Origin of the sequence: Streptomyces sp. S.PB5, from assembly GCF_030403745.1 — a bacterium.
In the GTDB taxonomy this organism is placed as follows: Bacteria; Actinomycetota; Actinomycetes; order Streptomycetales; family Streptomycetaceae; genus Streptomyces.
Window position 1 is genome coordinate 173,015 of the sequence record NZ_JAQMWP010000002.1, and the last position, 57,671, is coordinate 230,685.

Below are 57,671 nucleotides of genomic sequence, written 5' to 3' on the forward strand. Positions count from 1 at the left end.
TTGCGCTCTCCCGTAATACGGCCCTTGGGCGGGCGGAAGTGCCAAGGGCGGTGCCGCCCTGACGAAGGCGGCACGCGGCCTCCCTCGCCGATGCCACCGGGGACGTTCAACCGCCCGGTGCCTGCGGCGAGATGCAAAAGAGAGGAACCCCAGCCGGTGCACGGCTGGGGTTCCTCTCGGTGGTGAGGGAGGGTCGATCAGGCGGTTCAGCGCTTCAGGGTGAGGACGCCGGGACGGTACGGCAGGTTGTCGTACGAGGTGCCGGGCGGAGTGTCGGGGGACTTGCCCTGGTAGAGGAACTGCAGGTTGCAGGGGTCGATGGTCATGGTCTGGTCGGGGTTGTTGCGGACCAGGTCGCCGTGACTGATGTCGTTGGTCCAGGTGGCGCCGCTGTTGGCCTTGCCGGCGAAGGGGTTGGACTCGGTGGCGGCCTGCGGGGTCCACGGGCCGTTCAGGCTGGTGGCGGTGAAGGAGCGGAAGAAGCGCTGCTCGCTCGCCCCGCGGGCCTCGACGATCATGAGGTACTGGTTCTGGCCCTGGACCTTGTAGACCTGCGGTGCCTCGAACAGGTTCTTGACCGTGTCGCTCATGACGGTCGTGTACGAGGAGCCGAAGCTGCCGGGGAAGTTCCCGATCGGCATGCTCGACTTGTAGATCTTGCCGTTGTCACCGGCGAAGAACATGTGCATGTTCTTGTCGTCGGCGATCAGGGTCTGGTCGATCGGGCCGGTGGGGGAGTCGGAGCCGGGGATGCTGCCGGTGAACAGCGCCTGCGGCGCGGACCAGCCGTTGGGGTCGGTGGGGTCGCTGGAGGTGCGGTAGCTGAAGGGCGACGCACCCCACTGGTACGCCAGCACCCAGATCTTCTTGGGCGCGAAGTAGAACAGCGTGGGCGCCACCGTCTTCTGGCTCATACCGGTCTGGCGGGCCGAGGCCATGTCCGACCAGTTGGTGAAGGGGCTGAACGCCATCGAGCCGTAGGACGATCCCGAGTAGTTCGACCCGTAGACCAGGTGCTTGCCGTTGTAGGTCACGGTGGTGAAGTCCTTCAGCGAGGCCCACCCGTTCGCCGGCTGCGCCAGCGCGCCCGTCGAGGTCCACCGGTACGTCGACGGAAGAGCACACGTGTTGCTCGTCGGCGCCGCGGTCAGCTGGAAGTTCCAGCGCTGGTTGGCGCCGCCGCCGTTGGAGTCCCAGATCTGGACGGGAGTGCCGTTGGCGGTCTTGCCGCCGGGGATCTCCAGCGCCCGGCCGCTGGCGACGTTGGTCAGCGTGTAGGAGCCGTCGCTGTTCCGGCCGGCCTTCCAGCGCTGGTGGGCGCCGCCGTTGGCGTCCCAGACCAGCATTCTCGTGCCGTTGGCCGTCTGGCCTGCCGGCTCGTCCAGTACCCGGCCGCTGGCGACGTTGGTCAGCGTGTAGGAGCCGTCGCTGTTCTTGCCGGCCCGCCACTGCTGGTTGGAGGCGCCGCTGGCGTCCCACACCTGGAGCGGGGTGCCGTTGCCGTTCTGTCCCGCGGGCTGGTCGAGAACGCGTCCGGCGGCAGCGTTGGAGAGCGTGTAGACGGCTCCGGAAGTGATCTCCCCGGCCTGCGTGCCGCCGCTGCCGGTGCTACCGCCGCTTCCGGTGCCGCCCAGGGCGGTGAGCACCGCGCTGTAGGCGGGCTTCTTGTTGCCGGCCGCGTCGAACAGCAGAGCGTTCTCGCCGGTGCGCCAGGAGTCGCTGTCGCGGATGCCCCACACCGTGATGCCCGTGCAGCGAGCGACGTTCATGCACGCCTTGACGGCGTTGGTGTACGCGGTGGCAGACGCCTGGGCGATGTCGAGCTCGGTGATCTGGACGTCCACGCCGAGCGCGGCGAAGTTGGCCAGGGTGGTCTGGAAGCTGGCCGGCGGGCCGCTGCTCGCGAAGTGGCTCTGGAGGCCGACGCAGTCGATGGGCACACCGCGGGACTTGAAGTCCTTGACCATCTTGTAGACGCCCTGGGTCTTGGCGTCGGACCAGTTCTCGATGTTGTAGTCGTTGTAGCAGAGCTTGGCGGAGGGGTCGACGTTCCGGGCGGTGCGGAAGGCCTCCTCGATGAAGCCGTCGCCCAGCACGTCCTGGAACACGGAGCTGCGGTGCTGGCCGCTGCCGCCGTCGGCGAAGGCCTCGTTGACCACGTCCCAGGCGTAGATCTTGCCCTTGTAGTGGGTCATCGTCTGGGTGATGTGGTTCTTCATCACCGTGCGCAGGGTGCCTGCGTCGGTGATGGACTTGACCCAGGCGGGCAGCTGGGAGTGCCAGACCAGGGTGTGGCCGCGCAGGCGCTGGCCGTGCGCGGCGGCGTGACTGACGATCGAGTCGGCGGCGGCGAAGGTGAACGACCCGCGGGAGGGTTCGATGGCGTCCCACTTCATCTCGTTCTCCGGGGTGATCATCTTGAATTCCCGGTCGAGAATGGCGGAGTACGTGGAGTCGCCGAGCCTGCCCGCGGCGACTGCCGTGCCGAAGTAGCGGCCGCTACCGGCCGCCGCGTCGGCGGCCGTGGTCGGTGCGGCGGCGTCCGGCGTGAGTGCGGCCAAGGCGACCAGTGGTACGGCGGCACCCGCGGCGGCGAGAACCACGGAGACGGCGATCACACGGCGGGTCGCCGGACGGCGGCGATGAGAGCGGTTCTGATCTGACAACGCATGTCCTTCTGGCACAGCGGGCCCTGATCCGGCCCCGGATACCTGTCGGTTGCCGCCACGCACACAAAGGTTGCCGCGATCGAGGGAAGATTTTTCACCGCCGTCGCCAGGAGGCGGACTTCCGCCAGGCCGCTGTCCGTCCGCACGCCGAGCAGGCCACCGGCACCAGCCCGGACGTACGCCGCCTTCACCGGGTCGGGACGAACCCTCCCCGGACCGACGCGGAGCCGCCCGAAGCCTGCGCATCGACGCGGTAGCCGTCGCCCGCGGCACTGCGGGCGTCGGTGCCGTTGTTGAACTGCGCGGCGAACTCATGGCTCCCGGCCGGCACGGTCAGGCCCGGCTTGAGGACCCAGCGGTAGACCAGCGCGCCGCCGGCCTCCTGGACGGTGACGGTGAAGTCACCGCTCGGGAGGGTCTGCCAGGTACCGGTGTTCTTCGCCCTGCCGGTCTGCACGATCCGGATCTCGACCGTGAGCGAGGTGAGGGGCTGGGTCGTCTTGAGGGCGAGGTTGCTCTGCGTCCAGTAGACGGTGCTCTGCGGGTCCAGCGAGCCGGCTGACCACAGGGGCCCGTTCTGGCTCTCGCCGGCGGCCGACTGCGATGGACTGCTGGCCGACGGAGTGGGGCGCACGCTGCCAGGGGTGGTGGCCGGGGGCGGCGCGACAGGGGTGGGGCGGGCCGATGTCGGGTGCGGGGAGCTGACGGTCGGGGACGGGGTGGCAGGCGTGGTCACGGTGGGCGACGGCGACGAGTTGGCGACGATGGCCGCGACGGCGAGGCCGCCGGTCGCCAGGATGCCGGTGGCGGCGAGCCCGGCGAGGGCGACCCTGGTCCCGGACCTCGCGAACGGTCGCGCGCGGTGACGGACGGCGGGGCCGGCCATGCCGCGTTCCACCCGGGCCAGCATCCGCGCGCGGTCGGGCTGGTGGGCCTCGGCGGCCTCGCGCAGCCGACGGTCGATCTCCTCGTTCACCGGTTCCTCCTTCCTGGCACCAGGTCCCCGGCCGCTCGTGCGCCCAGTATCCTTTCCAGCTCGGCCATTCCCTTCGAGGTCTGGCTCTTCACCGTCCCGACCGATATGCCCAGCGCCGCCGCCGTGTCCTTCTCCGACAGGTCGAAGGCGTGTCGCAGCACCACGCAGGCGCGCTTGCGGAACGGCAGCCGGGCGAGCGCCGCGCGGACGTCCAGCACGGCCGCCACGTCCGGCCCCTCCACCTTCTCCGGACTGCGGGACCAGAACTGCATGATCCGGCGTCGCTCCCGCACCGCGCTGCGGATCCGTCCCCGCGCCAGGTTGGCCACCACACCGCGGGCGTAGGCGAGCGGGTGGTCGGCCTGCCGCAACCGGTCCCAGCGCTGCCACAGGGCGACCAGGGCATCCGCCGCGAGGTCGTCCGCCGCGTCGGTCTCACCGGTCAGGAGGTGTGCCAGACGGGCGAGCTCGGCATAGTGGCGTTCGAAGAATTCGTGGAACTCCGCGGACGCGTCATCGAGGACCATCCCTCGGTCGCCCTCTCCCAGCCATGATGTGCGCGTTGGTTGCGCCTTTAACAACAACGGGGGCGCAGCATAACAGCGGCCGGCCCGGGCCGGCCGACCGGGCAACGGCGGCTGTCCTGGGTGGAGAACGGCGGCGAGTTGGCCTCGCCTGGTGATGCCGAGGCGGGGGTAGACGCGGTACAGGTGCGACCCGACAGTGCGGTGGGAGAGGAACAGCCGTTCGGCGATCCGGCGGTTGGTCAGCCCTGGGGACCTGGACTCGGGCGGTGAACTCGGGCGGTCCCGCAATGAGAGTCCGAGCCTCGTCGGCTTGGTCCGCCACGGCCCATCCCTGTCCCGGCTGCCCACCGGAACCGCCACGGACATCAGCACCTGAGCTTCAGCGCGCCCCACGACGACGACCCGGGAAGCAGGCTGGTCAGAGGTCCTGCCTCAATCACGCCGAGGTATGAGTGTCCAGGCCGTCATGAGGGCCGATGCGGGAGAGCTCGGCACCGTCGGGTCCCAGGACCACGACTCACTTCCCGCCCGAGGCGCACTTTGACGCAACCGATCCACGGGGCGGAGGCGAGGGAACGTGGAGGGGCGACCCTGCGAGTAAGGCTGAGGACACCCCCGCCGCTGCGCACATCGAGTACATCGACGGTGACCGGACCGTCTCCTGGGCCGCTGCTGCCCCCCACGTACCGCCACCGCTCGCCGAACCACTCCACGAGCGCAATGTGCTCGCGCCTCCGCAGTGCCCCCGGACGCCACACGATCCAGATCGCCCCTACACCGGCAGCGGCGTCCACATCGGCCGACACCACATTCAGCACGCGCCGCGGGATCCACCACGGCTGCGGCGCATCCCCCGCCAGCCCTCGCCGCGCCACGCCCCGCAGAAATGTCTCCCACCGGGGTCCCGTCCGTACGGCCTCTCCCCATGCCCGCATGCGCCTGCGATACCCGGCGTGCGAGAGCATCAAGCCCGAAGGAAGCCCGAGGGACCTACGGCTGCACCTGGCCTGGCCCACCCGCCTCTGCCGCCCGCAGCCGCTGGGCCGCCGTGTCGCCGCGTCGGGCGACCGGGACGACGCCCGTTGCGGCGGCAAGGCCGTATGCGGGCATGTCGTCGTACACCGATTCGTAGGAGCCTGCCGGGACGATGAACGTCTCGTGCCAGATGCCCACGTGTCCCTTCCCGGCGCGTGCTCGTCGGTTGAAGTCGGTCCATGCGGGGCGGTGCTCCTTGTCCTGTTGGTGGGCGTAGGCGAGGAGCCGTTCCTTGTCGGTCCAGTACTGGACGACGTAGAACTCCCGGAGGCCGCCGTAGAGCACCTTGTAGCCGAGCAGCCCGCTGCCCTTTTCCCGTGACAGCTCGCGCAGCATTCGTGGCATCGACCTGAAGGCCGGAAACCAACTGGAGAATGCCAGGAATCGATTGATGCGCAGCCCGATGTGGAAGACGACGACATCGCCTTCGGAGGCGGAGGTCTGACGGCCCGGAACTACTTTCTCGGACATGGATCTCCTCTTTTTCAGGGTCGGACGAACGAGCGGGATGTCGTGCGAATCACCCAGAAGTGGATCACCAGTCCGATGCCCCAGCCCAGAATCGACCACAAGGGCCAGAAGAAGACGTCGGGTGTGAGGATTCCCCACAGGATCACTTGGGCCACATTGGCGATCACGTACCAGAGGAGGTGGATCCGCAGGCCCCATTTCATGGCCTTTTCGCTTTTGTGCATCACGCCTCCTGGGTGTCCTGCGCGGCTGTTTCGATGAGGGCCACCGTCGCGCCCGGACGGGAGACGAAGACCATGTGCGAGGCATCCTCGACCACCTGGGTCCGCGCGCCGGAGCGCTGGGCCATGAACTCCTGTGTCGCCGGCGGGATGATCCTGTCGGCGCCGCTGATCAGGTTGTAGGCCGGGATCGTGTGCCAGGCCTGCGGGCCGGCGGCGGGCTCGCCCAGGGCGGCGCCGGTGGCCGGGCGTTGGGTGATCGAGTAGAGGGCGGCTTCCGTTGCCGACACGTCGGCCGCGAAGTGGGAGTGGAAGACCCTGGGGTCGATGTAGAGATCGACCTGTCCGTCGGGCAGCGGCACGGGTTTGAGGGATTCACCCACCGTGCTGCCCGGGAACTTCTCGACCAGTGCCTGCGCGCTCTCGCCCGTCTCCGGCACGAACGCCGCCAGGTAGACCAGTGCCTTCACGTTCGCGTTTCCCGCGGCGGCAGCGGAGATGACCGCACCGCCGTAGGAGTGCCCGACCAGAACGACCGGTCCCTCGATGCTGTCCAGCAGTGCCCTGACATTGGCCGCGTCAAAGGCGAGGCCCCGCAGCGGATTCGGCGCGGCGACCACCGAATAGCCGTCGGCGACAAGCCGCTTGGTGACGTCGTTGAATCCGCTGCTGTCGGCAAAGGCTCCGTGCACGAGCACGATCGTCGGTTTCCCGCTCACCATGGACCAACCTCTCCTCGGATGACGGCCGTTTCTTCTCCGGACCCGCACGCTCGCCGCAAAGCTATGGCGGTGCACTGGACGGAGATTGAATGAGAGCGGGGCGTGGTGTCGGATGGCCTTCACTGTTCATTCAGTGGGTGTCAAGCCGGCGCGGCCAGTCTGAACGCCCCGGAGGACAGCGCCGGAGGACAACGAGGGATGCCCGGCGGTTGACTCGGTTCATGGACCCGGGCCGCGGGCCGACCGTAAAGTGGCTGTGCCGCAGCCGATCGTGGTCGGGCCGTGAGCAGGGGTAGGGGTGGGCATGGCTTCCTCCGGCGGACAACTGCGTCTGCAGATCCTGGGTCCATTGCGGATCTGGCGGGACGGCGTCGAACTGGACCCCGGGCCCCGGCAGCAGTCGTATCTGCTCGCGGTGCTGCTCGCCCGCGCCGGCGAGCCGATCAGTACGAGCGAGCTGGTCGATCTGATCTGGGCCGAGGACGTACCGGCGTCGGCCGTGAACATTCTCCAGAAGTACGTCGGAGCCCTGCGGCGGCTGCTCGAACCCCTGCTGCCCGCCCGCGAAGCCGGCTCGTTCCTCCACCGGCGCGGCAATTCCTACCTCTTCGCCGTCGGTTCCGCGACCCTGGACCTCGTCGTCTTCCGGGAACTCGTCGATGCCGCCAGGGCCGCGCCGGCTCGGCACGATCATGTGGCGGCCCTCGACCACTACGTCGAAGCCCTCGGGCTCTGGCACGGCCCGGCGGGCGACGGCATCCCCGACGGGACGACCGCCACGACGGTCTTCGCCGCACTCGACAACGAGTTCTACGACGCATGCACGGCGGCGGCCGAGCTCGCCGTGTCGACGGGGCAACCGGAGCGGGTGCTCGCGGCTCTGCAACTGGCCGCATCGATGGCACCGTTCAACGAACCCGTGCTGGCCGGTCTGATCGGCGTTCTCGGCGCCGCCGGCCGCCAGGCGGAGGCGCTCACGCTGTTCCGTCAGGTCCGCGACCGGCTCGCCGACGAGCTGGGCATCGACCCGGGCCCGGCGCTGGAGGACGCACAGCGGCGGATCCTCACCCAGCCCCCGGCGCCGCCGCTCGTGCGGAAGACGGACGAGGAGGCCGGGCCGACCGCGGTGACCGCCCTGATCGGCCGGACCGACGAACTCGCCACGCTGCGGCGCCTCGTGGAGCGCGCACTCGCCGGCGACGCCGCGATCGGCCTCGTCGAAGGCGAGCCGGGCGCGGGCAAGACCCGGCTGCTGGAAGAGGCCGCCGCGGTGGCGGGCCGGCTGGGCGCACTCACCGTCTGGGGCTCCTGTCTGGAGGGCGACGGGACACCGGCGATGTGGCCGTGGGAGCAGGCGCTGGGCCAGGTCGTCCGCAGCCTGCCCGCTCCCGCGAGCGAGCAGTGGCTCACCGGCGGGCTGGGAAACCTCCTCGCGGCACCGGACGACGCGCCCCGGGAACTTCCCGACGGCAACGCCCAGTTCCGGCTGTTCGAACAGGTCGTCGCCCTCGTCGGACAGGCCTCGGCGCGGCGGCCGACACTCCTGATCCTCGACGACCTCCAATGGGCCGACGTCACCTCCCTGCAGTTGTTGCAGCATCTGGCGGGACGGCTGCCCCGGGGCACCGCGATCATCGGCGCGTTACGCGACCGCGCCCCCACAGTCGGCCCGGACCTCTCCCGGGTGCTGGCCGCCGCCAGCCGGGTGCCAGGTCACCGCAGGTTCCGGCTCGGCCCGCTCGGCCCGGACGACGTGGCCGAACTCATCCGCCACGAGGCCGGCCAGGATCCCGGCGACGCCGTCACCCGCGCCATCCACGCCCGTACCTCGGGCAATCCGTTCTTCGTCCGCGAACTGTCCCGGCTCCTCAGCGGAAGCGGCGCGATCGGCGACGGCGACCCGTCCGCCCCCGCCGGGGTCCCGTCCACCGTCCACGACGTCGTCCGCGACCGGATGACCGGGCTCGACGACCGCGCCCGGGACCTGCTGCGGGTGGCCGCGCTCATCGGCCGCGACGTCGACCTCAGACTGCTGTCCCGCGCCACCGGCGTGGACGTCGCGGACTGCCTCCACCGCCTGGAACCGCTGCACACCCTCGGGTTGCTCGAACCCGGGCCGCAGGACCCGTCCTCGCTCCGCTTCGCGCACGACCTGGTGCGCGAGTCGGTCTCCGAGACCGCGACGAAACAGCAGGTCACCCAGTTGCATCTGCGCGTCGCGGACGCGCTCGAACAGATCCACGCCGACGACGAGGACGTCGCCGAACGCCTCGCCTACCACCTGTGGGCCGCCGGCCCCCTCGCCGAGCCCGTGCGCGTCGCGGAGGCGCTGATCCGCGCCGGGCGCCGCGCGGCGGCCAAACTCGCCTTCGAGTCCGCCCGTCGACAGCTGCGCTCCGCCGTACAGGTCACCCGGGCGTCCGGACTCATGGAGCTGGAGTTCACCGCCCTCACGCTCCTCGCCATCGTCGTCAGACGGCACTCGGGGTACGACGCCTCGACCTTCGACCTGCTGGAGCGGGCCGAATACCTGGCCGGCACCCTCGGCCGGGAGGCGGAGGCGGCCGACTTCCTCTTCATCCGCATGATGGGCGCCTACACCTCCGTCGAGAAGGGCCGCGGGGAGCTGGCCCGCCGCCTGCACGAGCGCGGCCAGGTGTCCTCCGATCCGGCCGTCCGACGCTACGGCCGGCACGCCTGGGGCCTGCACCAGTGGGACATCGGCAACATCGGCGAGGCGTACCGTTCCTTCACCAAGGAGGATGCCGCCGTCGGCGGCACCGTCGCTCCGGACGAGGAGACACCGCTCAGACGGGACGGCAGCATCCCCGGGGAGGGGCCCGGCTGGCGGGCCGTCATGACCGCGCTGCACGGTGACGTCGATGCGGCGCTGGCCTTCATCGACACCTGGGACACCCCGGGAGACCCGTACGCGGCCTCGGTCTGGGTCTACTACACGACCATGATCACCTCCATGGCCGGGGACGCCGAGACGGCGCGGCGCGCGGGCGAGCGCTGGACCGCCACCGGTTTCGTGCGCCTCGACGCCACCATCGACCTCTACATCCGGCAGTTCTGGTGCTGGGCCCGCGCCCTCACCGGCGAGGATCCGGCCGGCGCCGCGACCGAGGCCGAGGAGCTCCTGACCGCCCATCTGCTCGATCCGCCGCAATGGGGCATCGCCCACCACTACGCGCTGATCGCCGAGATGTGGCTGGCAGCCGGATCGCCCGACCGCGCCGAAGCCGCTCTCGACCGAGCCGACCAGGCGATCCGGGACTTCGGCCAGCGCTACGCCGAAAGCCTTCTCCTGCTGCTGAGGGCACGCCTGCTGCAGGCCCGCGGCGCACCGCTCACCGCGGTCCGGGCCGCCGCCGAACGCGCCCGCGCGTACGCCACCGCACGCGAGGCGCATCTGTTCGCACGGCGCGCCGAACAGCTCTCGCGGGACCTGGAGGCCACGCATGACCGCAGGCCCTGACGAGGAACGCAGCGGGCTGACCGCCCTCGCCCGGGGGCTCTCGGCGCCCAAGGGTTTCGTCGACGCCAGCCTCGCCGCCCCCGCCCCCGGAACGATTCGCCTGCTGGGCGGCATCCCAGCGCCCACAGCCCTGCCGGTCGAGGCGATCGCCAAGGCGTCGGCGCAGCTGTGGCAGGCACCCGACGCCGCGCTGGCGAGCCTGCAGTACGGGCCGGCGCGCGGATCCGACGCACTGTGCGACTGGATCGCGAAACGGGAAGGCGTCGACCCCCGCCGGATCGTGGTGACGAACGGCGGCATGCACGGCCTCGCCCTGGCGGTGCTGACCGTCGTCGAGCGCGATGCCACCGTCGCGGTCGACGACCCGGTGTTCCCGGGTTTCCTGTGGGCCCTGGAGGTGTCGACGACACGGATCCTGCCGGTGCCGGTCGTGGCCGACGGCTTCGACGTCGAGCACCTCGCCCGGCGGCTCGCCACCGGCGCCCGCATTGCCGCGGCCTACACCGTGCCCGACTTCCACAACCCCGCCCAGGTCACTCTCTCCGCGCCGAAGCGCCAGGCACTCATCGAACTCGCCGAGCGGTACGGCTTCCACGTGATCGTCGACAATCCGTACCGTGAACTGCGCTTCGGCGGCCAGGACCAGGGCATCGCGGCCTTCAACGAGTCGGACCGGGCGATCCACGTCAACTCCTTCACCAAGACCCTCGGACCCGGCTGGCGCGTGGGCTGGCTGGTGCTGCCGGACCACCTCGTGGACCCGGTGACCCGGCTGCGCAACCGCCTCGACGTCCACACCTCCTCGGTGACCCAGGCGATCGTCGAACGGCTGCTCACCGACGACGACCAGTGGTTCGACCGGGTCGTGGCCGGCGCCGCCGCGCTGTACCGGGAACGCGCCGGCGTGCTGGTCGGCGCCCTGCGGGAACACCTCCCGGGCGCCCTCGACGTCGTGGCCCCCGAAGGCGGGTTGTTCCTCTGGCCGCGGCTCACCGACGACACCGTGGACGCCGAGGCGCTGTTCCGACGGGCGGCCGCGCACGGTGTCGTCTACCAGCCGGGCGAGTACTTCGCCGCGGGCGCGGCGGATCCCCGGCGGCACTCCTCGGCCCGGCACCTGCGGCTGTCCTACAGCGACCGCACCCCGGAGGAACTCCGGGAGGCCGTACGCCGGTTGGCCCTGGCCTTCTGACGACGCAGACGACGCTGACACTCCCCACCGCGGATCTCCTGGAGGCGGCTCATGGCCGAAGTTCGGCTCCCCCTGCGCGCGATCGTCCCGTTCGCCGCCGGTTCCATCGGCATGGGTATCTGGGTCACCGTGCCGGGCGTCTTCCTGCTGTACTTCCTCACCGACGTGCTGGCCGTGCCGCCGTCCACGGCCGGTCTCGCGCTGCTGCTGCCGAACGTCGCCGACATCGTGACGCACCCGTGGGTGGGCCGGATCTCCGACGCCGACCTGGCCGGCAGCGGCCACCGCCGGCGACTGATGCTGGCCGGCTGTGCCGTGGTGCTCACCTTCGTGGCCCTCTTCGCCGTGCCGTCGGACCTGCGCGGGACGGGCGCCGCGGTATGGGTCGCGGTGGCGCTGGTCGCCGGCAACCTCCTCTACTCGTGCTACCAGGTCTCCTACCTCGCCACACCGGCCGGCCTCGGCATCGGCTACCACGAGCGGACCCGCCTCATGGGCTACCGCAGTGTCGTGATCATCGTGAGCGTTCTCCTCGCCGGCGTGACCGCGCCGCTGGTCGCCGGTGACGATCCGGGCGTCGGCGACTACACGAGGACGGCCCTGCTGCTCGGCGCGGTCATGCTCGTGGCCCTGCTGGTCGGCATCAGCGGCGTCGCCCGCCTCAACCGGGCCGCGCCGGGCACCTCCACAGGGCCGGGGCACCGGGGCGGGCTGCTGGTGGCGCTGCGCGACCGGCAGTTCCGCGCGCTGACCGCGTCCTATCTGACCGTCGCGATCACGATGAACCTGGTCCTGGCGGGCATGCCGTACTTCGCCGAGTACGAGCTGGGCCGCTCCGCCCTCACGAGCGTGCTCATCGCCGCGTTCATGGCACCGGCGGTCCTGACCACGCCCCTGTGGGTGCGGGTGGCCCGGCGGCTCGGAAAACAGCGCAGCCTCCTCGTCGCCCAGGCCGCGTTCGTGGCCGGGGCGTCGGTGCTGGCGCTGGGCGCGGCGGCCGGTCTGCCCCTGCTGCTCGCGGCGGTGGCGGTGCAGGGCGTCGCGTTCGCCGCGATGCAGCTGATGCCGCTGTCGATGGTGCCCGACGTCGTCGCCGCCGCCGGGCCTTCCGGTACCGCCAGCGCGGGCAGCTACACCGGTGTGTGGACCGCGGCCGAGGCCACCGGCGGCGCGCTGGGGCCGTACGCGTACTCGGCCTGTCTGGCGGTGGGCGGGTTCGTGGCCAGTGGCGCGGGCGAGCACGTCACGCAGTCCTCCAGTGCGCTCGCGGCCGTTCGCTATGGCTTCACCCTGGTCCCGGCCGTGCTCATGGCGATCGCCGTCGTGCTGCAACGCCGGTACACGCTGGACGAACACGCCCACACGGAACTGCGAGTGAAGCAGCCTCTGTAGGGCGCCCGGATCTCCGTTCACTGCCCGTCAAGTGGCCGGTTCTACGGTCATCGGCGAGAACACCGGACACCGAAGGGCAGACAACGATGACGACAACTCGCCGGGCGCTGCTGGCCGGATCCGCCGCGGTCGTGGTGGGCGCGGCCCTCGACCCTTCCGTCGCGCAGGCACACACCGGCAGCGGCCGGAAACCCACCGTGGTCCTCGTGCACGGAGCGTTCGCCGACGCCTCCGGCTGGAACGGGGTCCTCTCCCGGCTCATCCGCGACGGCTATCCGGTCATCGCACCGGCCAACCCGCTGCGCGGCGTCGCCTCCGACTCCGCCTATCTGGCCGCTGTCCTCGCGACGCTCAGCGGCCCGCTCGTCCTCGTCTCGCACTCCTACGGCGGGATGGTCGTCACGAACGCCGCGACCGGCAACCCGAACGTGAAGGCGCTGGTCTACGTGGACGCTTTCGTGCCCGATCAGGGGGAGACGCTGTTCGGTCTGCAGACGAAGTACCCGGGAAGCCGGATCAGCGAGCAGACGCTGGACTTCCGTCCCTACGGGGAGGGCCGCGTCGACGCCTACGTCAAGAAGGAGTACTTCCACGACGTGTTCGCCGCGGACCTGCCGAAGGCGACCACCGAGCTGATGTGGGCCGGGCAGCGTCCGGTGGACACGCACGCCCTGGAGGTGCCGTCCGGCGCCCCCGCCTGGAAGACCGTTCCGTCCTGGTACCTCGTGGGCCGTGACGACCAGGTGCTGCCCCCGGCGGCGCAGCGGTTCATGGCGCGCCGGGCCCGCGCACACACCCTCGAGGTCGACGCCTCGCATGTCGCGATGATCGCGCAGCCCGCGGCGACGGCCGCCCTCATCAAGCGCGCCGCGCGCTGACCAGCGCCCCGGCAGCCGTCCCGCACCCGTCCGTACCCCCTCCGACCGACCCTCCCGCCAAGGACGCAGACGATGCATCAGCGCGCATACGACCGCCAGTGCGCCGCCGAGGAGAACCGGCACACCACGGCGAAGTCGCCCATCAGGAATCCGGGACGGACACTGTTCGCACTGGCGTTGGGGACGTTCGCGATCGGCGCGGGCGAGTTCGGCAGCAACGGCATCATCCAGCTGTTCGCGGCCGATCTGGAGGCGTCCCTCCCGGTCGCGACCTACGCGATCACCGCGTACGCCCTCGGGGTGATGATCGGCTCTCCGGCGATCACCCTGCTCGCCGCCCGGGTCAACCGGCGCACTCTGCTGCTCGGTCTGATCGGGCTGTTCGTGGTCGGCAACGGGCTCTCCGCCCTGGCGCCGGACATCACGTCGTTCGTCGCCTTCCGGTTCGTCACGGGCAGCGTGCAGGGCGCGTTCTTCGGCGCCGGGGCGGTCGTCGCCGCGTACGTGTACGGGCCGGGCAAGGGCGGCAAGGCGTTCGCCACCGTGATGGGAGGACTCACCCTCGCCACCATCGCCGGGTCGCCGCTCGGCACCTTCATCGGCCAGCACGCCGGCTGGCGCGCCCTGTACGGGACCGTGGTCGCCGTCGGCCTGCTCGCCGGAGCCGCCCTGCTGGCCTGGCTGCCGCGCACCGACGACCTGCGCGGCAGCTCCCTCACGGGCGAACTGGGCGCTCTGAGGCGGCGGGGCGTCTGGCTGATGGTCACCGTCGCGGCGCTCGGCATCTCCAGCATCTTCGCCGTCTACACGTTCATCGGCCCGTTCGTCACCGACGCGGCACTGCGGGACGCCTCGCTCATCCCGGTCGCGCTCGCCGTCTTCGGCCTCGGCATGGCGGTCGGCAACCACGTCGGCGGACGGGTCGCCGACCGGTACGAGAACCGGGGTCTGATCCTGGGCTACGGCGGCGTCCTGGCGTTCCTGGTGCTGATCGGTGTGGCAGGCGACAGTCTGCTGGTCCTGCTGCCGTGTCTGTTCGGTGTCGGCGCGACCATGATGTTCGCCATCCCTACCATCCAGGTCCGGCTGACGGCCTTCGCACCCGACGCCCCGACCTTGATGGGCACGCTCAATCTGGCCGCACTCAACCTCGCGAACTGCCTCGGCGCGATCGGGGGCGCGGTCGCCCTCGACGCCGGCTGGGGGACCTTGTCCACCGTGTGGGCGGGCTTCGTCCTCACCACCGCGGGCCTGGTCCTGTACGTCATGACCGTCGCCCGGGTGAGGCCGGCATCCGTGCCGGTGAGCGCCTGAAGCACCTGAACCGCAACTGCCCGACTCGCCGCCCGTCAGGCCGGATAGGCGTGCGTCTGCGTCGCCTTCACCGCCGCCCACACCTGCGCGCCGGGATGCAGACCGAGTTCGGCGGCGGCCACCGTGGTGACGTCGGCGGCGAGGGGGAGTTCGCCGGCGAGGCCGGCGCGGATCTGGTCGCCGTGGGTCTCCAGGCCGGTCACCTCGCAGCGCCAGAGGTTGCGGGCGCTCACGCCGGTGGGGCGGTCGCGGTACAGGGTCACCGCGGTCGGCGGGAAGGTGACGAAGACCGGTCCGGTGAGCTCCTCGGTGGTGGTGATCTCGGGCCCCGCGTCCAGCCGTACGGTGTGGCCCTCGGCCCGGCCCTTGTAGAGGTTCAGGCCGACGAGGTGGGCGATGTAGTCCGTGCGCGGGTGGCGGGCGATGTCGCCCGGGGTGCCCTCCTGGACCACCTGGCCGTCCTCGACGACGACCAGACGGTCCGCCAGGACCATCGCGTCGAGCGGGTCGTGGGTGACGAGGACCGCGACCGCCTCGAAGTCGGCGAGATGGCGCCGGAGCTGGGCGCGGACCTCCAGGCGGGTGCGTGCGTCGAGGGCGGCCAGGGGTTCGTCGAGGAGGAGCAGACGGGGGTGGGTGGCGAGGGCGCGGGCCAGGGCCACCCGCTGGGCCTGGCCGCCCGACAGACGGCGGGGCTTGGCCCCCGCGTGCTCGGCCAGGCCCATCCGGTCCAGCCACACGGCGGCCTGCGCGCGGGCCGCCGCCTTGGACGCGCCGTGGCAGCGCGGGCCGAACGCGACATTGTCCAGGGCGCTCAGGTGCGGGAAGAGGAGATAGTCCTGGAAGACGACGCCGACGGGACGGGACTCCGGCGGCGTACGGTCCAGCTCCACGCCGTCCAGCCGGAGACGGCCGTCCGTCAGCGGGACGAGCCCGGCCAGCGCGCGCAGGGCGGTGGTCTTGCCGGCGCCGTTGGGGCCGAGCAGGGCGACGACATCGCCGGGGGCGGCCGTCAGCGACACGTCGAGCCGGAACCCGCCCCGGTCGACGACGAGCCGCGCGTCCAGCCCTTCGGCACCTTCGGCTCGTTCGGTCCCTGCGGCGGCCGGGCTCGACCCCGCGTCGACGGTGTCGTGCGCTGTCTTGTCGAGATCGGTCATGAGGCGCTCATCCAGCGGTCGCGCAGTCCTGCGAGTACGGCGATGGAGACGGCCAGCAGAACGAGGCTGAGGGCGATGGCCGCCTCCGGATCGCTCTGCAGGGCGAGATAGACGGCGAGGGGCATGGTCTGGGTGCGGCCGGGGAAGTTGCCGGCGAACGTGATGGTCGCCCCGAACTCGCCCAGCGCACGCGCCCAGGCCAGCACCGCGCCCGCCGCGATGCCCGGCGCGACGAGGGGCAGGGTGACCCGGCGGAACGCGGTGAACCGGGAGGCGCCCAGGGTGGTCGCGGCCTCCTCGTAGCGCGGGTCGGCGGCCCGCAGCGTGCCCTCGACGCTGATCACCAGGAACGGCATCGCGACGAACGCCTCGGCGACGACGACCCCGGCGGTGGTGAAGGGGAGGGTGATCCCGAACCACGCGTCCAGCCACTTGCCGACGACCCCGTTGCGGCCGAGGGCCATCAGCAGCGCCACGCCCCCGACCACCGGCGGCAGGACCAGGGGCAGCGTGACCAGGGCCCGGACCAGGCCGCGTCCCGGGAACTCCACGCGGGCCAGCAGCCAGGCCAGGGGCACGCCGACCACCAGGCTCACCGCGGTCGCCGCCGTCGCGCACACCAGCGAGAGCTGCAGGGCCTGCCACACCTCCGCGCTCGTCAGCCGGCCCGGCAGATGCGACCACGGGGTCCGCACGAGCAGGGCGATCAGCGGCACGAGGAGGAAGGCCAGGCCCAGAAGCGCGGGCAGGAGAAGGGGCAGGGGCGCGCCTCTGAAGCCCGTCAGGCTTCTGGCACCCCTGGGACTCCCGGCCGGCTTGGAGGCGCCACGCCCGCGCCCGCGCCGCGGTCCGCCCGCAAGGGTGTCGGACCCGGCGCCGGACTGGTCGGACGAGGTCACGGCTTGAGGAACCCGGCCTCGGTGAGGACCTTCTGGCCGTCGGCGGACCGCACCAGCGCGATGAACGCCTTGGCCGCCTCGGTGTTCTCCGAGTCCTTCAGCAGCGTGATCGGATAGTCGTTGACGGCGTCGGCCGATTCGGGGAAGTCCACGCCCTCCACCTTGTCACCCGCGGCGTTCACATCGGTCTTGTAGACGACGGCCGCGTCGGCCTCCTTCAGCTCCACCTTCGTCAGGGCCGCCTTGACGTCCTGCTCGTAGGAGACCGGCGTGAGCTTCAGCCTGCTCGCGTCGAGGGCCTTCTGCGCGGCGGCGCCGCAGGGCACCTCCTTGTCGCACAGCACGACCTTCAGGCCGGAGCCCGTGAGGTCCTTGAGGGAGCCGATCCCGTCGGGGTTGCCCGGCAGGGTGGCGATCTCCAGCTGGTTGCGGACGAAGGTGGCGGGTGTGCCGGAGCCTGCGCCGGCGTCCGTGACGATCTTCATCGTCCTGGGGCTGGCGGAGGCGAACACATCGGCCGGGGCGCCGCCGGTGATGCTCGCGGCGAGGGAGTCGCTGCCACCGAAGCTGAAGGTGACCTTCGTGCCGGGGTGCTCCTGCTCGAACTGCTTGCCCAGCGTCTCGAAGCTCTCCTTCAGCGAGGCCGCCGCGAACACGGTCACCGTGCCGGACAGCCCGCCCGCGGCGGAGCCGGAACCGGCGGACGAGGAGTCGTCGGAGGAGCAGGCGCTCAGGGCCAGCAGTGCGGCGGCGCCCGCACCCGTCACCTGAAGCATCCGGTGGGTGCGGCGGGCCCGGCGCACGGTACGGGTCGTCACGGCTCTGCTCCTTCTCGAATCCTTCTCGGAAACGCCTCTTCGCAACGGCACCGGAGTGCGCACCGACCATACTGCCGCATGTGCGAGGTGTAAGTCCCCTGTGTCATTGCATGAGCCGGGGTGTGGGTTCGAGGGGCTGGTATATGCGTTTCTACAGGAGCGTCCGTCACTCGTACCGGTACTTCAGCGAGTCCGCCTCCGCCTGCTCGATGTCGGCGATCGTCAGTTCCGGCATCCGCAGCTGGGCCAGTGTCACTTCGGCCGAGGTCGGCTGGGCGTCCACCGGGAGCCACTGCTCCGGCTTCCAGGCCCCGCTGCGCAGCAGCGACTTGGGGCAGTGCGGGTAGACCTCCTCGATCCCCACCACCAGCGCGCTGGCCGGCGGCTTGCCCACGGCGGTCAGCTGGGACAGCAGCTCCGGGCGGGTGGAGACACAGGCTCTGCCGTTCACCCTGAGCGTCGTGGTGCGCCCCGGGATGACGAACAGCAGCCCGGCGCGTCCGGTGGCGATGACGTTCTTCAACGTGTCCAGCCGCTTGTTGCCGGTCGCGTCCGGTATCGCCACCGTCCGCGCGTCCAGGACCGCGACGAACCCGGCGGGGCCGCCGCGCGGCGAGACGTCACAGTGGCCCTCGGCGTCCGCGCTGGCGACGAACACCAGCGAGGAGCAGCCGATCAACTGCCTGGTCTGCTCGGTGAGTTCGGTCATCTGCTTGCGCAGGGCCGCGTCCTTGGGGAGTTCGTAGACCTGGCGCAGCGTTTCCTCGTCGGGCACGGCGTCGAGGCGGAGCGAGTCGAAGGCGATGTCGGTCAAAGGTGTCGTCATGGGTCCGACTTTAAGGCGTCCGCAGTCGGCGGCCGACGGCCGAAGGACGTGCGCGGCTGCACCGGCCGGGCCGCCGTCGAACCCGCTCAGACGCGGTCGATGTGCACGTTCGTCGACTTCACCCGGGCGGTGGCCTCCATGCCGACCTCCAGGCCCAGTTCCTCGACGGCCTCCCGGGTCAGCAGCGACACCAGGCGGTGCGGACCCGCCTGGATCTCCACCTGCGCCGCCACGTCACCGAGCTTGATCGCGGTGACGATGCCGGGGAAGGCGTTGCGTACCGAGGTGTAGGAGACGCCCTCCTCACCGCCTCCGCCCTTGGCGAGCTCCACGGAGAAGGCGGCCAGGTCCGCCCCGTCGATGAGCCGCTTCCCGCCCTCGTCCCGGTGGGTCGACACCCGTCCCGCGTCCGCCCAGCGCCGGGCGGTGTCGGGGCTCACGCCGAGGAGCCGGGCGGCCTGGCCGATCGTGTATGACTGCATGCGCGCCAAGATATGCGCACCGGGCGGCTGTTCCCGTCACCGGCTGTTCCCGTCACCGGGCGAGCGGTTCGATCCGCTGCCCGGCCGCAGGCGGTAACGCTCCGCACGGCCGGCCCCCGCCCCGCCCCCTGTCACCACCCCGTCCGCAGCAGATGGTTGATGAGCAGCGCGAGCACCGCCTGGGCGGCGAGCCAGACGCGGGGGCGGGGGAGGAGGGCGCAGGAGGGGAGCAGCCACATCGCGAAGGGGAGCCAGATGCGTTCGGTCTCGGCCTTGCTCATGCCGGACAGGTCGGCGGTCAGCAGGGCGAGCAGGGCCGCGGTCACGAGAAGGGGGAGGCGGATGTCCGTGTCGGGTCTGCGGAGCAGCGCCGCCGACGTCGTACGGCGCAGGGCCGGCGCCGTGGCCAGTCCCGTGATCAGGACCGTGCACGCCAGGTTCGCCCAGACCCAGTAGCCGTACGGGCGTACCCCGCCGGCGCCCTGGTAGTAGCGCGTGACCAGCAGCCGGTACGCCTCCCACCAGTCGAACCCGGCGACCGTGAACGCCGTCGGCACCACGGCCAGCCCGGCCAGGAACAGCAGGGGGAGAGCCACCGGCCGTTCCCGCAGACGGCGTCGGCCCAGCCACAGCACCGCGGCGCCGACGACGGCGAAGAGTGTCAGGCCGTAGGAGAGATAGCAGGTGAGCCCGAAGAGCAGACCCGAGCCCCCTGCGAACCACACCGACCGTCCCGTCACCGCCAGTGCCAGCAGCGCCACCGCCCACGCCGCCACCGCCGCGAAGTACGCGTCCGCCGACGTGCCCATCCACACCGCCGCCGGGGCCAGGACCAGGAACGGCGCCGCCCGCCGCGCGAGTCCTTCCCCGGCCAGCGCGCGTACCGCCACCAGCACGGCCACGCACGCCGTCGCGCCCACGACGATGCACCACATGCCGGCCCAGCCGCCGCCGCGCAGGCCGAGCCGGTCGAGGAGGACGAAGGTGAGGGTGGCGGCCGGGGGGTGCCCGGCGACATGGGCGGGCCAGTTGTCGGGGGAGTCGATGAGGATGTGGTGGGTGAAGTCCCGCAGGGCCGCGGGGATGTCGTCGAAGCGGTCGATGACCTGGAGGTATTCGTTGCGGGTGGTCAGCTGCTCCGCGATGCCCCGGTGCCAGCCGTCGACCAGGGCGAGGGAGAGGATCCAGGCCGTGGCCGTCGCCCAGGCGCTCGCGAGCAGACCTCGCCAGGGGAGGCGGGCGGCGAGTGCCGGGCCGTAGGCCACGGTCGCCACCGCCACGAGGACGGCCAGAGGGGTGCCGGGGCCGATGTGCGGGTCCCAGGTGGCGAGGACCGGGGGCCAGCCGACGCGCAGCCTGTCCTGGATCGGGCGGCCGGCCAGTGCGGCCACGACGACGAGCAGGGCGGCGGCCGCGGCGGTGTACAGATCTCGGAGCTGGTCACGGGTCACAGCGGCACGCTAGGCCGGGTGGCCGCCCCCGAGCCGTCACCGGGGCCGGACGTCAGCGTTTCGTCATGGGTCGCGGACCCTTCCACGGGGTGCCGCGGACCTACGGTCGAGCCATGACACGGTCGCCCTTCTCACCCGGCTTCTGGCGCAGCCCGCTGCGCGGCCCCCGCTTCACCTCGGTGCTCGGACTCGTCCTGCTCGCCGGGATCACCGTGCTGTTCCTGACCGGCCTGGCCTCGTACGCCGCCTACAACCCGGGCCTGTCACCGGTGAACGACAAGACCCCGGAGAAAGGGATCCTCGGCTTCTATCTCTTCTCCTGGCCCACGGACCCGCACTGGCTCTACCGGCTCAACCAGGGCGTCCATGTGACGCTGGGCATCACCCTGATCCCGGTGCTGCTGGCCAAGCTCTGGTCGGTCGTGCCGCGGCTGTTCACCCTGCCGCCGGCCCGCTCGCTCGCGCACGCCCTGGAGCGGATCTCGCTGCTCCTGCTGGTCGGCGGCGGACTGTTCGAGTTCGTGACCGGGGTGTTCAACGTCCAGCTGAATTACGTCTTTCCCGGCTCCTTCTACCCGCTGCACTTCTACGGGGCGTGGGTGTTCTTCGCCGCGTTCGTCGCGCACGCGGTCCTGAAGACCCCGGCCGCCCTGCGCAACATCCGTCAACTCCGTGAAGAGCCGAGCGACTTGACGTCACCCCGGCCGGACCCGCCCACCGTCTCCCGGCGCGGCGCCCTGTGGTTCGTCGGAGGCGGCTCGCTGCTGCTGTTCGCCACGACGGCCGGCCAGAGCTTCGACGGGCCGCTGCGGCGCACCGCACTCCTCGCCCCGCACGGCTGGGCCGAGCCCGGCGGCGGCCCGAACGGCTTCCAGATCAACAAGACGGCCGTGTACGCCGGGATCGACGCGGCCGAGACGAGCGCGGAGGCGTGGCGGCTGACGGTCGTGGGACGCACCGGCACGGTCCGGCTCAGCCGCGCCGACCTGCTCCGACTCCCGCTGCACAGCTCGGCGTTGCCCATCGCCTGCGTCGAGGGCTGGTCGACCTCCGACCAGTGGTGGCGCGGCGTGCGGCTGCGCGACCTCGCCGCGCTCGTCGGCTACGACGACGGCGACCCGCCGGACGTGTTCGTGGAGTCCCTCCAGCGCCACGGCGCCTTCCGCCGGGCCGCCCTGCGCGCCAACCAGGTCGCCGACCCGCGCTCCCTGCTCGCCCTGTTCGTCAACGGCGAGGAACTGTCCCCCGACCACGGCCACCCGGCCCGCGTGATCGTGCCCGCCGCACCCGGTGTGCTGAACACCAAGTGGGTGGCCCGGATGACGTTCGGAGACCTGTGATGCTTCCCCGCCTCCCCGTCGGCAGCCCCTTCCAACTCCTGCTGCTCGCCGCCTCGTTCGCGCTCGCCGGCTACGCGGGCGTACGTCTCCTCGCCGACGACTGGTTCGGCGTCGCCCTGTGGTTCGTGGGGGCCGCGCTGCTGCACGACCTCGTGCTGCTGCCCCTGTACGCGATCGCGGACCACGCGGTCGTACGAGGGCTCGGCGCGGGCGGCAGACGGGAGTGGGCGCTGTACGTCCGGGTCCCCGCCGCCCTCTCCGGCCTCCTCCTGCTGGTGTGGTTCCCGCTGATCAGCGGGATGACCGACCGGCGCTACCGCTCGGCCACCGCACTCTCCCCGGACGGCTTCCTCGCCCGCTGGCTGCTGATCACCGCCGTGCTCTTCGGCGTCTCGGCGCTGCTGTTGGCCGTCCGGCTGCGCAGGGCGACGAAGCGGCGGCCGCCGGCCGTCCACTGACGTACGGCACTCCAGCGGGCCCGGTCCGCGTACCTGAGGAGGGCGGGGGTGCCGAGCCGGGCCCAGGGGAAGGTGCCCCCGGCCGCGAGGGTGATGTCGACGACCTGCACCTCGGTGCGCTCGTCGACGTCCATCGGCGCGGTCTCGGCGATCAACAGGCCGCCGGGGGCGAGGAGTTGGACCATCCGGTCCAGCAGGGCACGCGGATCGCCGCCGATCCCGACGTTGCCGTCCATCAGCAGGGCCGTGTCCCAGCGGCCCTCGCCGGGCAGCGGCTCGAAGACCGAGCGCCGCAGCGCCTGGCCGCCGAGGCGGACGGTGTGCTCGACGGCGGTCTCGCTGACGTCGATGCCGAGCACGGTCCTGCCGTGGGCGGCGAGTTCCGCGACCAGTCGCCCCGGGCCGCAGCCGACGTCCAGTACGGCGCCCTCGCAGCGGGCCAGTACGTCGAGGTCGACCGGGTCGGGGCGGGCGCACCAGCGTTCCACCTCCAGGGGGAGCAGCCAGCCGTCGGTGCGGCGCAGGAACAGCGGACCGCGTCCGGCGCGGAGGGCTTTCGCGTAGGGGTCGGCCGTGGCCCAGGCGGAGGTGGTCATCGGGGCGTGCTCTCCGGCCGCGGCCGGGCGGGGGCCGGTCGTGTCCGCACGGCGGCGGCCGCGGTCTCGGTACGGCCCCGCGCCCCCGAGGCGTCCGGCCCGCTCCCCGCCTTCCTCGCGCACCGGGCCAGCCGCGCCGCGAAGTCTCCCGTGGGGACCAGGGCCGCCACCGCCTCCGCGTCCGCCGCCGTGTCCACGTCCCGCAGCCGCGGCAGGTCCCGCACCCTGAGCCCCGCCGAGACCAGCCGCTCCCGCTGCACCGCCCCCGTCACCGGCGTCGACATGGGCACGCCCCGCAGCAGGGCGGGATCGGGTGCGGCCAGTCCGAGGGCCCAGAAACCGCCGTCCTCGGCCGGGCCGAAGTACGCGTCGCAGCCGGCGAAGTCCACGGTGAGCAGCTCCGGTGTCACCTGCGGGGTGTCCATGCCGATCAGCAGGGCCGGCCCTGCGACGCCCGCGAAGGCCGCCGCGAGCCGTTCGTCGAGACCGCCCGCGCACTGGCGTACGACGTCGAAGCCCGGCGGCAGCCAGGGGCCGGGAGCGCCTTCCAGAACGAGGACGCGGCGGGAGGCGGGGGCGGCCGCGACCGCCCGCAGGGTGTCCGTGAGCGCGGCCTCCGCCAGGGCCGCGGCCTCCCGCGGGGTGAACGGCGGGGTGAGCCGGGTCTTGACCCGGCCGGGCAGGGGCTCCTTGGCGATGACGAGGAGAGTGGTCACCGTGCCGTCCCTTCGTCGTACCGGACGGTCGCTGCGTCGCGCTGGGCGGTCTCTGTGTCGCACCCGGGCGTCGCTTCGTCGTGGCGTGCCGTCCCTTCGTCGCGCCCGGCCCTCTCCGCGTCGCGCCGGGCCGTCGCTTCCTCGCGCCGGGCCGCCCCTTCGTTCAGGACCCGGCTCATGTCCCGTACCGCCTGCCAGGTGCCGCGCCAGGTGCCCGTCACCTTGGAGGCGCCGGTGCGGGGGAGATAGGGGACGTCGTGCTCGGTGATCCGCCAGCCCGCGTCGGCGGCGCGCACCACCATCTGGAGCGGATAGCCGCTGCGCCGGTCGGTGAGGCCGAGGGCGAGCAGCGGCTCGCGGCGGGCGGCGCGCAGGGGGCCGAGGTCGTGCAGGCGCAGGCCGGTGCGGCGGCGCAGCAGCCGGGCGAGCGCGAGGTTCCCGGCGCGGGCGTGCGCGGGCCAGCTGCCCCGGCCGTGCGGGCGGCGGCGGCCGAGGACGAGGTCGGCGGCGCCGGCGCGGATCTCCTGGACGAACGGCTCCAGCAGACCCGGGTCGAGGGAAGCGTCGCAGTCGCAGAAGCAGACGATGTCGGCGGTGGCCGCGGTGAGGCCGGCGTGGCAGGCGGCGCCGAAGCCCCGGCGGGGCTCGTGCACGACGGTCGCGCCGAGGGCGCGGGCGAGGTCCGGGGAGCCGTCGGTGGAGCCGTTGTCGACGACGAGGGCGCGCCAGCCCGCGGGAACGCGGGCCAGGACCCAGGGCAGGGCCTCGGCCTCGTCGAGACAGGGGAGCACGACATCCACGGTGTTCGTGTCGATGGTCACGGCTTTCACCCTACGAACGAGAGCCGGACATATCGGACTCCGGCTCCTTACGAAACAGGGACGTCGACACGTCCGGGGGCCATCGGGGGCGGCGCGGTGCGACGCTGGACGCATGCAACAGTCCTACGAGGTCACCGGGCAGGCCGGACGGGTCCTGGTCGTCGACGACGACCCCACCGTCGCCGAGGTCGTCGCCGGATATCTGGACCGGGCCGGATACACCGTGGACCGGGCCGACGACGGGCCGACCGCGCTCACCCGGGCCGCCGCGCACCGGCCGGACCTGGTGGTCCTCGACCTGATGCTGCCCGGCATGGACGGCCTGGAGGTGTGCCGCCGGATGCGCGCCCACGGGCCCGTGCCGGTGATCATGCTCACCGCGCGCGGCGACGAGGACGACCGGATCCTCGGTCTGGAGGTCGGTGCCGACGACTACGTCACCAAGCCGTTCAGCCCACGCGAACTCGTCCTGCGCGTGGAGTCCGTACTGCGCCGCACCCGCCCCGACACCGGCACCCGGCTGCTGAGCGCGGCCGGTATGACCGTCGACCCCGCCGCCCGCCGCGCCACCAAGAACGGCACCGAACTCGCCCTGACCCTGCGGGAGTTCGACCTGCTCGCCTTCTTCCTGCGGAACCCGGGACGGGCGTACTCGAGAGAGGACCTGATGCACCAGGTGTGGGGCTGGGACTTCGGCGACCTGTCCACGGTCACCGTCCACGTCCGCCGGCTGCGCGGGAAGGTCGAGGCCGACCCGGCCCGGCCGCGCCTCATCCAGACGGTGTGGGGCGTGGGCTACCGCTTCGAACCGCAGGGGGGAGTGAGTGAGCATGCGTGACACCCTCCTCATCGCCCTGTTCGCCTTCCTCGGCGCCGCCGCGGCCGGTCTGCTCGGGGCCGGAGCCCTGTGGCTGCTGCGCCGCCGCTCGCTCACCGTCTCGCTGACCGTGGTGGCCGCCGTCGCCGTCACCGCGATGCTCGCCGGGACGCTCGCGGTGGCGCAGGCGATGTTCCTGTCCGGACACGACCTGAGCGTCGTGACGACCGTCGTCGCGATGGCCGCCGTGGTCTCCCTGGCCACCGCACTGATACTGGGCCGCTGGGTCGTCGCCCGCAGCCGTGAACTGGCCGTCGCCGCCCGCTCGTTCGGCGACGGCGGCGACTTCTCCGCCCCGCACGGCCCGGCCACCGCCGAACTGGAGGCACTCAGCCGCGAGTTGGCGGCCACCAGCGCCAGACTGGCCGAATCCCGAAACCGGGAACGCGCGTTGGAGACCTCCCGCCGGGAACTGGTCGCCTGGATCTCGCACGACCTGCGCACCCCGCTCGCCGGACTGCGCGCCATGTCCGAGGCGCTGGAGGACGGCGTCGCCACCGACCCCGACCGCTATCTGAAGCAGATCCGCACCGAGGTCGAGCGCCTGAACGGGATGGTCGGCGACCTCTTCGAACTCTCCCGCATCCACGCGGGCGCTCTACCGCTGTCGCTGACCCGTATATCGCTGTACGACCTGATCGGCGACGCCCTGGCGGGAGCGGACCCCCTCGCCCGTGAACACGGCGTGCGCCTGGTCGGCGACCACGTGGCCGCGGTCCCGGTGGAGGTCGACGGCAAGGAGATGAGCCGGGTCCTGGGCAACCTCCTGATCAACGCCATCCGCCGCACTCCCGCCGACGGCACGGTGGCCATCGCCGCCGAGCGTTCGCCGGAGGGCGTGGTGGTGTCGGTGACGGACGGCTGCGGCGGCATCCCCGAGGCGGATCTGCCACGGGTCTTCGACACCGGCTGGCGCGGCACGGACGCCCGGACCCCGCCGGCGGGGGCGGGCCTGGGCCTGGCCATCGTGCGGGGCATCGTCGAGGCCCACGACGGACGCGCCACCGTACACAACATCCCGGGCGGCTGCCGCTTCGAGGTGGTACTGCCCGCGGCCGCTTCATGAACACGGGCAGTACCACCGGTCTTACGCCGCCCGCGTCCCGCTCGCGCGACTTTCGCGACGGCGGGCGGCCTGCCTGTCTTGCGCTGCCCGCGTCCGGCCCGCGCGGGCTCCGCGGCAGCGGGCGGTGCCGGCGGTCTTGCCCCGCCCGCGTCCCGCTTGAGTGACCTTCGCGGCGGTGGGCGGCACGGCCGGTCCTGCGCCGCTTGGGTCCGGCTCGCGCGGGCTTCGGGGCAGTGGGTGGCACGGCCGGTCCGGCGCCGCCGGTGTCCTGGCTCGCCGTGACTTTCGCTGCAGCGTGTGGCACTGCCGGTCTTTCGCTGCCTGGGTCCGGCCCGCGCGGGCTTCGCTGCGGCGGGCGGCGGGCGGCGGGCGGCGGGCAGCGCCAGCGGTCCTCTCCTGCCGGCGTCCCGGCCGCGTCTGTGCCGTCTGGGTCCGGCTCGCGCGGGCTTCGCTGCGGCGGGTAGCGCCGGCGGTCTTGCCCCGCCCGCGTCCGGCCCGCGCGGGCTTCGCTGCAGCGGACAGCACCACCGGCCCTCTATGCGTCCCGCATCCCGGCCCGTGCGAACTCCGTCATGCCCTCCTCGAAGCCGACCTGTGGTTTCCAGTCGAGTTCGGTGCGCAGGCGGGACGAGTCCGCGGTGATGTGGCGGACGTCGCCCAGCCGGTACTCACCGGTGACGACGGGGGCGGGCCCGCCGTGCGCGGCGGCGAGGGCGTGGGCCATCTCGCCCACGGTGTGCGGCTCACCGCTGCCGGTGTTGTAGGCCGTCAGCGCACCGCTCGGTGCCCCGGCCTCCAGCGCGGCCACGTTCGCGGCGGCCACGTCCCGCACATGGACGAAGTCCCGCCGCTGGCGCCCGTCCTCGAAGACGCGCGGCGCCTCACCACGCGCCAGGGCGGACCTGAAGAAGGAGGCGACCCCGGCGTACGGGGTGTCGCGGGGCATCCGGGGTCCGTACACGTTGTGGTAGCGCAGCGACACGGCCTGACCTCCCGTCACCCGGGCCCAGGCCGCCGCGAGATGCTCCTGCGCGAGCTTGGTGGTGGCGTACACATTGCGCGGGTCGACGGGAGCGTCCTCGCCGACCAGGCCCGGGGAGAGCTCCGCCTCGCACACCGGGCACCGGGGCTCGAACCGGCCCGCGTCCAGATCGGCGACGGCCCGCGGCCCCGGCCGCACCACCCCGTGGCGCGGGCACTCGTACCGCCCCTCCCCGTACACCACCATCGACCCGGCCAGCACGAGACGGCCTACGCCGGCCTCGGCCATGGCGGCGAGCAGGACGGCGGTGCCGACGTCGTTGTGGGAGGCGTACTCCGCCGCGTCGGCGACGCCGTTGCCGAGCCCGACCATCGCCGCCTGATGGCAGACCGCGTCCACGCCGGACAGGGCGCGGGCGACGGCGGCGGGGTCGCGCACATCGGCGGACGGATCCCGGCGGACGTCGTACACGACGGGTTCGTGCCCGTGGGACGTGAGCGCCTCGACGACATGGGACCCGATGAAACCGGCACCGCCGGTGACCAGTACTCGCATACGGCCACGCTAGGTCGGCGACCGCGCCCGGCCCCGTGACAGGGCGGGCACGTCATCACTCCGTAAGGGGTCGGGAGCGCGTCGGAGGAGGACAGACCGGGCCGCACGCGAGACGCTGCCGTACGCGCCCGTCCTCTTCGACCAGGGAGACCGCCATGGCCACGTCGCCTTCCCCCTCCCCTTCCTCTTCCGCCCATGACTCCTACCGCTTCGACGATCTGACCGCCCTGTTCATCAACTGCACGCTAAAACCGTCCCCGCAGCTCAGCCACACCCAGGGGCTGATCGACAAGAGTGCGGCGATCATGATGGACCGCGGGGTCACCACCTCCGAGATCCGGGCCGTGGACCATGACATCGCCCCCGGCGTGTACCCGGACATGACCGAGCACGGCTTCGCGGCCGACGAGTGGCCCGCGCTGTACGAGCAGGTGATGGCCGCCGACATCCTGGTGCTCGCCGGACCGATCTGGCTCGGCGACAACAGCTCCGTCACCAAGAAGGTGATCGAGCGGCTCTACGCCTGCTCCTCCCTGCTCAACTCCCAGGGCCAGTACGCCTATTACGGGAGGGTCGGCGGCTGTCTGATCACCGGCAACGAGGACGGGGTGAAGCACTGCGCGATGAACGTCCTCTACAGCCTCCAACACCTCGGCTACACGATCCCGCCGCAGGCCGACGCCGGCTGGATCGGCCCGGCCGGTCCGGGACCGTCGTACCTCGACGCGGGATCGGGCGGCCCGGAGAACGACTTCACCAACCGCAACACCGCCTTCATGACCTGGAACCTGATGCATCTCGCGGCCCTCCTCAAGCGCGCGGGCGGCGTCCCGGCCCACGGCAACCAGCGGTCCGAGTGGGACGCGGGTTGCCGTCTCGACGCGGCCAACCCCGAGCACCGGTGATCAACAGGGGTCAGTAGTGATCAGTGGTAGGCGTGGACCACCGCGTGGCCCTTGCCGCGGCCGATCATCCACTTGTTGACCGGGGTGGTGATCACGAAGGCGACGGCGAAGCCCCCGAGCAGGGCGTACCAGAACAGGCCTTCGGAGAGATGGGCGTCCATCGCGCCGGGGGTGAGGGCGATGATGGCGTTGTCCACCAGTTCCATCACGGCGATGGAGACGGTGTCCGCGGCGAGCGCGACCTTGATGGCGGACTTGAGGTCCAGTCCGGCCCGGCGTACCGCGAAGAGCGTGAACGAGTAGCCGAACACGAACGCGAGCCCGATCGCCAGGATCATGGTCTGCACATTGCCCCACATCAGGGCCGTGCCGATGACCATGCCGAGGATCTCGCCGATGGCGCACCCGGTGAGGCAGTGCAGCGTCGCCTTCGCGGCCATGGCCCACGATGCTCCGGCGGGCCCGCCGTGGTGACCCTCATGACCGCCGTGGCCACTGTGGGTGTCGTGGGTGCCGTGCTCGTGTGCCGCGCCGGCGTGGTGAGCGGTGTGGTCCATGATCTCTTCCCCCAATGTCATCAGGAGTGGCCCGGGTTCCCGGGCCCCACAGTCATGAACCATATACCCCCTGGGGGTATGGCAACCAGATCTGGGACATGTTCCTCGGGCACTACGGCCCGGGCCGCGAGCGGTGCCCCCGGCCCGGGCGCGGAGCCTCAGGCCCGGTAGGCGACGAGCGCCATCATCCCGGCCTCGGCGTGGTAGGCGTTGTGGCAGTGCAGCATCCACTGGCCTGGGTTGTCGGCGTCGAAGAACACCGACAGCCTCTTCTTGGGCAGCACGATCGCGGTGTCCTTGCGCGGGCCGGAGCCGCCGAGCTGGTAGGTGTGCCCGTGCAGGTGCATGGGGTGCCACATGGTGGTGTCGTTGACGAAGTCCAGCCGGACCCGCTGGCCCTCCTCGACGAGCAGGGGATCGGCGCCGGGGTCGGTCATGTCGAACCGCTTGCCGTTGACGGCCCAGTCGTAGCGCATCATCCCGCCGGTGAGCCGGACCTCGTGCACGACATCGGTCCTGGCGGACCTCAGCCGTACGTCGTCGGCGGCGCGCAGCCGGGAGGCGGTCAGGACCGTGCCGTCGAGTTCCTTCGGACGTACGCCCGCCGACGGTGCGCGGCCCGAGCTCGTACGGACCAGGGCCATGCCGCTCGCGTCCTTGCCCTCGGCGAGCGCGACCAGCGGGAAGACGCCGTCGCCGAGGGTGACCAGCACGTCGTAGCGCTCGCCCATGCCGATCAGGAGGGCGTCGGTCTGCCGGTGCACGACGGGGAAGCCGTCGGTGTGCGTGACGGTCAGCCGGTGACCGCCGAGCGCGACACGGTAGGCGGTGTCGCCGCCGGCGTTGATGATCCGCAGGCGGACGCGTCGGCCGGGCCTGCCGGTGTGGACCGCCGGGTCGGTCGGCACGCGCCCGTTGACCAGGTGGTACGGGTACTTGACGTCCCCGGCGTCGCCCCCGAGGAGGTCGCTCTCGGCACCCATGAGCATGAACGTCGAGGCCATGCCGCCCGGCGAGGCCGAGGTGGTGGGGGATGCGGCGGGGGAGTCGGCGGGGGACGCACCTTCGCTCATGTCTCCCATGCCGTGCATGTCGTGGCCCTCCATGCCGGAGCCGGAGCCGGAGTCGCCGCCCATGTCCATGCCGCCCATGCCCTGCCGGATTTCGGCGAAGACCTCGTCCGGGGTGCCGGTGACGCCGTCGACCCAGTCGTCGAGGACGATCACCCACTCGTCGTCGTAGGCCAGCGGCTCGCGCGGGTCCTCGACGATCAGCGGGGCGTACAGGGCGCGGTCGAGCTGGACACCGACGTGCGGGTGGAAGAAGTACGTGCCCGGGGCGTCGGCGATGAACCGGTAGGTGAAGGTGCTCCCGGCGCGCACGGCGGTCTGGGTGGCCGGGGGTACGCCGTCCATGTCGTTGCGCAGGGCGATGCCGTGCCAGTGGACCGAGGTGCTGGTCCGGTCCGGCAGCTGGTTGGCGAGTTCCGCGGCGAGGGTGTCCCCGGCGGACAGCCGGATCTCCTTGCCGGGGGTGCGCCCGTCGTAGGCCCACGTCCTGGCCTTGATGCCGCCGCCCAGGTCGACGGTGGCGGGCGCGGCGGTGAGCGTGACCTTGTGCTGCCTGCCGGTGCCGGTGCGCTTCTTCTCGGCGGCGGCGACCGGGGCACCGGAGGGGCTGACCAGGGTCGGTGCGGAGGAGGAGCCGGTGCAGGCGGCGAGCGTGCCGGCGCCTGCGGCGCCGAGTCCGGCGAGCAGGAGGGAGCGGCGGTTGATGCTGTTCACGATGTGAGTCCTCTTGATCGAATGGATCGAATGGATCGAACTGCGTGTGGGCTGCGGCGGAGACGGCACACGGGTGCCGTGGGCGCGGCCTAGATGCGCAGTCGGGAGAGGACCGACAGATCGGGTGGCGCGCGGCCGACCGTCCCGGCGGGGGACCGTACGGGCCCGGCCCGGTGCGGGTTGGCCGCCTGTGCGAGAAGGTTCTGCGGCGGCGGGACGAGCTTCACGGTGTCGACGCTCGCGGTGGTGCAGTGCTGCATGCCGGGGTCGGCGCAGGTGCCGTCGGCGATGCCGTGCGGGTGCGCGGGGCGGGCGGTGGAACCCTGCGCGGCGGCGGCCGGCGTGGTTGCCGTACCGGGCGTGGCGTGTCCCGAGTGGACGGAGTGCGCGGACCGCGCCGTGTGCGGTGCCGTGTGCTGTGCCGGGGGCGTGATCATCGCCGTCTCGTGGTGCACCAGCACGGCCAGCGCGGCGAACAGGGCGACGACGACACCGCAGGCCCAGCGGGCGGCACCGACGCGGACCGTGGCCATCGTCACCGCCTCCGTCACCTTGGCCGACTGCCTTCGCCGAGCCCGTCCCATGAGGGTCCAGCTGGCCGCCAATATACCCCCGTAGGGTTTATGACGGACCCGGCGATGCGCCTTGAGGCGCCGTGGGTAGGCTGTGGCGACCAAGGACAAGCACCCGCGCCCGCACGGGCGTCGGGCGAGGCGGCGAGGGCGGGTCGGGGCTGTGGGGAGCGGTGGGACGAGGGCGGGCGGCATCGCCGTACGTCTTGTGCTGCTGGCTCTGCTGCTGCTCGGCGTCGGGGTGCTGCACACCCTGAGCCACGCCGGAGCGCACGGCGGTGTCTCCGCTCCCGCCCACTCCCATGAGGCCCAGCTCGCCGACGAGGAGCGGACGGGTGCCGCGCACGCCACCGCGGTCGCCCTTGTGGAGGGGGAGCGGGACGAGCCGGAGCACCGTGCGTATGCCGAGGGGGCGGCCGCGTCCGACTGCTTCGCGCTGATTCCGGTCGCCTCGGAGCTCGCCCGACCGCCGTGCACGGCGGTCCTGAGCGGTACGACGGGGCCCGGGGTGCTCACCGCCGAGGGGGCCCGGGAGCCGGGCGGCGGCCTGGCGCCGGCTCGGTTGTCGGTGCTGCGGATCTAGGCCGAGGGCTGTCCGGCGCGCCCATGCCGACGCGTCGGGCCACCGCGGGCCGAGCCTTCACGGGCCCGGTGCGCCCTCCCTTCACCGTCCGCGTTCCGACGGGCCGAGCCATGGACTCACGGACCGGCCCGCGCTGAAAGGCGTCCTCCTTGTCCCAGCACCACGTCCTGCCCCAGCACCACGTGCCGCCCCAGCACCATGTCCCGCCCCAGCAACGCCACGTCCTGCCCCAGCAGCACTTCGTCGACCACGCCGCCGTCCCCGTGCGGGACTCCGCCGGGCCCCGCACGGCGCCGAGTCCCTCCCCGGAGGGGCGCGCGGCACGGCGACGGGGGCGCCGCCGTGCCGCGAAACGCACACCTCTGCTCGGCAACTACATCGGGTACGCCGCCACGTTCGTCGGCGCCGGGCTCATCAGCGGCGCCATCGTGCACCATCCGCTGGACCCCGCCCGCTACACGCTCATCGCCGTCGTCGGCGCGGCGGTCTTTCTCTTCGCCACGGTCCTCAACGAGTTCGTCCTCACCAAGCGGCGCCCCGGAGCCGTCAAGGTGCTGGGCATAGTGACCGCCTCGCTCGCCCTGTCCTTCGGCATCGGCATGCTCAGCGGCGGACTCCAGCACTTCGAGGACTTCCCCGAACGCGCCGCGATGCTCATCCCCTTCGGGCTGGCCCTGTCGTTCGTCGCCTACGTACTGCGGCACGAACCCGCCCGCTGGCGCAGCATCGCCGGACCGGCGGGCGTACTGGTGCTGATCACCGCGGCCCTCGCCTTCGTCGGTCTGCGCGGCATCGCCGACGGGATGGCCGCCGAGTCGGGCGGCGGCGGACACAGCCACGGCGAGGAGACCACCGAGGACACGGGAGAGGAGACCGGCGCGGAGACACCGGGCGAGGCCGATTCCGGCCACGACCACGGCACGGACGGCCAGACGGCCGCGCCCGAGGAGCCCGAGCGGACCACGGCCCCCGCCGAGAACCCGGAGACCGCGGAGACCGCGGAGAGCGGGCACGCCGACGACGGCCACAGCCACTGACGACGCCCGCCCCGCACAGGGGCGCCTGATCGCCTATGCCCGCGGTGAGTGCGGGCCATGGGCGGGACGGTGCCCGTGCCGGTACGGCGGATGCGCGGTGCCGTCGGTGTGCCGGGGGGCCTCCGGCGCGTCGACGGCGCTGGGGCGCAGCCCGGTGAGGGTGACCGCCACGAGCCGGTGCACGGCGGCCTCGGAGGGCAGGTCACCGGCCGCGGTGAGGGCGTGCAGGCAGTAGCTCGCGAGCTCGCCGGGTGCGATGTCGTCGCGTACGGCACCGGCGCGCGCGGCGTCGGCGAGCAGCTCCTCCACCATGGTGCGCAGCTTCAGCTGGGCCTGGGTGACCTGCCGGTCGCGGTGCAGGAACGCCGCGAGATCGCTTTCGTGGTGTCGGCGCGACGCCTGCGAGACGTGCGCGAACGCGCGCAGCACCGCCTCCAGCCGCTCCCCGGCGCCTTCGGTGCGGTCCCGGACCTCGGCCAGGTGGTCGAGGTGATGGCCGATCTGCCGCTCGTGCCAGGCCAGGAGGATCGAGTCGACGTCCGGGAAGTACTTGTACAGCGTCGCGCGGCCGATCCCGCAGTCCTTGGCGATCCGCGACATCGTCACCGACGTCAGCCCCTGTTCGGCGACCAGTGCCGCGGTGGCTTCCAGGACGGCGTCCCGTACGGCGGCGCGGTGCGCGTCGATCGTCTCGTTCCAGAGCTTGGGCACCCTGACAGCATACGGTCCGGCGCTGCAGTGACACTTTGGATTGGTAGAGGCACTCTGTATTGACAGAGACACTGTGTATCGATAAATCTGGCCCCATGCCCACCGTCGAAGCCCGCGTCGGGACCGAGCGGCCCGCTCGCTATCTCGTCCAGCTCTGCAAGCACTTCTCCAACAAGGGCCGCCACCTCGGCCGGGGACTCCACGGTCATTCCGGTGGCGACACGCAGGCGCTGCGCGAGATGCGGGCCGTGGCGGAGCAGGCGCAGGTCGAGTGGTCCGACACCGAAGGCCGGGTCGTCCTGCCCTGGGGGCGGATCGAACTGCGGGCCGCCCCGGGAGCGCTGGTGCTCCGCGTCGAGGCCGCCGCGGAGGGCGACCTGAGCCGCTTGCAGGAGCTGGCCGGCGGGCACCTGGAGAGGTTCGGCCGACGTGACGGGCTGCGGGTGAGCTGGCGGTCCGCGGCTTCTCCCGCGGATTCTCCCGCGACGGCGACGGCGACAGTGCCCCCGACCCCGACCCCGACCGCGACCGCGAGCTCCGGCGAAGCAGCCGCCGCCGTCCCTCAGGTCCCGGGCGCGGCCGGGGATCGCCGCCGCGGGCACCTCAAGGCCGCGGGTGTCGTGGCCGTCGTCGTGATCGCCCTCGCCGCGCACCTGGGCCTCGGCAGCGTCCTCGTGTCCCACTGGCGGTGGACGGGCTGGGCCGTCGGGGGCCTCGTGGTGATCGTCCTGCTGAAGGCCGCGCTGCTGGGCGGATTCGCCGTCCGCCGGGGCCGAGTCCCGAAGGGCCGCTGAGCGCCTCCGGCGGCTCCGGGGGTTGGGGGCTCTCCTCGGTGCGAGCGGAGGCGGCGCGCAAGTCCTCGCCGAAGCAAACCGGTCATGTCATGGCGCGTTATCGCACTGTGGTGCGGGAGTTGACGGTTCGAGGTCCATGGGACGCTAGTATCACGGCGTGATTACGACTCGGTCACTCCCGTGTATGCCGCGGGCCCGCGTATCCGCGGGTCCGTTGCTGCGGGTGTCGGCCGTGGTCGCGCTGCTGTTCGGCATCGTGTTCACGCATGGCGTCCACGCCGAGAGCGCCGAAGGACACCTGGTGAGCGGCGTGTCCGGGCCCGCGACCGCTGCCACCGCCGCGGCCGCGGAGGCCGTGCACCTCGCCGACGGGCAGGCCGCGTCCCGGCCCGCCGTGATAGGTGAGCCCCGCGCGGGTCATGGCTCTTCGCATCCGAACGAGCACTGCGTATCGGGCCAGCCGCAGCAGGGACCGGTACTGACACCCCCGTGCTTTGCAGTGTCCGTTGGCGAATCCGCCACGCCGGGACGGGGCTCGGGCCGGTGGGCCCCGGGCGCGCCGGTGCTCGCCGTCGCGTCGCCCACCGCCCTGAGACTCTCGGTGGTCCAGCAGGTCTAGAAGCCGGAGCCCCCGCCTTCCGGCTGTTCCCGCCCCGCACGTCTGCGCGGGCGAAGGAACGGTTCGCCATCCAGTACGCGACGACACGCCACCCCCTTCGGTCATGCCTGCTTCCGCGGTGACCGATGGGCGGCGAGAGCGCATGGAGGACCTGTGCCACCACACTCCCGTACACCCACGCATGCCCTGCGGGCTCCGGCCGCCCCGCTCCGCCGACCGCATGCGCTCCTCGTGCTGCTGCGAGCCGCCCTTCTGGCGGTGATCGGGCTGTGCGCACTCGTCCACGGCTCGTCCGACGGAGCGGAGCGGCCGGACTCCGGAGTCACCGTCACGCCGTACCCGGCGTGGGTGGCGGGCGACGCGGTGCCCCACGGGCCGCATCGCCATCACGGCGATGAGGAGTGCGCCCTCGACGCGGCCGTCCTGGCGACGGCTCAAGCGGCGCAGAATCCCGTCGCCGAGACGGCGGCGGCCGCGCTCGTCGGCCTCTCCGTGGCCCGGCCGGGGCCGGTCGCGGGCCGGACGCCGTATCGCCGCCGCGGCAGACGTACGGGCAGGACCGCGCTCGCTCGCACCTCGCGGTGGCGGATCTAGAACTCCCGCCCGCAGCCGACCACTTCGCGTCGGCTGCCGCGCCGCGGCACCGCGCACGGACGGCCCGCACCGTCCGGCGTACGGCCGTGGCGCGAGATGAGCACGCATGCGTACTTCATCGAGCGAGAGCGAACGAGATGCAGTCACTGACGAACACCGCCGTCACACCCGAACGGTCCGCCCTGTCGGCGCTCGTGGGCGGCACACCGCTGCTGCGGGTGTCGGAGCCGCTGACCCCCGCGGACCGCGGCTTCTGGGCGAAGCTGGAGGGCTTCAACCCCGGCGGGATCAAGGACCGGCCCGGTCTGCACATGGTGGAACGGGCCCGCGCCCGCGGCGAGTTGCGTCCCGGCGCCCGGATCATCGAGTCCACCAGCGGCACCCTCGGTCTGGGCCTCGCCCTGGCCGGACTGGTCTACGGCCACCCCGTCACCCTGGTCACCGACCCCGGCCTGGAGACGTCCATGACCCGGCTGCTGACCGCGTACGGGGCCGAAGTCGACGCCGTCGAACGGCCGCACCCCACCGGCGGCTGGCAGCAGGCCCGCCGCGAGCGGGTCCGGTCGCTGCTGGGCCGGCACCCCGGCTCATGGTGCCCGGACCAGTACAACAACCCGGACAACACCAGCGCCTACACCCCGCTCGCCCTGGAACTGGCCGCCGAACTCGGCCACATCGACGTCCTGGTGTGCAGCGTGGGCACCGGCGGACACTCCGCGGGAGTCTCCCGCGTACTGAAGCAGCTCTACCCCGAGATGAAGGTGGCCGGGGTCGACACCATCGGTTCCACGATCTTCGGACAGCCCGCCCGGCCGCGGCTGATGCGCGGCCTCGGCTCCAGCATCTACCCCCGCAACGTCGCCTACGACGCCTTCTCCGAGGTCCACTGGGTGGCCCCGGCCGAGGCGGTGTGGACCTGCCGCCAACTGGCCACCTCGCACTACGCGACCGGCGGGTGGAGCGTGGGGGCGGTCGCCCTGGTCGCCGGATGGCTGGCCCGCACGCTGCCCGCGCAGACCCGGATCGCGGCGATCTTCCCCGACGGTCCGCAGCGCTACCTCGGCACCGTGTTCGACGACGACTACTGCGCCGCCCACGGGCTGCTCGGCTCACCGCCCGCCCCCGAACCCGAGGTGATCGGCCGCGCGGACGAGAAGGAGGTCACCCGCTGGACCCGGTGCACCACCGTGGCCGACCCGCTCACGCCCGAGGAAGGCGCGGTGGAGGGCCGGTGAAGGGCACCCTCGCGCAGGTACGCACCTACGAACGCAGCGTCCAGCTGTTGATGGTCAATCAGTTCACCATCAACCTCGGCTTCTACATGCTGATGCCCTATCTGGCCGCTCATCTCTCGGGCACCCTCGGCCTGGCCGGCTGGGTCGTCGGACTCGTCCTGGGCGTACGCAACTTCAGCCAGCAGGGCATGTTCCTCGTCGGCGGGACCCTGGCCGACCGCTTCGGGTACAAGCCGATGATCGTGGCGGGCTGCGTGCTGCGCACCGTCGGCTTCGCGACGCTCGGCCTGGTCGACTCACTGGCCGCGCTGATCGCCGCCTCCGCGGCCACCGGGCTCGCCGGGGCGCTGTTCAACCCGGCGGTCCGGGCCTATCTCGCCGCGGACGCGGGGGAGCGCAGGGTCGAGGCGTTCGCCCTGTTCAACGTCTTCTACCAGGCCGGGATCCTGCTGGGTCCGCTGGCCGGGATGGTGCTGACCGGCGTGGACTTCCGGATCACCTGCCTGGTCGCCGCCGGGATCTTCGCGGTGCTGAGCGTCGTGCAACTCCGGGCGCTGCCCGCGCGTCGGGCCGAGGGCTCCCGGGGTGCGGACGGCGGGCGCGGGGAGGGCGTACTGGCCCAGTGGCGCGGCATCCTCGCCAACCGGCCGTTCCTGCTCTTCTCCGGCGCCATGATCGGCTCCTATGTGCTGTCCTTCCAGGTCTATCTCGCGCTGCCGCTGGAGGTGCGGCGACTCGGCGGCGAGGGGGAGTTCGGCACGGCGGCGGTGGCGATGCTCTTCGCGGTCTCCGGCCTCGCCACGATCCTCGGGCAGACCAGGGTGACCGCCTGGTGCCGGGCCCGCTACGAACCGGGGCAGGCGCTGACGCGCGGACTCGCCGTGATGGGCGTCGCGTTCGTACCGCTGCTGGCGTCCACCGCGGTGCCCGTACCGGGGTCCGGCCTCGGGTTGTGGCTGCTGGCCGCGGTGCCGCCGGCGCTCGCCGCGCTGCTGCTGGCGATCGGCACGATGATCGCGTACCCCTTCGAGATGGACACCATCGTCCGCCTCAGCGGTGACCGGCTCGTGGCCACGCACTACGGCCTCTACAACACCATCTGCGGGATCGGCATCACCCTCGGCAACCTGCTCACCGGCGCCGCGCTCGACGCCGCCCGCGAGGCGGGCCTGCCGGCGCTGCCGTGGATCTCGCTGACCGTGCTCGGCCTCGCGTGCGCGGCCGCGCTGTACGGGCTGCACCGCACCGGTCGGCTGGCGACTCCGGCCTCCCGGCCGGATCCCGTCGCGGCCTGACCCACCGGTCGCACGGAGGGGGCGGGCGCGAAGGTGCGCCCGCCCCTGCCGGACCACGTCGGCAGGCTCAAGCACGCTGCTCCGGGGCTCCGCGGTCGGTGCGGGTCTCCAGTGCGTGGTCGACGCCGCCGTGGTGAGCTCGTGAACCGGCGGCGGTGAAGGCCCCGGCTCGCGGGGACCGGCACGGCAGCGGCGCGCCGGCCGCCCTCGCGCTCCGCGGCGCCCGCGTAACCTCTTCCCTGTGCCAGCCCCCCGCCTGCATCGTGTCGCCGTCCTCGTGCTGGAGGGTGCGAAGCCGCTCGACGTCGGCATCCCCGCGCAGGTGTTCACGACCCGCGCGAGCATGCCGTACGAGGTACGGGTGTGCGGAGCGACACCCGGGCTGGTGGCGGGCGGCGACGGTCTCGCCTACTACGTCGAGCACGGTCTCGACGCGCTGGCGTGGGCCGACATCGTCTTCGTGCCCGGTTATCGGTTTCCCGACCGGGAGGACCCGCCGCAGGCCGTCGTCGACGCGCTGATCGCCGCCCACGACCGGGGAGCGCGGCTCGCCGCCATCTCGACGGGGGCCTTCGCGCTCGCCGCCACGGGGCTGCTCGACGGCAGGCGGGCCACGACGCACTGGCACTACACGCGCGCCCTCACGGCCAGGCACCCGCTCGTCCAGGCCGACGAGAACGTGCTGTTCGTCGACGAGGGCAGCGTGCTCACCTCGGCCGGTGCCGCCTCCGGCATCGACCTGTGCCTGCACATCCTGCGCGGCGACCTCGGGGTGGCCGCGTCCAACCACGCGGCCCGGCGGCTGGTCGCCGCCCCCTACCGCAGCGGCGGCCAGGCCCAGTACGTGCCGCGCAGCGTGCCCGAGCCGCTCGGGGAGCGGTTCGCCGACACCCGCGAGTGGGCGCTGCACCGGCTCGGGGAGCCCCTCACCCTCGACATACTGGCGCGGGAGGCCGGGGTCTCGGCGCGGACGTTCTCCCGGCGGTTCGTCGAGGAGACCGGGTACACGCCGATGCAGTGGGTGATGCGCGCCCGGATCGACCTGGCCCGCGAGCTGCTCGAACGGTCGGAGCGCGGCGTCGAGCAGATCGCCGCCGACGTGGGGCTCGGCACCGGAGCGAATCTGCGCCTGCACTTCCAGCGCATCCTCGGGACGACACCGAGCGAGTACCGGCGCACCTTCACCAAGGGCGAGTAGACCGGCCCCTCCTCCGCCTGGCGGGAGCCTCTTGAACCCGCCCTCATCCGCCTGGCGGGATCCTTTTGAACCATGGCGTTCGCGCCACTGTCCGCGCCGCGCGTCGCGCGCGAGCCTGGTGGCGAAGGGAAGGGACCTCATTCATGACTCGCATCGCCATCAACGGATTCGGCCGCATCGGACGCAATGTGCTGCGCGCACTGCTGGAGCGCGAGAGCGACCTGGAGATCGTCGCCGTCAACGACCTCACCGAACCCGCCACCCTCGCCCGGCTGCTCGCCTACGACAGCACGGCCGGCCGGCTCGGCCGCCCGGTGACCGTCGACGGGGACACCCTCGTCGTCGACGGCCGGCGGATCAAGGTGACCGCCGAGCGCGAGCCGGCGCAGCTGCCGTGGGCCGAACTCGGCGTCGACATCGTCCTGGAGGCCACCGGCCGCTTCACCTCGGCCAAGGCGGCGAGCGCCCACCTCGACGCGGGCGCGAAGAAGGTGCTCGTCAGCGCGCCCTCCGACGGCGCCGACGTGACCCTCGCGTACGGCGTCAACAGCGACACCTACGACCCGGCCGTGCACACCATCGTCTCGAACGCCTCCTGCACCACCAACGCGCTCGCGCCGCTGGCCAAGGTCCTCGACGAACTCGCCGGTATCGAGCACGGGTTCATGACGACCGTGCACGCCTACACCCAGGAGCAGAACCTCCAGGACGGCCCGCACCGCGACGCCCGCCGCGCCCGCGCCGCCGGCGTCAACATCGTGCCCACCACCACCGGCGCCGCCAAGGCGATCGGCCTGGTGCTGCCGAACCTCGACGGCAAGCTGTCGGGCGACTCGATCCGGGTGCCGGTGCCGGTCGGCTCGATCGTCGAGCTCAACACGACCGTCGCCCGCGACGTGACCCTCGACGACGTGCTGGCGGCGTACCGGGCCGCGGCGGAGGGGCCGCTCGCCGGTGTCCTCGAGTACTCGGAGGACGCGCTGGTGTCGTCGGACATCGTGGGCAACCCCGCCTCGTCGATCTTCGACTCGGCCCTCACCCGCGTCGACGGCCGTCACGTCAAGGTCGTCGCCTGGTACGACAACGAGTGGGGCTTCTCGAACCGCGTCATCGACACGCTCGAACTCCTCGCCCGCGGCTGACCCTCGGCTCAGGGACCCCCGCCGTCACCGGCATTCAGGGGTCCCTGAGCCGCACGGGCCCCGGAGGGAAACGTGATGGCCGGTTGACGTCTGTTCACCGGTGGGTGGACGACCGTACGGTGCGACCTCCGCGTACTGGGGGGTCTGATGAACGGTCTCCGTACGGTCCTTGTCTGCCTGGTGATCGCGTGTGCGGCGGTCGTGTCACCGGCAGTTCCCGCGGCCGCGGTCGCGAAGCCGGGTTGGGCGGCCCTGCCGGTCCCGGCCGCGGCCCCGCCGGTGACCGTCACGCATCTCGCCGCCCGCGGGCCGGGCGAGGCATGGGCGACCGGGTACGAGCAGGCCGCCGACGGACCGCGCCCCCTGCTGTACCGGTGGGACGGCACGGCGTGGAGCCGGGACGCCGGCTTCCCCGGCGCCGCCGAGCCGGGCCGGCTCGGCAAGGTGCAGTTTGTCGGGGACGAGGTGTGGATCTTCCACGACCGGGCCGGGGCGGGGGAGATCCTGCGCCGGTCGGCGGGCGTCCCGGGAGGCTGGAGCGCCCTCCCGCTGCCCCGGGACCTGTGGACCTACCAGGACTTCACCGCCGTACCGGGTGCCGCGTGGGTGGTCGGGGAGGACGGCTCCGGGCTGCAGGTGCTGCACTACGACGGTTCCGGCTGGAGCACCCAGCCCACCCCGGACGGTGTGCGCTATCTGATGGGGATCACCGCGCGTACCGCCACCGACGCCTGGGCCTGGGCTGACAGCACCGCCGGGACCACCGTCCTGCGCTGGGACGGCACCGCCTGGCGGGACGCCCGGGTGCCGCTGCCCGCCGACAGCAACGTGCACACCATGCTGCTGGAACCGGCCGGGCGGGTCACGATCGGCGGCAGCCAGTACACCGACGGCGTGGCCCGCACCTACCTGATGACCTTCAACGGGCGTGCCTGGCGCACCGCCCGTCCGCCGCTGGGCGACACCTACACCGAGGGCATGGTGCGCGGCCCGGACGGGGCGCTGTGGATCCCGGTGACCAGCGACCTCGCGTTCGCGTCGAAGTACGCGCGCGTGGACGGCTCCCGCACCACCTTCTCGTACGGCCCCGAGCGCATGAACGCGATCGACGTCAAGCCGCGTGCGCTGGCGAGGGCCGGGTCCGCGCTGCTGTCCTTCGGGACGGTCGAGATCTACGGCTCGAAACCGAACCTGATGAGCGAGCGGCTGGGAGGCTGACCATGGCACGCGGACGTCCTGTCGCGCACCGGCTTCCCGTCGCGGTCGTCGCCGTCGCCATGACCCTTGTGGCCCTCATGAGTCCGGCCGCGGCGGACACCCTGTCCTGGCAGCACGTCCCGGTACCGGCGCAAGTGCGCCCGCAGGCCGCGCTCAACGAGGCCGTGGCGTTCGGGCCGGACCGGGCGTGGGCGGTGGGGGAGGACGCCGTGGGGCGGGAAGCGCCGGGCTTTCCGCTCGTGCTGCGCTGGGACGGGACCGCGTGGCAGCGCCAGAGCCTGACCGGGATCGGCTGGCAGGGAGAACTGCTGTCCGTCGCCGCGACCTCGCCGGCCGCGGTCTGGGCAGTCGGCCGCGACTCGGCGGGCGGAGCCCGGCTGCTCCGCCACGACGGCACCGGCTGGCGGGAGAGCCGGGCGCCGCGGGGTGTCGTCCTGACGAAGGCCGTCGCCGGCGGAGGCGAGATCTGGCTGATCGGTTCGCGGGACGGTGCGCAGGTGCTGCTGCGCTGGGACGGGCGCGGCTGGCGGGACGTGCCGGTGCCGCCGGGGTCGGTCTACGGTCTGCACATCCTGGCGGCCGACGACGTGTGGGCCGCGGGCGCCACCGGCTCGGGGGCGGCCGTGTCGCACTGGGACGGGACCGGATGGCAGCAGACGGTCGTGGACGGGTTCCCGCGCTCGGCCGTGGGCAGTGTGCTGGCGGTCTCGCCGACCGAGGTGTGGGCGGGCGGCACGGCCGGGTTCGTCGGGGGTCCGCCGGGGCGGCCGATCCCGCCGCTGCTGGTCCGCTTCGACGGACGGACGTGGCACCACGTGACGGTGCCCACCGACTTCGGCTCGGTCGACTCACTGGCCCCCACCGCCTCCGGCGCACTGGGCTGGGTCTCGGTGGCCCGCTCGCAGAAGTGGGGTCCGCCGGGGAGCGCTCCGCCGCTGGTCCCCGGGCCCGACTTCCTCTCCTGGAACGGGGAGTCGTTCACCGAGTACGTCGAACCGGCGGTGGCCGGGGAGGGCGACTCCTGGGTGCTGCGGCTCGCACCCGTGCCGGGCACGTCGACGGTGTGGTCGGTCGGCCGCGCCGACGGTCCGGAGGGCACGTTCGTACCGCGCGTCCTGCGGTTCGGCTGAGCGGGCCTCCCTCCCGAGCCCGCCCCTCCCGCGCCCGCCCGGATCCGGCCGCGGACCGCGTTGTCAGTGGTGGCCGATAGCTTGGAATCACTGGAGATCGACCATGCCGGATTCGGTCGAACGGGCCTTTGGGGAGGGGTGTGCTGTGTCCGCTGCGCAGTCACGACAGTCGGGGAACACGACGTATCTGGAGCTGTCCCAGGAGAGCGGCGGTGCCCACAAGTTCTACGAGGTGACCGTCGAGGGGACCACCGTCTCCGTGCGGTACGGCCGGATCGGCGTCGACGGGCAGCGCCAGACCTCCGCCTTCCCGACCGTGGAGAAGGCGAACGCGGCGGCGGCGAAGAAGATCGCCGAGAAGGTGCGCAAGGGATACGCGCCGGCGGTGCAAGGGCAGCGCGCGGCCCGGCCCGTGACCCGCCGTCAGGTCACCTCCGCCCCGTCCACGGCCCGGGCGACCGCCCCGGTGCTGTGGCGGTTCCGCACGGGCGCCTCGGCCTTCGGCATCCATGTGGACGAGGACCGCTGCTGGGTCGGCAACCAGCAGGGCGACGTCTACAACCTGAGCCACGACGGCGAGGTGCTGGCCCACTACTCCCTGCCCGACGGGGTGAAGTGCCTGGTGGCCGACGACTTCTGGATCTACGCGGGCTGTGACGACGGCCGGGTGTACGACCTCTCGGCGAAGGTGCCGTTCGCCGCCTACGACATCGCCGCCTCGGTCGACATCTTCTGGCTCGACATCCACGCGGGCGTGCTCAACGTCTCCGACCGCAACGGCGGACTGACGGTCATCGACCACGAGGACGAGCTCCAGTGGTCGCGCAGCTCCGCCGGGGAGCAGGCGTGGATGGTGCGGGCCGACGACCGCGCCGTGTACCACGGACACAGCGGCGGCGTGACGGCCTACGCGGCGAACGGCACCAGTCAGCTCTGGCACACCACGACCAGCGGCAACGTGCTCTTCGGATGGCAGGAGGCGGACGCCGTCTACGCCGGGACGGGGCGGCGGGTCGTCCAGCGGCTCGCCAAGTCCTCCGGGGCGGTCGAGGCCACCTACCAGTGCGACGCCGCGGTGTACTCGTGCGCCACGTCCCCCGGCGGGCGGTACGTCTTCGCGGGCGACTCCTCGTCCTCCGTGTACTGCTTCACCGAGGACGGCACCCGGCTGTGGAAGCTCGGCACGGGCGGCGGCTCCGCGCTCTCCATGCAGTACCTCGACGAACGGCTGTACATCGTCTCCACGGACGGATCGCTCGCCTGCATCGACGCGAGCGAGGCCGCGATCACCGCCGCCCAGTCGGGCACCGTCCCGGTCGCCGCGGACATCAAACTGGCGGCCGCCCTGCCGACGTACGCACCGGTGACCGCCGCCGCCTCCGTCCCCACGGTCAGCGTGGTGCCCGCGGCCGGGAGCGGTGTCGTCGTGGAGTGCGTCGAGGAGGCCGGCCGGCTGCGGGTGCATGTGGTCTCCGACGGCTATGAGCCGGGCTGGAACGTCCAGTTCCCGCGGGCGATACGCCAGCCGGGTGCACGCTATGTGGTGGACGCGCTGCACAGCTCCTCCGGGGGCTTCTACCGGGTGCGGGGGGAGATCAGGCGGCTGGTGTGAGTCGGCGGGGCGGGCCGTGGGGGACCAGCCTGTGGACGCCCCGGCATGACCTTGCCCTTCTCGCCTACCATCGCTGAGGTGAGGCTCCGATATATGTGCAGGATGCACACTTGCGCAGGAATTAGGTAAGCCTTACCGTTCACAACTGCATGACCCAGGGCCCCGCCGGTACCCCGGACCGCCCCGCTCGCGGCGAGCGCTTCAGTGACGCAGCCTGGCCGTCCTCCCCCAGTTACCTTTATGGCCTGGGAGGTACCCCCAGCCGGACCCCGCTGCTCACAGGACCCGCACTTGAATCACAGCACCTTCGGTCTGTACGACCCTGCCCTCGACCACAGCGACTGTGGCGTCGGCTTCATCACCCGGCTCGACGGGACACCGAGCCATGACGTCATCCGCAAGGGCGACGAGGCGCTCTGCGCGATCCCGCACCGCGGCGGCAAGTCCGCCGAGGGCGTCGGGGACGGCGCCGGGGTGAGTGTCGACCTGTCGGTGGAGTTCTTCGGCGCGATCACCGGCGAGACGCTGCGGGCCGGGCACTTCGGCGTCGCCAACTGCTTCGTGCCGGTCGACGGCGACCGCCGTGCCGCCGCGATCGACCTCGTGGGCCGCAGCATCGCCGAGCAGGGCTTCGAGGTGCTGCTCGTCCGGGACGTGCCGGTCGATCACTCCGTCGCCTGCCCCGCCGCCGAGCAGTACCAACTGCCCATCGTGCAGTGGGTGTTCCTGGCCCCGGAGGGCTGGGAGCGGGCCGACGTCGATTCGGCCGCCAACCGTGCGCTGCTCGCCGTGGAGGCCGTGGCCTACGCCGACGAGACGACGTACGGCGGGCTGTACCCGCTCTCGCTCAGCGCCCGCACCCAGGTGCTCAAGGGCCGGCTCAACTCCGGTGAGGTCATCGGGTACTTCCGCGACCTCGTCGACCCCCGGCACTCGGTCCGCTCGCTGTACTTCCACACCCGGTTCTCCACCAACACCGAGCCGCACCCCACCATGGCCCAGCCGTTCCGGCTCATGGCGCACAACGGCGAGCTCAACACCGACCGCAAGAACCGGCTGAGCGACGAGGCCCTCGCGCGCGCCCGGACCCGCAGCATCGTGCGTCCGCCGGGGCAGTCCGACTCCAGCCGGCTCGACCAGACCCTGCAGAGCCGGGTCTTCGACGACGGACTCGACATCGTCGAGGCGGTCGTGACCCTCATGCCGCCCGCCTGGGAGAACGACCACACGCTGCCCGCCGAGGTCCGGGACATGCTGGAGTACTTCTCCCTCTACGAGGAGAAGAACGACGGCCCGGCCGCCCTCATCTTCAGCGACGGCGACGTCGTCGGCGCCCGCCTGGACCGGCTCGGCCTGCGCCCGCTGCGCACCGTCGAGACCGCCGAGTACCTGATGGTGGCCTCGGAGGCCGGCCAGGTCGCCTTCCTTGACGACGAGGTCGTGCACCGCGGCCGTATCGAGGCCGGCGGCATGCTCGTCATGGACCACCGCACCGGACGCGTGATGCGCACCCGCGAGGTCCTCGACGCCCTCGCCGCGCGCCGCCCGTACAGCGAGCTGCTCACCGGGGCCCGCGTCAACCTCGACGACCTGCCCGCCCCCGACTACTACCGCGGCACCACGACCCTCGGCTACGACGGCGACCTGAGCCTCGCCGGCCGGTACGTGGCGTACTCCCTGAACCAGGAGAGCTTCCGGTTCATGCTCGACCCGATGCTCGCCGACGGGTCGGAGCGGATCTCCGCGATGGGCTACGGCAACGCCATCAACGCGCTCAGCGACACCGAGGGCGGCATGGCGAAGTACTTCTCCCAGCGGTTCGCCCAGGTCACCAACCCGCCGCTGGACAGCATCCGCGAGGCCGACGGCATGAGCATGCGGGTCGCGCTCGGCCCCAAGCCCGACGGCACCCACGGCACCGACCGCCGCCAGCTCGTCGTGTCCTCGCCCGTCCTCGGGCACCTCGACATGGTCCGGCTGCGCGACCAGCGGATCGTGCCCCTGGAGCGGTTCGCGATGCTCTACGAGCCGGTGCTCGGCGACGAGAGGGCCAACGCCGACGCGCTCCGCGCGGCCGTCCAGCGCCTGTGCGACGACGTCGAGCGGTTCGCGTCCGAGCAGGGCGGCATCGCGATGCTCACCGACCGGGCCGTCTCCTCGACGCGCGCGCCCCTGCCCGTCATCCTCGCCGTCGCCGCCGTCAACCAGCGCCTCATCGAGACCGGTCTGCGGCTGCGCGTCTCGCTCGTCGCGGAGAGCGGCCAGCTGGCCTCCTCGCACCACGTGGCGACCGCGCTCGGCTTCGGCGCGTCCGCCGTGTACAGCCTCAGCGCCCGGCTCCGGGCCGAGGAGAAGTACCCGAGCGCACCCGCTCCGGCCGGTGAGATGACCGAGACCGACCTGGCGCTCAAGAAGTTCCGCAAGGCCGCCGAGAAGTCCCTCGCCAAGACCATGGGCCGCGTCGGCCTGTGCACCGCCGAGAGCTACATCGGCGGCGAGTTCTTCGAGCCGAACTACCTCGACACCCGCGACGACATCTTCGCGCAGACCTTCCCGCACATGGAGGCCCCGGTCGGCGGTGTCGGGTTCGCCCGGATCGCCCAGGCCGCCACGGACTGGCACGAGCGGGCCCGCACGGTCGGGACCGAGCAGCAGATCCCGCTCCTCGGCCTGTTCAAGGAGCGCAGCGACGGCGCCGGGCACTCCTTCGGTGTCACGGCCGTCCGCGGCTTCGGCGACATGGTCGAGGAGAAGCCGGAGTTCGGAAAGCCCGAGGACTCCGACGACCTGCGCCTGCTCACCCTGGGCCAGCTCGACGACGCCTACGGCATCACCGAGACCGCGTACCGCAACACCGGGTACGACGCGCTCAGCGACGCCGAGATCGACGCGTTCCGGATCACCCCCGGCTACCGGGCCTTCCTGCGGACCACCCACGAGGAGCGGTCCCGGCGCCCCGCCGCGCTGCGCGACGTCCTCGCGCTGCCCGCCGATGTCACCGGCCTGCGGACCCCCGAGGACTTCGCCCGTGAGCTGGGCCGTTTCTCCACGGACGGCAACGCCAGCATCACCGTCCGGGGCGTCATCGGCTCCCGCACCGAGCGCGGCAACGTCCATCTGCGCCTCACGTCTCCCGGCCCCGACGCCGCCGAGCGCCACGCCGCCCTCGCCGAGGGCCTCGCGCACCTGGGCGACGTCAAGGCCCTCGCGGTGGGCGCCGACGGCGTCGAGCTCACCGCGACCGGCACCGCGGCCCGGCTCCTCAGCCTCCTGGAGAACGCCCCCGACAGCGTCCCGCTGGAAGAGGTCCAGCCCGCCCACGAGATCACCCGCTGTCTCGCCTCCGGCGCGATGAGCCACGGCGCCCTGGTCGCCACCGCCCACGAGGCCGTCGCGCACGGCACCAACATGGTCGGCGGCATGTCCAACAGCGGTGAGGGCGGCGAGCACCACACCCGGTACGGCACCATCCGCGGCTCCCGGATCAAGCAGTTCGCGTCCGGCCGCTTCGGCATCTGGGCGGGCTATCTCGCCGACCCGATGCTTCAGGAGCTGGAGATCAAGATCGGCCAGGGCGCCAAGCCCGGCGAGGGCGGTCAGCTGCCCGCGCCGAAGGTCACCGTCGACATCGCGGCGGCCCGTGGCGGCACCCCCGGCATCGAGCTGATCTCCCCGCCCCCGCACCACGACACGTACTCCATCGAGGACCTCGCGCAGCTCATCCACGACTGCAAGGCGGCCCGCGTCCGGGTCATCGTCAAGCTGGTCTCCTCGGAGGGCATCGGCACCATCGCCGTCGGTGTCGCCAAGGCCGGCGCGGACGTCATCAACGTCGCCGGGAACACGGGCGGCACGGGCGCCGCGGCCGTCACCAGCCTGAAGTACGCCGGGCGTTCGGCGGAGATCGGCGTCGCCGAGGTCCACCAGGCGCTCGTCGCCAACGGGCTGCGGCAGAAGGTCGTCCTGCGCTGCTCGGGCGCCCACCAGACCGGCGGCGACGTCGTCACCTCGGCGCTTCTCGGCGCGGACAGCTTCGAGTTCGGCACCACCGCGCTGATGATGCTCGGCTGCGTCATGGCGAAGAACTGCAACGTGAAGTGCCCGGCGGGTCTCACCACCAACCCCGAGGTCTTCGAGGGCGACCCGCGCGCGCTGGCCCAGTACCTGCTGAACATCGCGCACGACGTCCGCCAGATCCTCGCCCGCCTCGGTCTCAAGTCCCTCCGCGAGGCGCGGGGCCGCACGGACCTGCTCCAGCTGCTCGACCACCCGGCGAGCGTCGGGCGCCTGGACGTGCGGCGCCTGCTGGCGAGCGTGCCCGAGAAGGTCGTCGCGGACCCGGAGTACCTGGAGAAGGACTTCACCACCGACGACGCCCTCATCGAGCGCGTCCGCGCCGCGCTCCTCGACCGGCGCGAGCCGTCCCTGCTCGTCGACGGCATCCGGCTCGGCAACAGCGACAAGTCGGTCGGCGGTCAGCTCAGCATCGACATCGAGCGGCTCCTGAACCACGAAAGCCACGAACTCGCCGACCTCTCGGGCGTCCCGGCCGTCATCACCGACGACCGCGGCCGCCACCGCCTCACCGACGACGCCCTGCGCATCCGCACCACCGGCTCCGCCGGACAGTCGTACGGCGTCTTCTGCAACGACGGCATCACCCTGGAGCACACCGGTACCGCCAACGACGGCGTCGGCAAGAGCCAGAGCGGCGGCCGGATCGTCGTCCGCGCCCCCGGCGGCGGCAGCGCCGAACGCGGCGGCAACGTGCTCATCGGCAACTTCGCGCTGTTCGGCGCGACCGGCGGCCGCACCTTCGTGCAGGGCGAGGCCGGTGACCGGTTCGCCGTGCGCAACTCCGGTGCCACCGCGGTCGTCGAGGGCGTCGGCGACTTCGGCTGCGAGTACATGACCGGCGGCACGGTCCTCAACCTGGGCGGCTTCGGCAAGGGCCTGGGCAACGGCATGAGCGGCGGGTTCCTGTACCAGTACGACCCGTCCGGCGAGCTGGAAGGCAGGGTGAGCGCCGACTCGCTGCTGGTCTTCCCGGTGACCGACACCGCGCACGGCACCTTCCACGAAGAGGTCGTACGGCTGCTGCTGACCTGGCACGCGGAGGCCACCGGCTCGGAGCTGGCGGCCCGGCTGCTGCACGACTGGGACACCGAGCGGCAGCACATGTACTGCGGAATGCCCCGCGCGCTCCTCCTCTACCAGGACTCCACCGAGATCCTCGCCGCCGCGACCCGGGGCCGGCTCCTCGACGAGCTCGCGACCTCCGTCGCGACGGACAAGCTGCGGGCGTTCAAGGTCGACTACCGCGACCAGCGCACGATCCTCGACGGCCGCGCCCCGGCCTTCGGTGACCAGGGCAGCGACGACATGTTCTCGCTGCTGTCCTCCTACACCGTGCTCGGCGCCGCCCAGGACCTCGCCCTCCAGCGGGTGCCCGGCGCGAGTGGCCCGGAGGACCCGAAGGTCGCCGAGGCCGTGCGCAACCTGGTCCTCACCGAGGACTTCTTCGTGAAGCAGAAGGTCGTGAAGTATCTCCGCGGCACGCTGGACCGTTTCGACGACGGCGAGCTGGCCACGCTCATCGCGATCAAGCGCCTCGACGACTACAAGCGCGCCCTCAAGCAGCGCAACAACCTCAGCGTGGACGCCCCCGGCACCTACGGCTGGATCGTCCACCAGACCCTCAAGAACGCCGGCCGGGTCCGGGCCGCCCGCTTCGACGAGCTGCTGGCGACCGCGGCGCTCGACGACATCGCGGCCCTCGCGAGCCGTCACATCCCGCAGGCCCCGACCGAGGCGGTGACCGCATGACCGTCATGCCCCCTACCGGGACCCTCATCCCGGCCGACGCGCCGTTCTCCGCCCAGCAGGAGTCCTGGCTGGCCGGGTTCATCGCCGGCATCGCCGCGGCCGGACGCCGCGGCAGCAAGGCCGACGCGCCCGCCGCGACGATCGACGTCCTGATCGGCACCCAGACCGGCAACTCCGAGCTGGTGGCCGAGGACATCGTCGCCGGGGCCCGCGCCCGCGGCCTCGGCGGCCGCACCGCCGCCCTCGACGACGTCACCCCCGAGGCGCTCGCCGCGATGTCCCACGTCATCGTCGTCACCTCGACGTACGGCGAGGGCGAGATGCCCGACAACGCCGGGCTGTTCTGGGAGGCGCTGCAGTCCGACACCGTCCCGCGCCTGGAAGGTGTGCGCTACTCGGTCCTCGGCCTCGGCGACCGCGGCTACGACGACTTCTGCCAGGCCGCGAAGCTCATCGACACGCGTCTCGAGCAGCTCGGCGCGGCCCGGGTCCACGACCGCGTCGACTGCGACGTGGACTTCGAGGAGCCCGCCGCCGAGTGGACGACGACGGTGCTGGACCTGCTCGCCGCCGAGACGGGCGCACAGGGCGCGAAGGGCACGGGCGGCGCCGCCGCGCAGGCCCCGAAGAAGCCCCGCTCCCCGTGGAACAAGCGCACCCCGTACCCGTCCCGCCTCACCGCGAACCGTCTCCTGTCCGCCCCCGGCAGCGCGAAGGAGATCCGCCACTACGAGTTCGACCTCGGCGACAGCGGCATCACCTACGAGGCCGGCGACGCGCTGGCCGTCGTACCGGTGAACGACGACCGGCTGGTCGCCGCCCTGCTGGAGCACCTGGGCGCGAGCGACGACCGGGAGACGGCCGAACTCCTGCGCACGGAACGGGAGATCCGCACCCCGTCGAAGGAGCTCATCGCCGAGCTCGTCGAGCGGGCGCCCACCAGTGAGCTGGCCGCGGTCGTCGCGCACGGCGACCGCGAGGACCTCGACTCCTGGCTGTGGGGCCGGGATGTGCTCGACCTCCTCCGGGACGCCGGGCCCAAGGCACCGGACCTCGCCGAACTCCTGCCGTTCCTGCGGCCGTTGCAGGCCCGCCAGTACTCGATCTCGTCGAGCCCGCTCGCCCACCCGGGCAGCATCCACCTCACGGTCGCGTCCGTGCGGTACGACAGGTACGAGGGTGTGGCGTCGACCTATCTGGCGGATCGCGTGGGGGAGTCCGGGGTCGGCATCTACCTCCAGCCGAACGCCGCCTTCAGCATCCCGGCCGACGACGACGCCCCCATGATCATGATCGGCCCCGGCACCGGCATCGCCCCCTTCCGCGGCTTCCTCCACGAGCGGGCCGCGCGGGGCGCCTCCGGGCGCAACTGGCTGTTCTTCGGCGACCAGCGCCGCGAGGCCGACTTCGTGTACGAGGACGAGCTGACGGAGCTCCGACAGCGCGGTGTGCTCACCGAGCTGGACCTCGCCTTCTCACGGGACCAGGCCGAGAAGATCTACGTGCAGACGCGGATGCGGGAGCGGTCGGCCGAGTTGTACTCCTGGCTGGAGGACGGCGCGTCCGTGTACGTCTGCGGCGACGCCTCCCGGATGGCGAAGGACGTCGAGACGGCCCTGCTCGGGGTCATCGCCGAGCAGCGCGGACGCGGCGACGACGACGCGGCGGAGTACCTCGCGGACCTGCGGCGGTCCAAGCGCTACGTACGGGACGTGTACTGAGCATGCCGGACGAGCACGGCTGCGTGCCCGGACCGGCGCGCGCCACCGCGGTGCACGGGGCGTGGGGGCACCTGGCGGCATCACTGCCCGACACGTGAACGCGCCCCGTAAGGGGCGCGGGGCTGTACGAGCGACGGCACATCGCGGCCCTACCAGCGGAGCGCCATCGCACCGGACTTTGCCAGGGCCGCCCAGCGCATAGGGTCGAGTCCGTCCCACCCGTCGCCGAACCGGAGGTCGCCGCATGCGGATCTCACAGCGGGCCGAGTCCGTCGCCCCCTTCTACGCCATGGAGTTCGGCAAGCACGCCGCCGCCTTGGAGGCCCAGGGCCACGACGTCGTGAAGCTCAGCCTCGGCGAGCCCGACTTCGGGGCGCCCCCGGCCGTGGTCGAGGCGATGCGCGCGGCCATGGACGGGCGGGCCATGAGCTACACCGAGGCCCTCGGGATGCCCGCACTGCGGCAGGCGATCGCGGGTTTCTACCGCGAGCGGCACGGCGTCGAGGTCGACCCGGGCCGGGTCGTCGTGACCGCCGGGGCCTCGGCCGCCCTGGTGCTGGCCGCGGCCGCGCTCGTCGACCCCGGGGACGAGGTGCTGATCGGCGACCCGTCGTACCCCTGCAACCGGCAGATCATGGAGAGCTTCGGCGCCCGGGTCACCCTCGTCCCGACCACCGCCGCCTCCCGCTACCAGCTGGACGCGGCCTCCGTGCGGGAGCACTGGACGGACGGCACCCGCGGAGTCATGGTCGCCACCCCGTCCAACCCGACCGGCACCTCGGTCCCGGCCGCCGAACTCGCGGCCCTGTGCGACCTCGCCCGGGAGCGCGACGCCTGGCGGATCGTCGACGAGATCTACCTCGACCTCGGCGACCACGACGCGCAGGACCGCCCGCCGAGCAGCGCCCTCTCCTTCGACGCCGACGCCTTCGTCATCAACAGCTTCTCCAAGTACTTCGGCATGACCGGCTGGCGGCTCGGCTGGTGCGTGGTGCCCGAGATCCTCGTACCGGCCCTGGAACGCCTGGCCCAGAACTACTTCCTGTGCGCCTCGACCCCAGCCCAGCACGCCGCCCTGGCCTGCTTCACCCCCGAGTCCCTCGCCGTCTGCGAGGAGCGCCGCGCCGAGTTCGGCCGCCGCCGCGCGCTCGTCCTCGACGGCCTCGACCGGATCGGACTGCCGGTGCCCGTGCCGCCCGACGGCGCCTTCTACGTCTACTTCGACGTCAGCGGAACCGGCCTGACGTCATGGGAGTTCTGCGCCCGCGCCCTGAAGGAGGCCCACGTCGCGCTCACCCCGGGCCGGGACTTCGGCGTGGGCACGGCCGAGACCCACGTACGGCTGTCCTACGCGGCCTCCGCCGACGCACTGCGCGAAGGCATCGCGCGGCTGGGGAAGTTCGCGGCATCGCTTCACTGAACGCACACAGAGTTCCCCCAATAACTTTAAACTTCAAGCGTTACGCTGCTGACTCTCCCCCCCACAGCACAGGAGAGTCGTGTGAGCGACGGCGACGTAGTGGTGATCGGCGGCGGCTACGCGGGCGTCCGCCTGGCGAAGAAGCTGGACGCGACGACACGGGTGACGCTGGTGGACCGCAAGGAGGTGTTCTTCCACCGGATCGCCGCACTGCGGGCCGGGGTGCGGCCGGAGTGGTCGGTGACACCCTTCATCCCCTATGACCGGCTGCTGTCCGGCGGCCGGGTGGTGGTCGGCAAGGTACTGCGCATCGACACCGACGCACGCCAGGTCGTCCTGGCCACGGGGGAGCGCATCCCGTACGACGTCGTGGTGATCGCCACCGGCGCCGACTACCCCGAACCGGCCCGCTTCAACGGCACCACCGCCGAGGAGGCGGTGAAGGCGTTCGCCGGGCACCAGCGGGCGATCGCCGACGCCGGGCACGTCCTCGTCGTCGGCGGCGGGCCCTCCGGGGTCGAGCTCAGCGCCGAGATACGGCTGGCCCGGCCGGGCGCCCGGGTCACCCTCGCCCACTCCGGCCCGTCACTGCTGCACGGCACGGGCAGCGAGCGCGCCGGGCGCAAGGCGCTGGCCTGGCTGGAGGCCCATGACGTCGAGGTGCGGCTCGACTCGTTCATGTCGCCCGGCTTCGAGTTCGGCACCTACCGCGACGCGTACGGGAACGTCATGGAGGCCGACCTCTCCTACTGGGCGACCGGCACCACACCCAACACGCTCTGGCTGCGCCTCGGCGGCCACGGCGACTGGCTGAACCCCTCCGGGCACGTCAAGGTCGACCGGGCCCTGCGGGCCGGCGGCCGCCCCGACGTCTTCGCGGTCGGCGACGTGAGCGACGCGACCCAGGTCAAGGTCACCCCGGCCGCCCTCGCCCAGGCCGACCTCGCGGCCCACAACATCCGCTCCTACCTGCAGAGTTCCGGCAGGCACCGCAAGGAACCCCGCCACTACAAGCCGGTCCATCGCACCCCGCTCATCGTGCCGTTCGGCGGGGCCGACGGCATGACCCTGCTGCCGGTGCCGGGCGGCGAGAGCGCGGTGCTGGGCGGCCGTACGTCGGTGCTGGCCAAGGCGAAGACGCTGATGACGCCGTACATGCGGCGGCAGTTGGGATACGCGGCGAGCTAAGACGCCCGGCACAAAGGTGCGCCCCGGCCCACCCGTGAGGGTCGGCCGGGGCGCACCCGGTGTCCGGTCGGAATCAGATCCGGTCTCAGACCAGGTCGAAGCGGTCCGCGTCGGAGACCTTGACCCACGCCGCGACGAAGTCCTTCACGAACTTCTCCTTGGCGTCGTCGCTCGCGTACACCTCGGCGAGGGCACGGAGCTCGGAGTTCGAGCCGAAGACCAGGTCGGCACGGGTACCGGTCCACTTGACCGCACCCGAGGCGTCACGGGCCTCGAAGTGGTTCTGGTCCTCGGACGTCGACTTCCACTCCGTGCCCAGGTCGAGCAGGTTGACGAAGAAGTCGTTGGTGAGGACACCGGGGGTGTCGGTGAACACGCCGTGGGACGTGCCGCCGTGGTTGGTGCCCAGGACCCGCAGACCACCGACGAGGACGGTCAGCTCGGGGGCGCTCAGACCGAGCAGGTTCGCCTTGTCGAGCAGCAGGTACTCGGCCGGGAGGCGGTTGCCCTTGCCCTGGTAGTTGCGGAAGCCGTCAGCGGTCGGCTCCAGGGCGGCGAACGACTCGACGTCCGTGTGCTCCTCGGTGGCGTCCACACGACCCGGGGTGAAGGGCACCTCGATGTCGTACCCGCCGTCCTTGGCGGCCTTCTCGATCGCGGCGGCACCGCCGAGGACGATCAGGTCGGCCAGGGAGACCTTCTTGGCGCCGGTGTTGAACTCCGCCTGGACGCCCTCCAGGACGCGCAGCACCTGGGCCAGCTCGTCGGGCTGGTTGACCTCCCAGCCGGCCTGCGGCTGCAGACGGATGCGGGCACCGTTGGCACCGCCGCGCTTGTCGCTGGAGCGGAACGTGGACGCGGACGCCCACGCGGTCGTCACCAGCTGCGAGACGGTCAGACCCGAGTCGAGCAGCTTGGCCTTGAGCGCCGCGACATCGGCGGCGTCGACGGCCTCGCCCTCGGCCTGCGGCAGCGGGTCCTGCCACAGCAGCGTCTCCGCGGGGACCTCCGGGCCGAGGTACAGGGACTTCGGGCCCAGGTCACGGTGGGTCAGCTTGTACCAGGCGCGGGCGAAGGCGTCCGCGAACTGGTCCGGGTTCTCGTGGAAGCGCTTGGAGATCTCACCGTAGATCGGGTCGAAGCGCAGCGAGAGGTCGGTGGTGAGCATCGTGGGACGACGCTTCTTCGACGTGTCGTGGGCGTCCGGGATGATCTCCTCGGAGTCCTTGGCCACCCACTGGTTGGCGCCGGCGGGGGACTGCGTCAGCTCCCACTCGTAGCCGAAGAGGATGTCGAAGAAGTCGTTGCTCCACTGGGTCGGCTTGGTGGTCCAGGTGACCTCCAGGCCGGAGGTGATGGCGTCGCCGCCCTTGCCGGTGCCGTAGGTGCTGGCCCAGCCGAGGCCCTGGGCCTCGATCGGGGCGGCCTCGGGGTCGGCGCCGACGTTCTCGGCCGGGCCCGCGCCGTGGGTCTTGCCGAAGGTGTGGCCACCGGCGATGAGGGCGACGGTCTCCTCGTCGTCCATCGCCATCCGGTGGAAGGTCTCGCGGATGTCGCGGGCCGCGGCGATCGGGTCCGGGTTGCCGTTGGGGCCCTCGGGGTTGACGTAGATCAGGCCCATCTGGACCGCGCCGAGCGGGTTCTCCAGCTCACGGTCGCCGGAGTAGCGCTGGTCGTCGAGCCAGGTGGTCTCGGGACCCCAGTACACGTCCTCGTCGGCCTCCCAGACGTCGGCGCGGCCGCCGCCGAAGCCGAAGGTCTTGAAGCCCATCGTCTCCAGCGCCACGTTGCCCGTGAGGATCATGAGGTCGGCCCAGGAGATGGACTGGCCGTACTTCTTCTTGACCGGCCACAGCAGACGGCGGGCCTTGTCCAGGTTGCCGTTGTCCGGCCAGCTGTTCAGCGGCGCGAAGCGCTGCTGGCCGCGGCCGCCACCGCCGCGGCCGTCGCTGATGCGGTAGGTGCCGGCGCTGTGCCAGGCCATGCGGATCATCAGCGGGCCGTAGTTGCCGAAGTCGGCCGGCCACCAGTCCTGCGAGGTGGTGAGGATCTCGGCGATGTCCCGCTTGACGGCCGCCAGGTCCAGGTTGCTGAACGCCTCGGCGTAGTCGAAGTCCTCACCGAGCGGGTTCGCGACGACCGGGTCCTTGGCGAGGATCTTCAGGTTGAGCCGCTCCGGCCACCACTGCCGGTTTCCGCCACCCTGGGTGGGGTGGGCGGCGCGCTCGTGCGCGACCGGGCATTTGCCTTCAGCGGCGCTGTTCTCGGACATGAGGGGAATCCTTCCGGGTTGGTGCTCAAGCCTTGCGGGCGGTGGAACAGGTGGGGCAGAGCCCCCAGTAGATGACCTCGGCCTCGTCGATCGCGAAGCCCCGGTCGTCCGATGCGGTCAGACAGGGGGCATGACCGACCGCGCAGTCGACGTCGGCGACGGCACCGCACTCCCGGCAGACCAGGTGGTGGTGGTTGTCGCCGACCCGGCCCTCGTACCGGGCGGGGCTGCCCGGGGGCTCGATACGGCGGACGAGCCCGGCCGCGGTGAGCGCGTGGAGGGCGTCGTAGACGGCCTGCGTCGATATGTGGCCGACCCGGTCCCGTACCCCGG

At 72.2% G+C, this 57,671-nt stretch carries 47 protein-coding genes and 1 pseudogene (1 of these 48 cut by a window edge); 25 read left to right on the top strand and 23 right to left on the bottom strand.

Features of this window, described 5'->3' with window-relative positions; translation table 11 throughout:
* Positions 1 to 206: 206 nt before the first annotated feature.
* The 7 genes and pseudogenes from PH203_RS05640 to PH203_RS05665 all read right to left on the bottom strand — a co-directional run bounded on the left by PH203_RS05640 (position 207) and on the right by PH203_RS05665 (position 6,621).
* Entirely contained in the window at positions 207 to 2,618 is a 2,412-nt protein-coding gene (locus PH203_RS05640; RefSeq protein ID WP_289918235.1) for a non-reducing end alpha-L-arabinofuranosidase family hydrolase, read from the bottom strand.
* A gap of 238 nt (positions 2,619 to 2,856) precedes the next feature.
* Complete coding sequence (locus PH203_RS05645; RefSeq protein WP_289917062.1) at positions 2,857 to 3,645, bottom strand: hypothetical protein; 789 nt, start codon at positions 3,643 to 3,645, stop codon at positions 2,857 to 2,859.
* Positions 3,642 to 4,172 carry a SigE family RNA polymerase sigma factor gene (locus PH203_RS05650; RefSeq protein ID WP_289917064.1) on the bottom strand — a complete coding sequence of 177 codons (531 nt, stop codon included), beginning with the start codon at positions 4,170 to 4,172 and terminating at the stop codon, positions 3,642 to 3,644. Before PH203_RS05650 ends, PH203_RS05645 begins: the two co-directional genes overlap by 4 nt.
* A gap of 183 nt (positions 4,173 to 4,355) precedes the next feature.
* A pseudogene (locus tag PH203_RS49615) lies at positions 4,356 to 4,538 on the bottom strand (hypothetical protein); the annotation flags it as partial.
* A 624-nt stretch (positions 4,539 to 5,162) separates the two neighbouring features.
* Entirely contained in the window at positions 5,163 to 5,678 is a 516-nt protein-coding gene (locus tag PH203_RS05655; protein WP_289917066.1) for a DUF4188 domain-containing protein, read from the bottom strand.
* 14 nt (positions 5,679 to 5,692) lie between these two features.
* Entirely contained in the window at positions 5,693 to 5,902 is a 210-nt protein-coding gene (locus PH203_RS05660) for a 2TM domain-containing protein (protein ID WP_289917067.1), read from the bottom strand.
* Positions 5,902 to 6,621 (bottom strand): alpha/beta hydrolase, encoded by a 720-nt coding sequence (locus tag PH203_RS05665; protein ID WP_289917070.1) that lies wholly within the window; start codon positions 6,619 to 6,621, stop codon positions 5,902 to 5,904. Before PH203_RS05665 ends, PH203_RS05660 begins: the two co-directional genes overlap by 1 nt.
* A gap of 304 nt (positions 6,622 to 6,925) precedes the next feature.
* On the opposite strand from PH203_RS05665, the gene PH203_RS05670 reads away from it, so the two are divergent.
* The 5 genes from PH203_RS05670 (at position 6,926) to PH203_RS05690 (ending at position 14,878) form a co-directional block, all read left to right on the top strand.
* Positions 6,926 to 10,102 carry a BTAD domain-containing putative transcriptional regulator gene (locus tag PH203_RS05670; RefSeq protein ID WP_289917071.1) on the top strand — a complete coding sequence of 1,059 codons (3,177 nt, stop codon included), beginning with the start codon at positions 6,926 to 6,928 and terminating at the stop codon, positions 10,100 to 10,102.
* On the top strand, positions 10,086 to 11,294 hold the full coding sequence (locus PH203_RS05675) for a PLP-dependent aminotransferase family protein (RefSeq protein ID WP_289917074.1): 1,209 nt from the start codon (positions 10,086 to 10,088) through the stop codon (positions 11,292 to 11,294). Before PH203_RS05670 ends, PH203_RS05675 begins: the two co-directional genes overlap by 17 nt.
* A gap of 51 nt (positions 11,295 to 11,345) precedes the next feature.
* Complete coding sequence (locus PH203_RS05680) at positions 11,346 to 12,686, top strand: MFS transporter (RefSeq protein ID WP_289917076.1); 1,341 nt, start codon at positions 11,346 to 11,348, stop codon at positions 12,684 to 12,686.
* A gap of 86 nt (positions 12,687 to 12,772) precedes the next feature.
* Positions 12,773 to 13,564 carry an alpha/beta hydrolase gene (locus tag PH203_RS05685; protein WP_289917078.1) on the top strand — a complete coding sequence of 264 codons (792 nt, stop codon included), beginning with the start codon at positions 12,773 to 12,775 and terminating at the stop codon, positions 13,562 to 13,564.
* A gap of 72 nt (positions 13,565 to 13,636) precedes the next feature.
* A complete protein-coding gene (locus PH203_RS05690; RefSeq protein WP_289917080.1) occupies positions 13,637 to 14,878 on the top strand; it encodes an MFS transporter in 1,242 nt (413 codons plus the stop codon).
* A gap of 35 nt (positions 14,879 to 14,913) precedes the next feature.
* On the opposite strand, the gene PH203_RS05695 is transcribed toward PH203_RS05690, so the two are convergent.
* The 6 genes from PH203_RS05695 to PH203_RS05720 form a co-directional block, all read right to left on the bottom strand.
* Positions 14,914 to 16,038 carry an ABC transporter ATP-binding protein gene (locus PH203_RS05695; protein WP_289917082.1) on the bottom strand — a complete coding sequence of 375 codons (1,125 nt, stop codon included), beginning with the start codon at positions 16,036 to 16,038 and terminating at the stop codon, positions 14,914 to 14,916.
* The gene (locus PH203_RS05700; RefSeq protein WP_289917084.1) at positions 16,035 to 16,937 is read right to left on the bottom strand and encodes an ABC transporter permease; all 903 of its coding nucleotides are present in this window, start codon (positions 16,935 to 16,937) and stop codon (positions 16,035 to 16,037) included. Before PH203_RS05700 ends, PH203_RS05695 begins: the two co-directional genes overlap by 4 nt.
* The gene (gene modA, locus PH203_RS05705) at positions 16,934 to 17,713 is read right to left on the bottom strand and encodes a molybdate ABC transporter substrate-binding protein (protein ID WP_289918237.1); all 780 of its coding nucleotides are present in this window, start codon (positions 17,711 to 17,713) and stop codon (positions 16,934 to 16,936) included. Before modA ends, PH203_RS05700 begins: the two co-directional genes overlap by 4 nt.
* Before the next feature lie 208 nt (positions 17,714 to 17,921).
* Positions 17,922 to 18,581, bottom strand: coding sequence for an MSMEG_1061 family FMN-dependent PPOX-type flavoprotein (locus tag PH203_RS05710; protein WP_289917087.1), 660 nt, complete (start codon positions 18,579 to 18,581; stop codon positions 17,922 to 17,924).
* 86 nt (positions 18,582 to 18,667) lie between these two features.
* Complete coding sequence (locus PH203_RS05715) at positions 18,668 to 19,063, bottom strand: helix-turn-helix transcriptional regulator (protein WP_289917090.1); 396 nt, start codon at positions 19,061 to 19,063, stop codon at positions 18,668 to 18,670.
* A 131-nt stretch (positions 19,064 to 19,194) separates the two neighbouring features.
* Complete coding sequence (locus PH203_RS05720; protein ID WP_289917091.1) at positions 19,195 to 20,514, bottom strand: hypothetical protein; 1,320 nt, start codon at positions 20,512 to 20,514, stop codon at positions 19,195 to 19,197.
* 113 nt (positions 20,515 to 20,627) lie between these two features.
* Between PH203_RS05720 and PH203_RS05725 the strand changes: the two genes are divergently transcribed.
* Positions 20,628 to 21,854: a molybdopterin-dependent oxidoreductase gene (locus PH203_RS05725; protein ID WP_289917094.1), complete on the top strand. Its 1,227-nt coding sequence runs from the start codon at positions 20,628 to 20,630 to the stop codon at positions 21,852 to 21,854.
* A 313-nt stretch (positions 21,855 to 22,167) separates the two neighbouring features.
* Here the strand turns inward: PH203_RS05725 and PH203_RS05730 are convergent, their stop codons facing one another.
* Genes PH203_RS05730 through PH203_RS05740 form a run of 3 tightly spaced genes read right to left on the bottom strand, consistent with a single transcriptional unit; the run spans position 22,168 to position 24,445 of the window.
* A complete protein-coding gene (locus PH203_RS05730; RefSeq protein ID WP_289917097.1) occupies positions 22,168 to 22,908 on the bottom strand; it encodes a class I SAM-dependent methyltransferase in 741 nt (246 codons plus the stop codon).
* Positions 22,905 to 23,624 carry a DUF2064 domain-containing protein gene (locus PH203_RS05735; protein WP_289917100.1) on the bottom strand — a complete coding sequence of 240 codons (720 nt, stop codon included), beginning with the start codon at positions 23,622 to 23,624 and terminating at the stop codon, positions 22,905 to 22,907. The genes PH203_RS05730 and PH203_RS05735 overlap by 4 nt, the downstream gene beginning before the upstream one ends.
* Positions 23,621 to 24,445 (bottom strand): glycosyltransferase family 2 protein, encoded by an 825-nt coding sequence (locus tag PH203_RS05740; protein WP_289917102.1) that lies wholly within the window; start codon positions 24,443 to 24,445, stop codon positions 23,621 to 23,623. The genes PH203_RS05735 and PH203_RS05740 overlap by 4 nt, the downstream gene beginning before the upstream one ends.
* A gap of 112 nt (positions 24,446 to 24,557) precedes the next feature.
* Here PH203_RS05740 and PH203_RS05745 point away from each other — a divergent pair, with 112 nt between their 5' ends.
* Together PH203_RS05745 and PH203_RS05750 are read left to right on the top strand one after the other, a co-directional pair.
* A complete protein-coding gene (locus tag PH203_RS05745; RefSeq protein WP_289917104.1) occupies positions 24,558 to 25,283 on the top strand; it encodes a response regulator transcription factor in 726 nt (241 codons plus the stop codon).
* Positions 25,276 to 26,388, top strand: coding sequence for a HAMP domain-containing sensor histidine kinase (locus tag PH203_RS05750; protein ID WP_289917106.1), 1,113 nt, complete (start codon positions 25,276 to 25,278; stop codon positions 26,386 to 26,388). Before PH203_RS05745 ends, PH203_RS05750 begins: the two co-directional genes overlap by 8 nt.
* A 535-nt stretch (positions 26,389 to 26,923) precedes the next feature.
* Here the strand turns inward: PH203_RS05750 and PH203_RS05755 are convergent.
* Positions 26,924 to 27,925 carry an NAD-dependent epimerase/dehydratase family protein gene (locus PH203_RS05755; RefSeq protein ID WP_289917109.1) on the bottom strand — a complete coding sequence of 334 codons (1,002 nt, stop codon included), beginning with the start codon at positions 27,923 to 27,925 and terminating at the stop codon, positions 26,924 to 26,926.
* Between the two features lie 155 nt (positions 27,926 to 28,080).
* Between PH203_RS05755 and PH203_RS05760 the strand changes: the two genes are divergently transcribed.
* Positions 28,081 to 28,830 carry a flavodoxin family protein gene (locus PH203_RS05760; protein WP_289917110.1) on the top strand — a complete coding sequence of 250 codons (750 nt, stop codon included), beginning with the start codon at positions 28,081 to 28,083 and terminating at the stop codon, positions 28,828 to 28,830.
* Between the two features lie 20 nt (positions 28,831 to 28,850).
* Here the strand turns inward: PH203_RS05760 and PH203_RS05765 are convergent, their stop codons facing one another.
* The 3 genes from PH203_RS05765 to PH203_RS05775 all read right to left on the bottom strand — a co-directional run bounded on the left by PH203_RS05765 (position 28,851) and on the right by PH203_RS05775 (position 31,704).
* A complete protein-coding gene (locus tag PH203_RS05765; protein WP_289917112.1) occupies positions 28,851 to 29,387 on the bottom strand; it encodes a DUF4396 domain-containing protein in 537 nt (178 codons plus the stop codon).
* A 158-nt stretch (positions 29,388 to 29,545) separates the two neighbouring features.
* On the bottom strand, positions 29,546 to 31,171 hold the full coding sequence (locus PH203_RS05770; RefSeq protein WP_289917114.1) for a multicopper oxidase family protein: 1,626 nt from the start codon (positions 31,169 to 31,171) through the stop codon (positions 29,546 to 29,548).
* Between the two features lie 89 nt (positions 31,172 to 31,260).
* On the bottom strand, positions 31,261 to 31,704 hold the full coding sequence (locus PH203_RS05775; RefSeq protein WP_289918239.1) for a DUF6153 family protein: 444 nt from the start codon (positions 31,702 to 31,704) through the stop codon (positions 31,261 to 31,263).
* Positions 31,705 to 31,906: 202 nt separating this feature from the next.
* On the opposite strand from PH203_RS05775, the gene PH203_RS05780 reads away from it, so the two are divergent.
* Both PH203_RS05780 and PH203_RS05785 read left to right on the top strand, forming a co-directional pair.
* Entirely contained in the window at positions 31,907 to 32,326 is a 420-nt protein-coding gene (locus PH203_RS05780; RefSeq protein ID WP_289917117.1) for a hypothetical protein, read from the top strand.
* 149 nt (positions 32,327 to 32,475) lie between these two features.
* Positions 32,476 to 33,363, top strand: a complete 888-nt coding sequence (locus tag PH203_RS05785) for a hypothetical protein (protein ID WP_289917119.1) — start codon at positions 32,476 to 32,478, stop codon at positions 33,361 to 33,363.
* A 33-nt stretch (positions 33,364 to 33,396) separates the two neighbouring features.
* On the opposite strand, the gene PH203_RS05790 is transcribed toward PH203_RS05785, so the two are convergent.
* Positions 33,397 to 34,074 (bottom strand): TetR/AcrR family transcriptional regulator, encoded by a 678-nt coding sequence (locus PH203_RS05790; RefSeq protein ID WP_289917122.1) that lies wholly within the window; start codon positions 34,072 to 34,074, stop codon positions 33,397 to 33,399.
* Between the two features lie 95 nt (positions 34,075 to 34,169).
* Here PH203_RS05790 and PH203_RS05795 point away from each other — a divergent pair, with 95 nt between their 5' ends.
* The 14 genes from PH203_RS05795 (at position 34,170) to PH203_RS05860 (ending at position 55,066) form a co-directional block, all read left to right on the top strand.
* Positions 34,170 to 34,868 carry a DUF2218 domain-containing protein gene (locus tag PH203_RS05795; RefSeq protein WP_289917124.1) on the top strand — a complete coding sequence of 233 codons (699 nt, stop codon included), beginning with the start codon at positions 34,170 to 34,172 and terminating at the stop codon, positions 34,866 to 34,868.
* 232 nt (positions 34,869 to 35,100) lie between these two features.
* On the top strand, positions 35,101 to 35,487 hold the full coding sequence (locus PH203_RS05800; RefSeq protein WP_289917126.1) for a hypothetical protein: 387 nt from the start codon (positions 35,101 to 35,103) through the stop codon (positions 35,485 to 35,487).
* A 153-nt stretch (positions 35,488 to 35,640) separates the two neighbouring features.
* Complete coding sequence (locus PH203_RS05805) at positions 35,641 to 36,081, top strand: hypothetical protein (protein ID WP_289917128.1); 441 nt, start codon at positions 35,641 to 35,643, stop codon at positions 36,079 to 36,081.
* A 137-nt stretch (positions 36,082 to 36,218) separates the two neighbouring features.
* Positions 36,219 to 37,316, top strand: coding sequence for a PLP-dependent cysteine synthase family protein (locus PH203_RS05810; protein ID WP_289917130.1), 1,098 nt, complete (start codon positions 36,219 to 36,221; stop codon positions 37,314 to 37,316).
* Positions 37,313 to 38,611: an MFS transporter gene (locus PH203_RS05815; protein ID WP_289917131.1), complete on the top strand. Its 1,299-nt coding sequence runs from the start codon at positions 37,313 to 37,315 to the stop codon at positions 38,609 to 38,611. Before PH203_RS05810 ends, PH203_RS05815 begins: the two co-directional genes overlap by 4 nt.
* Before the next feature lie 241 nt (positions 38,612 to 38,852).
* On the top strand, positions 38,853 to 39,809 hold the full coding sequence (locus tag PH203_RS05820) for a helix-turn-helix domain-containing protein (RefSeq protein WP_289917133.1): 957 nt from the start codon (positions 38,853 to 38,855) through the stop codon (positions 39,807 to 39,809).
* Between the two features lie 143 nt (positions 39,810 to 39,952).
* Positions 39,953 to 40,951: a type I glyceraldehyde-3-phosphate dehydrogenase gene (gap, locus tag PH203_RS05825; protein ID WP_289917135.1), complete on the top strand. Its 999-nt coding sequence runs from the start codon at positions 39,953 to 39,955 to the stop codon at positions 40,949 to 40,951.
* Positions 40,952 to 41,098: 147 nt separating this feature from the next.
* Positions 41,099 to 42,169 (top strand): hypothetical protein, encoded by a 1,071-nt coding sequence (locus PH203_RS05830; RefSeq protein ID WP_289917136.1) that lies wholly within the window; start codon positions 41,099 to 41,101, stop codon positions 42,167 to 42,169.
* Positions 42,170 to 42,171: 2 nt separating this feature from the next.
* Positions 42,172 to 43,299, top strand: a complete 1,128-nt coding sequence (locus tag PH203_RS05835) for a hypothetical protein (RefSeq protein ID WP_289917138.1) — start codon at positions 42,172 to 42,174, stop codon at positions 43,297 to 43,299.
* A gap of 145 nt (positions 43,300 to 43,444) precedes the next feature.
* A complete protein-coding gene (locus tag PH203_RS05840; protein WP_289917140.1) occupies positions 43,445 to 44,911 on the top strand; it encodes a WGR domain-containing protein in 1,467 nt (488 codons plus the stop codon).
* A 291-nt stretch (positions 44,912 to 45,202) separates the two neighbouring features.
* Positions 45,203 to 50,737 (top strand): glutamate synthase-related protein, encoded by a 5,535-nt coding sequence (locus tag PH203_RS05845; protein WP_289917144.1) that lies wholly within the window; start codon positions 45,203 to 45,205, stop codon positions 50,735 to 50,737.
* Entirely contained in the window at positions 50,734 to 52,458 is a 1,725-nt protein-coding gene (locus tag PH203_RS05850) for a sulfite reductase flavoprotein subunit alpha (protein WP_289917146.1), read from the top strand. Before PH203_RS05845 ends, PH203_RS05850 begins: the two co-directional genes overlap by 4 nt.
* 244 nt (positions 52,459 to 52,702) lie before the next feature.
* Entirely contained in the window at positions 52,703 to 53,878 is a 1,176-nt protein-coding gene (locus tag PH203_RS05855; RefSeq protein WP_289917147.1) for a pyridoxal phosphate-dependent aminotransferase, read from the top strand.
* Positions 53,879 to 53,959: 81 nt separating this feature from the next.
* Complete coding sequence (locus PH203_RS05860; RefSeq protein ID WP_289917149.1) at positions 53,960 to 55,066, top strand: FAD-dependent oxidoreductase; 1,107 nt, start codon at positions 53,960 to 53,962, stop codon at positions 55,064 to 55,066.
* Positions 55,067 to 55,151: 85 nt separating this feature from the next.
* On the opposite strand, the gene katG is transcribed toward PH203_RS05860, so the two are convergent.
* Positions 55,152 to 57,338, bottom strand: coding sequence for a catalase/peroxidase HPI (katG, locus tag PH203_RS05865; protein WP_289917151.1), 2,187 nt, complete (start codon positions 57,336 to 57,338; stop codon positions 55,152 to 55,154).
* Positions 57,339 to 57,363: 25 nt separating this feature from the next.
* Positions 57,364 to 57,671, bottom strand: partial view of a Fur family transcriptional regulator gene (locus PH203_RS05870; RefSeq protein ID WP_289917154.1) — the 3' portion only. Its footprint extends 130 nt past the window's final position; 308 of the gene's 438 nt are visible here — the last part of the coding sequence; its start codon lies beyond the right edge, outside the window; it ends in the stop codon at positions 57,364 to 57,366.

Coding starts and splice junctions, on each gene's coding strand:
- PH203_RS05670 (WP_289917071.1), top strand. CDS start 6,926: ATGGCTTCCTCCGGCGGACAACTGCGTCTGCAGATCCTGGGTCCATTG.
- PH203_RS05775 (WP_289918239.1), bottom strand. CDS start 31,704: ATGGCCACGGTCCGCGTCGGTGCCGCCCGCTGGGCCTGCGGTGTCGTC.
- modA (WP_289918237.1), bottom strand. CDS start 17,713: ATGCTTCAGGTGACGGGTGCGGGCGCCGCCGCACTGCTGGCCCTGAGC.
- PH203_RS05650 (WP_289917064.1), bottom strand. CDS start 4,172: ATGGTCCTCGATGACGCGTCCGCGGAGTTCCACGAATTCTTCGAACGC.
- PH203_RS05655 (WP_289917066.1), bottom strand. CDS start 5,678: ATGTCCGAGAAAGTAGTTCCGGGCCGTCAGACCTCCGCCTCCGAAGGC.
- PH203_RS05830 (WP_289917136.1), top strand. CDS start 41,099: ATGAACGGTCTCCGTACGGTCCTTGTCTGCCTGGTGATCGCGTGTGCG.
- PH203_RS05690 (WP_289917080.1), top strand. CDS start 13,637: ATGCATCAGCGCGCATACGACCGCCAGTGCGCCGCCGAGGAGAACCGG.
- PH203_RS05660 (WP_289917067.1), bottom strand. CDS start 5,902: ATGCACAAAAGCGAAAAGGCCATGAAATGGGGCCTGCGGATCCACCTC.
- PH203_RS05725 (WP_289917094.1), top strand. CDS start 20,628: ATGACACGGTCGCCCTTCTCACCCGGCTTCTGGCGCAGCCCGCTGCGC.
- PH203_RS05835 (WP_289917138.1), top strand. CDS start 42,172: ATGGCACGCGGACGTCCTGTCGCGCACCGGCTTCCCGTCGCGGTCGTC.
- gap (WP_289917135.1), top strand. CDS start 39,953: ATGACTCGCATCGCCATCAACGGATTCGGCCGCATCGGACGCAATGTG.
- PH203_RS05695 (WP_289917082.1), bottom strand. CDS start 16,038: ATGACCGATCTCGACAAGACAGCGCACGACACCGTCGACGCGGGGTCG.
- PH203_RS05685 (WP_289917078.1), top strand. CDS start 12,773: ATGACGACAACTCGCCGGGCGCTGCTGGCCGGATCCGCCGCGGTCGTG.
- PH203_RS05730 (WP_289917097.1), bottom strand. CDS start 22,908: ATGACCACCTCCGCCTGGGCCACGGCCGACCCCTACGCGAAAGCCCTC.
- PH203_RS05850 (WP_289917146.1), top strand. CDS start 50,734: ATGACCGTCATGCCCCCTACCGGGACCCTCATCCCGGCCGACGCGCCG.
- PH203_RS05810 (WP_289917130.1), top strand. CDS start 36,219: ATGCAGTCACTGACGAACACCGCCGTCACACCCGAACGGTCCGCCCTG.
- PH203_RS05765 (WP_289917112.1), bottom strand. CDS start 29,387: ATGGACCACACCGCTCACCACGCCGGCGCGGCACACGAGCACGGCACC.
- katG (WP_289917151.1), bottom strand. CDS start 57,338: ATGTCCGAGAACAGCGCCGCTGAAGGCAAATGCCCGGTCGCGCACGAG.
- PH203_RS05680 (WP_289917076.1), top strand. CDS start 11,346: ATGGCCGAAGTTCGGCTCCCCCTGCGCGCGATCGTCCCGTTCGCCGCC.
- PH203_RS05665 (WP_289917070.1), bottom strand. CDS start 6,621: ATGGTGAGCGGGAAACCGACGATCGTGCTCGTGCACGGAGCCTTTGCC.
- PH203_RS05710 (WP_289917087.1), bottom strand. CDS start 18,581: ATGACGACACCTTTGACCGACATCGCCTTCGACTCGCTCCGCCTCGAC.
- PH203_RS05675 (WP_289917074.1), top strand. CDS start 10,086: ATGACCGCAGGCCCTGACGAGGAACGCAGCGGGCTGACCGCCCTCGCC.
- PH203_RS05855 (WP_289917147.1), top strand. CDS start 52,703: ATGCGGATCTCACAGCGGGCCGAGTCCGTCGCCCCCTTCTACGCCATG.
- PH203_RS05745 (WP_289917104.1), top strand. CDS start 24,558: ATGCAACAGTCCTACGAGGTCACCGGGCAGGCCGGACGGGTCCTGGTC.
- PH203_RS05760 (WP_289917110.1), top strand. CDS start 28,081: ATGGCCACGTCGCCTTCCCCCTCCCCTTCCTCTTCCGCCCATGACTCC.
- PH203_RS05755 (WP_289917109.1), bottom strand. CDS start 27,925: ATGCGAGTACTGGTCACCGGCGGTGCCGGTTTCATCGGGTCCCATGTC.
- PH203_RS05795 (WP_289917124.1), top strand. CDS start 34,170: ATGCCCACCGTCGAAGCCCGCGTCGGGACCGAGCGGCCCGCTCGCTAT.
- PH203_RS05750 (WP_289917106.1), top strand. CDS start 25,276: ATGCGTGACACCCTCCTCATCGCCCTGTTCGCCTTCCTCGGCGCCGCC.
- PH203_RS05715 (WP_289917090.1), bottom strand. CDS start 19,063: ATGCAGTCATACACGATCGGCCAGGCCGCCCGGCTCCTCGGCGTGAGC.